This window comes from Escherichia sp. MOD1-EC4550 (assembly GCF_963876935.1).
GTDB classification, from domain to species: Bacteria; Pseudomonadota; Gammaproteobacteria; order Enterobacterales; family Enterobacteriaceae; genus Escherichia; species Escherichia coli_F.
Window position 1 is genome coordinate 115343 of sequence record NZ_CAWNSE010000053.1, and the last position, 57186, is coordinate 172528.

56 protein-coding genes and 1 pseudogene (2 of these 57 only partly in view) are annotated in these 57186 nt (G+C 50.1%); 25 read left to right on the forward strand and 32 right to left on the reverse strand.

All coding sequences use genetic code 11. The features are described from left to right. On the reverse strand, positions 1–2780 hold the 5' portion of the coding sequence (gene mdtF / locus AACU19_RS22560) for a multidrug efflux pump RND permease MdtF (protein WP_105278571.1). 334 nt of this gene lie to the left of the window's left edge; 2780 of the gene's 3114 nt are visible here — the first part of the coding sequence; the start codon lies at positions 2778–2780; its stop codon lies beyond the left edge, outside the window. A gap of 24 nt (positions 2781–2804) precedes the next feature. Then, a complete protein-coding gene (mdtE, locus tag AACU19_RS22565; protein WP_311023917.1) occupies positions 2805–3914 on the reverse strand; it encodes a multidrug transporter subunit MdtE in 1110 nt (369 codons plus the stop codon). 107 nt (positions 3915–4021) lie between these two features. Between mdtE and AACU19_RS22570 the strand changes: the two genes are divergently transcribed. Further along, positions 4022–4300 carry a hypothetical protein gene (locus AACU19_RS22570; RefSeq protein ID WP_001205315.1) on the forward strand — a complete coding sequence of 93 codons (279 nt, stop codon included), beginning with the start codon at positions 4022–4024 and terminating at the stop codon, positions 4298–4300. On the opposite strand, the gene gadE is transcribed toward AACU19_RS22570, so the two are convergent. Both gadE and hdeD read right to left on the reverse strand, forming a co-directional pair. Beyond that, entirely contained in the window at positions 4301–4828 is a 528-nt protein-coding gene (gene gadE / locus AACU19_RS22575) for an acid resistance transcriptional activator GadE (RefSeq protein ID WP_105278572.1), read from the reverse strand. Positions 4829–5626: 798 nt separating this feature from the next. Further along, the gene (hdeD, locus tag AACU19_RS22580; RefSeq protein WP_000965667.1) at positions 5627–6199 is read right to left on the reverse strand and encodes an acid-resistance protein HdeD; all 573 of its coding nucleotides are present in this window, start codon (positions 6197–6199) and stop codon (positions 5627–5629) included. Between the two features lie 254 nt (positions 6200–6453). On the opposite strand from hdeD, the gene hdeA reads away from it, so the two are divergent. The 3 genes from hdeA (at position 6454) to AACU19_RS22595 (ending at position 7939) form a co-directional block, all read left to right on the forward strand. Beyond that, on the forward strand, positions 6454–6786 hold the full coding sequence (gene hdeA / locus AACU19_RS22585) for an acid-activated periplasmic chaperone HdeA (RefSeq protein ID WP_000756553.1): 333 nt from the start codon (positions 6454–6456) through the stop codon (positions 6784–6786). A 115-nt stretch (positions 6787–6901) separates the two neighbouring features. Further along, positions 6902–7228 carry an acid-activated periplasmic chaperone HdeB gene (gene hdeB, locus AACU19_RS22590; RefSeq protein WP_001298717.1) on the forward strand — a complete coding sequence of 109 codons (327 nt, stop codon included), beginning with the start codon at positions 6902–6904 and terminating at the stop codon, positions 7226–7228. A gap of 63 nt (positions 7229–7291) precedes the next feature. Next, complete coding sequence (locus tag AACU19_RS22595) at positions 7292–7939, forward strand: MgtC/SapB family protein (RefSeq protein WP_001296814.1); 648 nt, start codon at positions 7292–7294, stop codon at positions 7937–7939. Positions 7940–7981: 42 nt separating this feature from the next. Here the strand turns inward: AACU19_RS22595 and AACU19_RS22600 are convergent, their stop codons facing one another. The 4 genes and pseudogenes from AACU19_RS22600 to AACU19_RS22615 all read right to left on the reverse strand — a co-directional run bounded on the left by AACU19_RS22600 (position 7982) and on the right by AACU19_RS22615 (position 12279). Beyond that, positions 7982–8512 (reverse strand): helix-turn-helix transcriptional regulator, encoded by a 531-nt coding sequence (locus AACU19_RS22600; protein WP_000478615.1) that lies wholly within the window; start codon positions 8510–8512, stop codon positions 7982–7984. A gap of 155 nt (positions 8513–8667) precedes the next feature. Further along, positions 8668–9234, reverse strand: a complete 567-nt coding sequence (gene slp / locus AACU19_RS22605) for an outer membrane lipoprotein Slp (protein ID WP_105278573.1) — start codon at positions 9232–9234, stop codon at positions 8668–8670. 352 nt (positions 9235–9586) lie between these two features. Continuing rightward, positions 9587–10703: pseudogene (locus AACU19_RS22610) on the reverse strand (hypothetical protein). 574 nt (positions 10704–11277) lie between these two features. Next, positions 11278–12279, reverse strand: coding sequence for a permease (locus tag AACU19_RS22615; RefSeq protein WP_123057646.1), 1002 nt, complete (start codon positions 12277–12279; stop codon positions 11278–11280). A gap of 107 nt (positions 12280–12386) precedes the next feature. On the opposite strand from AACU19_RS22615, the gene AACU19_RS22620 reads away from it, so the two are divergent. After that, positions 12387–12707, forward strand: a complete 321-nt coding sequence (locus AACU19_RS22620) for an ArsR/SmtB family transcription factor (RefSeq protein WP_105278577.1) — start codon at positions 12387–12389, stop codon at positions 12705–12707. A 20-nt stretch (positions 12708–12727) separates the two neighbouring features. On the opposite strand, the gene arsC is transcribed toward AACU19_RS22620, so the two are convergent. The 4 genes from arsC to AACU19_RS22640 all read right to left on the reverse strand — a co-directional run bounded on the left by arsC (position 12728) and on the right by AACU19_RS22640 (position 15447). Continuing rightward, positions 12728–13153: a glutaredoxin-dependent arsenate reductase gene (gene arsC / locus AACU19_RS22625; RefSeq protein ID WP_000065782.1), complete on the reverse strand. Its 426-nt coding sequence runs from the start codon at positions 13151–13153 to the stop codon at positions 12728–12730. Positions 13154–13165: 12 nt separating this feature from the next. Next, positions 13166–14455 (reverse strand): arsenite/antimonite:H(+) antiporter ArsB, encoded by a 1290-nt coding sequence (gene arsB / locus AACU19_RS22630; RefSeq protein ID WP_105278578.1) that lies wholly within the window; start codon positions 14453–14455, stop codon positions 13166–13168. Between the two features lie 54 nt (positions 14456–14509). Further along, complete coding sequence (gene arsR, locus AACU19_RS22635; protein WP_000008961.1) at positions 14510–14863, reverse strand: As(III)-sensing metalloregulatory transcriptional repressor ArsR; 354 nt, start codon at positions 14861–14863, stop codon at positions 14510–14512. 245 nt (positions 14864–15108) lie between these two features. Continuing rightward, positions 15109–15447, reverse strand: coding sequence for a hypothetical protein (locus AACU19_RS22640; RefSeq protein WP_162754263.1), 339 nt, complete (start codon positions 15445–15447; stop codon positions 15109–15111). A gap of 157 nt (positions 15448–15604) precedes the next feature. On the opposite strand from AACU19_RS22640, the gene dinQ reads away from it, so the two are divergent. Then, positions 15605–15688 (forward strand): damage-inducible type I toxin DinQ, encoded by an 84-nt coding sequence (gene dinQ, locus AACU19_RS22645; RefSeq protein WP_001295215.1) that lies wholly within the window; start codon positions 15605–15607, stop codon positions 15686–15688. A gap of 53 nt (positions 15689–15741) precedes the next feature. Here dinQ and gorA read toward each other — a convergent pair whose 3' ends face one another. Both gorA and rlmJ read right to left on the reverse strand, forming a co-directional pair. Further along, entirely contained in the window at positions 15742–17094 is a 1353-nt protein-coding gene (gene gorA / locus AACU19_RS22650) for a glutathione-disulfide reductase (RefSeq protein ID WP_000160796.1), read from the reverse strand. Between the two features lie 71 nt (positions 17095–17165). Beyond that, a complete protein-coding gene (gene rlmJ / locus AACU19_RS22655; protein WP_105278579.1) occupies positions 17166–18008 on the reverse strand; it encodes a 23S rRNA (adenine(2030)-N(6))-methyltransferase in 843 nt (280 codons plus the stop codon). A 202-nt stretch (positions 18009–18210) separates the two neighbouring features. Here rlmJ and prlC point away from each other — a divergent pair, with 202 nt between their 5' ends. Together prlC and rsmJ are read left to right on the forward strand one after the other, a co-directional pair. Further along, complete coding sequence (gene prlC / locus AACU19_RS22660; RefSeq protein ID WP_002432833.1) at positions 18211–20253, forward strand: oligopeptidase A; 2043 nt, start codon at positions 18211–18213, stop codon at positions 20251–20253. Between the two features lie 7 nt (positions 20254–20260). Next, positions 20261–21013 carry a 16S rRNA (guanine(1516)-N(2))-methyltransferase RsmJ gene (gene rsmJ, locus AACU19_RS22665; protein ID WP_105278580.1) on the forward strand — a complete coding sequence of 251 codons (753 nt, stop codon included), beginning with the start codon at positions 20261–20263 and terminating at the stop codon, positions 21011–21013. Between the two features lie 48 nt (positions 21014–21061). Here rsmJ and dtpB read toward each other — a convergent pair whose 3' ends face one another. Beyond that, positions 21062–22531 carry a dipeptide/tripeptide permease DtpB gene (gene dtpB / locus AACU19_RS22670; protein ID WP_105278581.1) on the reverse strand — a complete coding sequence of 490 codons (1470 nt, stop codon included), beginning with the start codon at positions 22529–22531 and terminating at the stop codon, positions 21062–21064. A 165-nt stretch (positions 22532–22696) separates the two neighbouring features. Here dtpB and AACU19_RS22675 point away from each other — a divergent pair, with 165 nt between their 5' ends. Beyond that, a complete protein-coding gene (locus tag AACU19_RS22675; RefSeq protein ID WP_212591402.1) occupies positions 22697–22750 on the forward strand; it encodes a hypothetical protein in 54 nt (17 codons plus the stop codon). A 98-nt stretch (positions 22751–22848) separates the two neighbouring features. Here AACU19_RS22675 and uspA read toward each other — a convergent pair whose 3' ends face one another. Continuing rightward, entirely contained in the window at positions 22849–23283 is a 435-nt protein-coding gene (gene uspA, locus AACU19_RS22680) for a universal stress protein UspA (protein ID WP_000323571.1), read from the reverse strand. A 390-nt stretch (positions 23284–23673) separates the two neighbouring features. On the opposite strand from uspA, the gene uspB reads away from it, so the two are divergent. Beyond that, positions 23674–24009: a universal stress protein UspB gene (gene uspB, locus AACU19_RS22685; protein WP_000626187.1), complete on the forward strand. Its 336-nt coding sequence runs from the start codon at positions 23674–23676 to the stop codon at positions 24007–24009. A gap of 244 nt (positions 24010–24253) precedes the next feature. Here uspB and pitA read toward each other — a convergent pair whose 3' ends face one another. Then, positions 24254–25753: an inorganic phosphate transporter PitA gene (gene pitA, locus AACU19_RS22690; RefSeq protein WP_000902780.1), complete on the reverse strand. Its 1500-nt coding sequence runs from the start codon at positions 25751–25753 to the stop codon at positions 24254–24256. Positions 25754–25984: 231 nt separating this feature from the next. On the opposite strand from pitA, the gene AACU19_RS22695 reads away from it, so the two are divergent. Continuing rightward, positions 25985–27187: an NAD(P)/FAD-dependent oxidoreductase gene (locus AACU19_RS22695; RefSeq protein WP_032185366.1), complete on the forward strand. Its 1203-nt coding sequence runs from the start codon at positions 25985–25987 to the stop codon at positions 27185–27187. Between the two features lie 311 nt (positions 27188–27498). Here AACU19_RS22695 and AACU19_RS22700 read toward each other — a convergent pair whose 3' ends face one another. After that, complete coding sequence (locus AACU19_RS22700; RefSeq protein ID WP_001028909.1) at positions 27499–28551, reverse strand: DUF2776 domain-containing protein; 1053 nt, start codon at positions 28549–28551, stop codon at positions 27499–27501. Between the two features lie 382 nt (positions 28552–28933). Here AACU19_RS22700 and AACU19_RS22705 point away from each other — a divergent pair, with 382 nt between their 5' ends. From AACU19_RS22705 to AACU19_RS22730, 6 genes are all read left to right on the forward strand, one after another. After that, positions 28934–30541, forward strand: coding sequence for a DUF4049 domain-containing protein (locus AACU19_RS22705; protein ID WP_123057644.1), 1608 nt, complete (start codon positions 28934–28936; stop codon positions 30539–30541). A gap of 261 nt (positions 30542–30802) precedes the next feature. After that, complete coding sequence (locus AACU19_RS22710) at positions 30803–32425, forward strand: DUF4049 domain-containing protein (RefSeq protein ID WP_105278584.1); 1623 nt, start codon at positions 30803–30805, stop codon at positions 32423–32425. Positions 32426–32614: 189 nt separating this feature from the next. Beyond that, positions 32615–32719 (forward strand): hypothetical protein, encoded by a 105-nt coding sequence (gene yhiY, locus AACU19_RS22715; protein ID WP_213054493.1) that lies wholly within the window; start codon positions 32615–32617, stop codon positions 32717–32719. Between the two features lie 71 nt (positions 32720–32790). Beyond that, positions 32791–33858, forward strand: a complete 1068-nt coding sequence (locus tag AACU19_RS22720) for an HlyD family secretion protein (RefSeq protein WP_105278585.1) — start codon at positions 32791–32793, stop codon at positions 33856–33858. Continuing rightward, entirely contained in the window at positions 33855–36590 is a 2736-nt protein-coding gene (rbbA, locus tag AACU19_RS22725) for a ribosome-associated ATPase/putative transporter RbbA (protein WP_105278586.1), read from the forward strand. The genes AACU19_RS22720 and rbbA overlap by 4 nt, the downstream gene beginning before the upstream one ends. Next, positions 36590–37714, forward strand: a complete 1125-nt coding sequence (locus AACU19_RS22730; RefSeq protein WP_105278587.1) for an ABC transporter permease — start codon at positions 36590–36592, stop codon at positions 37712–37714. Before rbbA ends, AACU19_RS22730 begins: the two co-directional genes overlap by 1 nt. Before the next feature lie 8 nt (positions 37715–37722). Here AACU19_RS22730 and nikR read toward each other — a convergent pair whose 3' ends face one another. The 8 genes from nikR to AACU19_RS22770 form a co-directional block, all read right to left on the reverse strand. Then, positions 37723–38124 (reverse strand): nickel-responsive transcriptional regulator NikR, encoded by a 402-nt coding sequence (gene nikR / locus AACU19_RS22735; RefSeq protein WP_001190062.1) that lies wholly within the window; start codon positions 38122–38124, stop codon positions 37723–37725. Positions 38125–38128: 4 nt separating this feature from the next. Next, positions 38129–38935, reverse strand: a complete 807-nt coding sequence (gene nikE / locus AACU19_RS22740; RefSeq protein ID WP_105278588.1) for a nickel import ATP-binding protein NikE — start codon at positions 38933–38935, stop codon at positions 38129–38131. Beyond that, positions 38932–39696, reverse strand: coding sequence for a nickel import ATP-binding protein NikD (gene nikD, locus AACU19_RS22745; RefSeq protein ID WP_103253587.1), 765 nt, complete (start codon positions 39694–39696; stop codon positions 38932–38934). The genes nikE and nikD overlap by 4 nt, the downstream gene beginning before the upstream one ends. Next, positions 39696–40529, reverse strand: coding sequence for a nickel ABC transporter permease subunit NikC (gene nikC / locus AACU19_RS22750; protein ID WP_001008971.1), 834 nt, complete (start codon positions 40527–40529; stop codon positions 39696–39698). Before nikC ends, nikD begins: the two co-directional genes overlap by 1 nt. Beyond that, positions 40526–41470: a nickel ABC transporter permease subunit NikB gene (gene nikB, locus AACU19_RS22755; protein WP_000947080.1), complete on the reverse strand. Its 945-nt coding sequence runs from the start codon at positions 41468–41470 to the stop codon at positions 40526–40528. The genes nikC and nikB overlap by 4 nt, the downstream gene beginning before the upstream one ends. Next, the gene (nikA, locus tag AACU19_RS22760; RefSeq protein ID WP_105278589.1) at positions 41470–43044 is read right to left on the reverse strand and encodes a nickel ABC transporter substrate-binding protein; all 1575 of its coding nucleotides are present in this window, start codon (positions 43042–43044) and stop codon (positions 41470–41472) included. Before nikA ends, nikB begins: the two co-directional genes overlap by 1 nt. Positions 43045–43154: 110 nt before the next feature. Further along, positions 43155–43742 carry a 4'-phosphopantetheinyl transferase AcpT gene (gene acpT / locus AACU19_RS22765; protein WP_032185350.1) on the reverse strand — a complete coding sequence of 196 codons (588 nt, stop codon included), beginning with the start codon at positions 43740–43742 and terminating at the stop codon, positions 43155–43157. Positions 43743–43796: 54 nt separating this feature from the next. Further along, on the reverse strand, positions 43797–44846 hold the full coding sequence (locus tag AACU19_RS22770) for an AI-2E family transporter (protein WP_001353619.1): 1050 nt from the start codon (positions 44844–44846) through the stop codon (positions 43797–43799). 98 nt (positions 44847–44944) lie between these two features. Between AACU19_RS22770 and AACU19_RS22775 the strand changes: the two genes are divergently transcribed. After that, positions 44945–46195 carry an MFS transporter gene (locus AACU19_RS22775; RefSeq protein WP_001322923.1) on the forward strand — a complete coding sequence of 417 codons (1251 nt, stop codon included), beginning with the start codon at positions 44945–44947 and terminating at the stop codon, positions 46193–46195. A 3-nt stretch (positions 46196–46198) separates the two neighbouring features. Here the strand turns inward: AACU19_RS22775 and dcrB are convergent, their stop codons facing one another. Both dcrB and AACU19_RS22785 read right to left on the reverse strand, forming a co-directional pair. After that, positions 46199–46756 carry a phage sensitivity protein DcrB gene (gene dcrB / locus AACU19_RS22780; protein WP_001245295.1) on the reverse strand — a complete coding sequence of 186 codons (558 nt, stop codon included), beginning with the start codon at positions 46754–46756 and terminating at the stop codon, positions 46199–46201. A 72-nt stretch (positions 46757–46828) separates the two neighbouring features. Then, entirely contained in the window at positions 46829–47494 is a 666-nt protein-coding gene (locus AACU19_RS22785; protein ID WP_001100467.1) for a 7-cyano-7-deazaguanine/7-aminomethyl-7-deazaguanine transporter, read from the reverse strand. 220 nt (positions 47495–47714) lie between these two features. On the opposite strand from AACU19_RS22785, the gene tusA reads away from it, so the two are divergent. Both tusA and AACU19_RS22795 read left to right on the forward strand, forming a co-directional pair. Continuing rightward, on the forward strand, positions 47715–47960 hold the full coding sequence (gene tusA / locus AACU19_RS22790; RefSeq protein ID WP_000130623.1) for a sulfurtransferase TusA: 246 nt from the start codon (positions 47715–47717) through the stop codon (positions 47958–47960). Between the two features lie 214 nt (positions 47961–48174). Further along, a complete protein-coding gene (locus AACU19_RS22795; RefSeq protein WP_032303952.1) occupies positions 48175–48483 on the forward strand; it encodes a hypothetical protein in 309 nt (102 codons plus the stop codon). Positions 48484–48515: 32 nt separating this feature from the next. On the opposite strand, the gene zntA is transcribed toward AACU19_RS22795, so the two are convergent. Both zntA and AACU19_RS22805 read right to left on the reverse strand, forming a co-directional pair. Further along, the gene (gene zntA / locus AACU19_RS22800; protein WP_105278590.1) at positions 48516–50714 is read right to left on the reverse strand and encodes a Zn(II)/Cd(II)/Pb(II) translocating P-type ATPase ZntA; all 2199 of its coding nucleotides are present in this window, start codon (positions 50712–50714) and stop codon (positions 48516–48518) included. A 73-nt stretch (positions 50715–50787) separates the two neighbouring features. After that, positions 50788–51414 (reverse strand): lysoplasmalogenase, encoded by a 627-nt coding sequence (locus AACU19_RS22805; RefSeq protein ID WP_000964718.1) that lies wholly within the window; start codon positions 51412–51414, stop codon positions 50788–50790. A 140-nt stretch (positions 51415–51554) separates the two neighbouring features. On the opposite strand from AACU19_RS22805, the gene AACU19_RS22810 reads away from it, so the two are divergent. Next, positions 51555–51914, forward strand: a complete 360-nt coding sequence (locus AACU19_RS22810; RefSeq protein WP_000042870.1) for a DUF2500 domain-containing protein — start codon at positions 51555–51557, stop codon at positions 51912–51914. Between the two features lie 2 nt (positions 51915–51916). On the opposite strand, the gene AACU19_RS22815 is transcribed toward AACU19_RS22810, so the two are convergent. Both AACU19_RS22815 and rsmD read right to left on the reverse strand, forming a co-directional pair. After that, positions 51917–52186, reverse strand: a complete 270-nt coding sequence (locus AACU19_RS22815; protein WP_032185343.1) for a DUF1145 family protein — start codon at positions 52184–52186, stop codon at positions 51917–51919. Further along, positions 52176–52772: a 16S rRNA (guanine(966)-N(2))-methyltransferase gene (gene rsmD, locus AACU19_RS22820; RefSeq protein WP_000743195.1), complete on the reverse strand. Its 597-nt coding sequence runs from the start codon at positions 52770–52772 to the stop codon at positions 52176–52178. The genes AACU19_RS22815 and rsmD overlap by 11 nt, the downstream gene beginning before the upstream one ends. Positions 52773–52921: 149 nt before the next feature. Here rsmD and ftsY point away from each other — a divergent pair, with 149 nt between their 5' ends. From ftsY to rpoH, 4 genes are all read left to right on the forward strand, one after another. Further along, positions 52922–54460 (forward strand): signal recognition particle-docking protein FtsY, encoded by a 1539-nt coding sequence (gene ftsY / locus AACU19_RS22825; protein ID WP_001040621.1) that lies wholly within the window; start codon positions 52922–52924, stop codon positions 54458–54460. 2 nt (positions 54461–54462) lie between these two features. Beyond that, positions 54463–55131 carry a cell division ATP-binding protein FtsE gene (gene ftsE / locus AACU19_RS22830; protein ID WP_000617723.1) on the forward strand — a complete coding sequence of 223 codons (669 nt, stop codon included), beginning with the start codon at positions 54463–54465 and terminating at the stop codon, positions 55129–55131. Next, the gene (gene ftsX / locus AACU19_RS22835; protein WP_001042007.1) at positions 55124–56182 is read left to right on the forward strand and encodes a permease-like cell division protein FtsX; all 1059 of its coding nucleotides are present in this window, start codon (positions 55124–55126) and stop codon (positions 56180–56182) included. The genes ftsE and ftsX overlap by 8 nt, the downstream gene beginning before the upstream one ends. Positions 56183–56426: 244 nt before the next feature. Then, positions 56427–57186: the 5' portion of an RNA polymerase sigma factor RpoH gene (gene rpoH, locus AACU19_RS22840; RefSeq protein ID WP_000130217.1), read on the forward strand. 95 nt of this gene lie beyond the right edge of the window; only the first 760 of its 855 coding nucleotides appear in the window; the start codon lies at positions 56427–56429; the stop codon falls past the right edge of the window.

A 57186-nucleotide genomic window follows, 5' to 3' on the forward strand; every position in this document is an offset into this window, starting at 1 on the left:
ACCTGGAAGTAGACGTCATTACTTAAGCCGCGCAGATCGGTGGCCAGTAATGCGCCAACGACGCCTAACGGTACAACCAACATCACCGAGAACGGAATTGACCAGCTCTCATAAAGTGCGGCAAGGGCGAGGAACACCACGACCAGTGAAATGGCATACAGCGCGGGAGCCTGGTTTGAGGATAACGCTTCCTGATAAGACAGTCCGGTCCATGAGTAGCCGACGCCTGCCGGAAGTTTAGCGACCAGGTCTGCCATAAATTTCATGGCGTCACCGGTACTTTTCCCGGCCGCCGCTTCTCCTAAAATCTCCATTGACGGGATACCGTTGTAGCGTTCCAGTCGCGGCGAACCATAGGTCCATTCGGTAGACGAATAGGCAGAAAGCGGTGCCATCGTGCCAGAGGCGTTGCGTACATACCACTGGTTGATGTTATCCGGCAACATACGGAACGGCGTGCCTGCCTGGACATACACTTTTTTCACCCGTCCCTGGTTGAGGAAGTCGTTCACGTAGCTGCTGCCGAAGGCGGTGGAAATTGTCTGGTTGATATCGGACAGCGCCACGCCCATTGCCTCGGCTTTCGCGGCATTGACGTTAACTTTGAACATTGGCGTATCTTCCAGGCCGTTCGGGCGTACCCCGATAACCTGGTTCGGCGATTGCGCAGCCAGTGATAACAGCTCGTTTCGCGCCTGGGTCAGTTTTTCGTGCCCCAGGTTACCGTTGTCCAGCAGTTCCATATCAAAACCTGAAGCGGTACCCAGTTCAGCCACCGCGGGTAAGTTGAACGGGAAGACGACGGCTTTATTGATACTGCTTAGCGCAATCATTGCCCGCTGAATGATCGCGGTAACTGAGTTTTCCTCGCCGACACGTTCAGACCACGGCTTGAGGCTGATAAACGCCAGACCGTTGTTTTGCCCCTGGCCACTGAAGCCAAAGCCGCCAACGGTAAACACCGACTGAACATTATCTTTCTCTTTTGTCAGATAATAATCAGTCACCTGTTGCAGCACTTTCGTGGTGTTAACCATGGTGGCACCGGAAGGTAACTGCGCGGTGGTCATAAATACCCCCTGATCCTCTTCTGGTAAGAAAGAGGTCGGCGTACGCAGGAACAGCACTGCCATCCCGGCGCAAATCAGCAGGTAGACCACCATGTAGCGACCGGTACAACGCAACAGCGAGCGGGTGCTGTCGGTATAGTGATGAGTCGATTTTTCAAACAGCGTGTTGAAGCGTGCGAACAGGGCGTTAGGTTTGTGACCGCCTTCCGGCGCGGCTTTCAGAATGGTGGCGCACAGGGCAGGGGTCAGGCTCATTGCCACAAATACTGAAAGCAGCATGGAGGAGATCAGCGTGATGGAGAACTGTCGGTAGATCTCCCCGGTTGCACCGCTCATAAAGGCCATTGGCATAAACACCGCGGAAAGCACAACGGCAATCCCGACCAGAGCGCGTTGGATTTGCCCCATCGATTTATGCGTTGCTTCCTTCGGCGGCAGTTTATCCTCCGCTATCACGCGCTCGACGTTTTCTACCACCACGATGGCGTCATCCACCAACAACCCTATCGCCAGCACCATCCCGAACATGGTGAGGGTGTTGATGGTGAAACCGACCGCCGACAAGATCGCAAACGTCCCGAGAATAACCACCGGTACGGCAATCGTCGGGATGATTGTGGCACGGAAATTCTGCAAAAACAGATACATGACCAGGAAGACGAGGATGATAGCCTCAACCAGTGTTTTGAAAACTTCCTGAATAGAAATTTCGATAAACGGCGTCGTGTCGTAAGGATAAACCGTCTTCAGACTTGCGGGGAAATAGGCTGATAAGCGGTTCAGCTCCTCTTTGACTGCCCGTGAGGTATCCAGGGCATTTGCTCCGGTAGCCAGTTTGATGGCGATCCCGGCCGCAGGTTTGCCGTTATAGCGCGCCACGGTGGAATAATCTTCCGCCCCAAGTTCGACGCGGGCGACATCACGCAGCAGCACTTGCGAGCCATCTTGCTGAACTTTCAACAGGATTTTGCCAAATTCTTCCGGCGTTTGCAGACGCGTCTGCACAATGATCGAGGCGTTCAGTTGCTGGTCTGCCGCCTGTGGCATGCCACCCAGTTGACCACCGGAAATCTGGTTGTTTTGCACCTTAATCTGGGAAATAACATCGGAAGGTACCAGGTTGTATTTATTGAGTTTTTGCGGGTCCAGCCAGATACGCATGGCATACTCGGAACCAAAGAGTTGTACGCTACCAACGCCCGCGGTACGGCTTAGCGGGTCTTTGATATTAGACGCTACATAGTCCGCGATATCGTACTGGTTGAGACTGCCGTTATCAGAAATGAACGCCGCTACCATCAGGATATTACTGCTCGACTTATCGACGCTAATCCCCTGCTGCTGCACCGCTTCAGGTAATGAAGGCATAGCGAGTTGCAGTTTATTTTGCACCTGAACCTGCGCGATATCAGGCGATGTTCCCGTCTCAAAGGTCAGAGTGATGGAGGCATTACCCGCCGCATCGCTGGTTGAAGACATGTACATCAGGCCATCAAGCCCATTCATATTTTGCTCAATCACCTGAGTGACCGAGTCTTCTACCGTTTGCGCATCGGCACCCGGATAGGTTGCGCTGACGGTAATGGTTGGTGGCGCAATCTGCGGATATTGCGCAACCGGTAAGTTCATGATCGCCAGACCACCTGCAAGCATCATAATAATGGCAAGTACCCAGGCAAAAACCGGGCGATCAATAAAATAGTTAGCCATGAAAGTCCCCTTAAGCCTGCAACGTTATTGTTTCGATTCGGTGCTGGCGTTTTCCTGGCTGGAGGAAATTGCACGTGCTTTGATACCCGGATGAATACGTTGCAAACCGGAAACGATCACCCGATCGCCAGCCTGCAAACCAGAAGTGACAACCCACTGGTCGCCGATGGCTTTGCTGGCTTCAATTTCGCGTAGCTGCACGACATCGTCTTTATCCAGAATGAGCGCCGTTGCTTTACCCTGGGCGTTGTGGGTGACGCCTTCCTGCGGCACCAGTAATACATTCTGGCGGCTACCTTCATCCACTAATGCCGTGACGTACATGCCAGGCAGCAAGTCACCATTTGGGTTGGGGAAAATCGCCCGTAACGTCACGGAGCCCGTGGTTTCATCCACCGTCGGGTCGGAGAATTTCAGCGTGCCGGTCTGGCTGTAACGTTTACCATTTTCCAGATTGAGCTGTACTGGCGTACTGCCCTGAACCTGTTTGATTTGCCCACTGGCGACCTCTTCTTTCATGCGCAAAAAATCCTGCACCGACTGCGTGAGATCGACATAAATCGGGTCCAGACGTTGTACGGTAACCAGCGAATCTGCCTGATTAGCGGTAACGAGTGCGCCGACGGTCACCGACGATTTCCCGCTGACGCCCGTAATCGGCGAGGTGACATTTGCGTATTGCAGGTTGATAGTCGCCTGTTCAACAGCCGCTTTGGCGACGGTGACATTGGCTTCTGCTTCATTCAGCTGGGTGCGCGCGGTGTCGTAATCCTGACGGCTAACGTAGTTGGTCTTCAGCAATGATGCCTGGCGGTTGAAGGTGATGCGGGCATTGCTGGCGGTTGAGAGTGCTTTCGCCAACGAGCCTTTGGCGGAGTTTAGATCGGCCTGTAAAGGCGCAGGATCAATCTGATACAGCGAATCGCCCTGGTTCACTTTATCGCCTTCGATAAAGTTGCGTTTAATGATAATACCGCCCACCTGGGGGCGTATCTCGGCAACTTCATAAGGAACGGTTCTACCGGGCAATTCGCTCAACACATTGACCGAACCGGGGGAGAGTGTGACGACACCGACCTCAGGCGTCATGGCGGCGGCGTTTTCCGTCGATTTGTCATCGCAGGCGGTGAGCATCGCGCCGCAGAATAACAACGGTATTAACAGTTTTCTTCTTCTGTTCATTTTAGTCCCTGAAAATTCTTGAGATATAACGGTTCTTTAAATTGCGCGCGAGGAGAGGTATGAGGGATTTACAGACCAGCGGCATAGTGGGGTTGTCAGCCAGTAAGATGGGATGCAAGCACAGTGATCGACATGGTGAGGTCAACGACAAAAAAAATGTTGCCGTTCTGCCAACAGTTCCTGCCAGCATTCGGGCAACGAAGGGTTCTACTGGTGGATACACATACCAGGGGAATAAAGTCGTTTTCGCCTCTCCTTTAGTCATCACCGGGGATAATGAAATCAGCATCTGCATCCCTCTTCATGCCTGCCATCATTTTCAGTTAATTATGTCCTGACTAAAAATAAGATGTGATACCCAGGGTGACGATGTCGCTCATACGTCTTAGTTTCAGCTTGTACATAATGTTGAATTTCTGAATCTTTAATGTTTGTTGCGAAATATTGAGCGTTGACGTGATATTGCTTTCGTTTTTGTTTTTCAGAATCAGCTGCATAATTTTGAACTGATTATGTGAAAAACATAATTGTGAATTCTTATGGGGCAAGTGTTTACCATAAGTAATCTCAAGAAGATTTTTGATACTTTCTTTGCGGCTGACAAAATAAATAGGCGCTTTAGCTTTTAGTTTACTGATGTGATAAGGTGCCAAAACAATAATTCTCTCGGCGTCTAATTTCTCCAGAAATTTAATCGCTTCTTCATCAAGGATATGGTTGTGATAGGTATCAATGATAACCTTGAAGGGTTTATTACCTACTTTTTTGATCTCTAACAGGGAATTGATTTTTATCATTTCGTGATTATCTTTCAACTGCCAAAAGCCCTGTAAAAGAAAAGAATCTTTCGTCATGAGAAAAATCATAACTTGCTCCTTAGCCGTTATCGTTTCGAACATGTCATCCTTTTCATTATTTACATCCCTGTCCGAATCGTTGTTCAATATAGTAAACGCCTATAAGAACCTTGCCCTTCGTGAACTAATACGTCTATTAACACTAATCAATACTTCAGATTTATCCATCACGCACTCCATATATTGATCCTAAGTAAAATTCCTGGTTGTTATCAGATTGTAAACTGCAAACAAAAAATTAACGTTTGCGGATTACTGCCCAAGAATAAGTTATCAATAACCAGTTTGTGATCTCTGAAGAATATTACTAAAGTTAAAATGTAATCCGATTTAAATATCGAGTCTCCTTGTTTCGACTTAAGCTGGCAATTGGATTGCCAGCTTTCTTTTAACGCATTGAAATTACCTGAGTAAATAACTCATTCATGTCTTCAGGTTTTTATATAGCGTCTGGAGACACGGATATTTATGCAATGTAATCAACGCCAGTTGCAAAAAAATGAACCCGGATTACTTATTTAACCGCCCATAGCATCAACGTTTACGGAACTCTTTGTTCACTTTCCCACAGCACTTTTAAAACATTAAACCTGACTACGGAAAATATCAGCCATGATAATGTTTGAAATGGCTAATTTGCCATGCAATGAAAAAAATCAGATAAAATTCAGTAGGTTGAAATACTCATCAGCAGGTAATTATTTCAATGATAGCGCGCAATTGATCTAAAATGCTGTGTAGCGGAGAGAGTATTAATTGGATCATAGTCACATCAAGTGACTATGATCCAGGTGGCAATAGGGATAATTATTGCTTTTTAACAAACAAACTGGCGAAGCTGAACAGGCTAGCGGCGCTAAATATCAGTTCAATACCCACCAGTGTGGAAACCAGCGTTACAGAAACCATCGGCGTTGCGCCAAGGAATATCCAGGCAATGACGATATCCAGCACACCAATAACGAGCTGTAGCCAACTGCCTTTCATTGAACGCTGACGATACCAACTCATCAGACGAATAACTCCTGCCACACAGAACAAACCGGCAATAAATGCCGCAATGGCAAAAATGCCCAGCTCCGGTGCGCGGATGAAGAAATAGCCGATCAATAAATAGGCGATTGCGACGAGGAAACCGGATAATACAGGCCAGAAATTATGACTGCGGTTGCTGAATAACCCGACAATAAGCGCAATACCTGAGCAGATTAATAATGCACCCACTACTGTGCTTAAAATATCGCCAGAGACGAACGGGAAACTGATACACAGCAACCCGACGATAAACAGCAGCACGGCAATAAACTGGATTGCTCTACGGTGCTTTTTAAGCATCTCCAGATCAAACTTCAAAATTGTTGCCTTATCTATATATAACATATAACCACCCTATAAAATTAAGAAGAAAATCCCCTGCTATCAATCTATGCCAAAAACGCGTCTAAGAATGCAGTCGATTTAATAAAAATTTCCTAATTACAGTATCTGATACATCTGTAACTCATTGTATTGAAATAAAAATATCTGATTTTGATATTTTCCATCAACATGACATATACAGAAAACCAGGTTATAACCTCAGTGTCGAAATTAATTCGTGACGGCTCTTTCACTTTATAGTTGAGGATATTACGATGAAAAAAGTATTAGGCGTTATTCTTGGTGGTCTGCTTCTTCTGCCAGTGGTGAGCAATGCAGCGGATGCACAAAAAGCAGCTGATAACAAAAAACCGGTCAACACCTGGACCTGTGAAGATTTTCTGGCTGTGGACGAATCCTTCCAGCCAACTGCAGTTGGTTTTGCTGAAGCACTGAACAATAAAGATAAACCAGAAGATGCGGTTTTAGATGTTCAGGGTATTGCAACCGTAACCCCAGCGATCGTTCAGGCTTGTACTCAGGATAAACAAGCCAACTTTAAAGATAAAGTTAAAAGCGAATGGGACAAAGTTAAGAAAGATATGTAATTCCGGGAATACGTTACATCGTACTTCCTTGCATATTGAACAGGTAGGAATACCTTCTTCAAAAGCAGCTATTCCTTCTGTTCATATTTAATCTCTATATTGAATGGGTTACAAAATGAATATTTCATCTCTCCGTAAAGCGTTTATTTTTATGGGCGCTGTAGCGGCTTTGTCACTGGTGAACGCACAATCTGCGCTGGCAGCCAATGAATCCGCTAAAGATATGACTTGCCAGGAATTTATTGATCTGAATCCAAAAGCAATGACACCGGTTGCGTGGTGGATGCTGCATGAAGAAACAGTTTATAAAGGTGGTGATACTGTTACTTTAAATGAAACCGATCTTACTCAAATTCCTAAAGTGATCGAATACTGCAAAAAAAATCCGCAGAAAAATTTGTATACTTTCAAAAATCAAGCATCTAATGACTTGCCGAATTAATGGGGCACAAGTAAAAAGGAGTAGCAAGTTGAGCCATCTTGCTGCTCCTTTTTGCATTTTTATATGACAGCAGAATTTATTATACGTCTTATACTCGCGGCAATTGCCTGTGGCGCTATTGGCATGGAAAGGCAAATGCGTGGCAAAGGAGCAGGGTTACGCACACATGTATTAATTGGCATGGGAAGCGCCCTGTTTATGATTGTTTCGAAATATGGTTTTGCTGACGTGCTGTCTTTAGATCACGTCGGACTGGACCCCAGCCGTATTGCTGCTCAGGTGGTGACGGGCGTCGGGTTTATCGGTGCAGGTAACATTCTCGTTCGTAACCAAAATATTGTGGGTCTGACGACGGCAGCCGATATCTGGGTGACTGCGGCTATTGGTATGGTGATTGGCAGCGGTATGTATGAGCTGGGCATTTATGGTTCAGTAATGACCTTGCTGGTGCTGGAAGTCTTTCATCAATTAACCTTCCGCCTGATGAATAAAAATTACCATTTACAGCTGACATTAGTGAACGGTAATACGGTATCAATGCTCGACTGGTTTAAGCAGCAAAAAATAAAAACGGATTTAGTTTCGTTGCAGGAAAATGAAGATCATGAAGTGGTCGCCATTGATATTCAGCTTCATGCCACGACGTCGATAGAAGATCTGTTGCGATTATTAAAAGGTATGGCAGGGGTGAAAGGCGTTTCAATTAGCTAATCTGTGTGGTAGCGAAATCACACTCGCCACCCTACTGGAAATTCACACCAGATAATCAATATGCTGATGGCGTACCAACTCATTGATCCGCTTAAGATTGAGGATCATCATGATATTGTGTTTATGGCAGTAGAACGTTTTTAGCGATATTTTCAGTTTCTCCAGAATATCTTCCGTTGTCATTTGATTCGCAATACAGCTTAGAACCTGATGCTGCTTGCGCGAAAGGGACACATCCGCTTCAGGCACAGAGCAGTAACTGCCATTGATGAGTGCGACAAAGTCGATGATGGTGATAGTTCGCGGAACAAAGGTCACCGGTACTTTCCCCAGGCAGCGTTTAATATTAAAGGGAGAGAAAATAATCACATGGACAGGTTTTAATCGTTCAATCTGAGTGAGCAAATTAGAATGAAATACATTATTCATTAATGTATCAATAATGACGAAGGCATGCTGATGCAACATTACGTCGATCTCTTCTTCGTTCTGTATATGAACGACATTACCTTTGCTCAGAATGTTTTTCATCGCAGTGAAGAACATCGTATCCCTGGTAATTATAAGAAACATAACCGACTCCTGGTGCGGACATTAACTTTATAATCAGTTTGCCAAAGGTAATTAACAGGACAGGGCTTATAATAATAATAGTTAGCTGGCTGTGTATTAATTTGATGTAATGCATGATGCAGATGCTGAGAAAGCATCTGCATCTCTCGGTGGTGTTATTTGACCAGCTCAGGTGTTACTTGACTCACCGCATTGGTGTAGTAAGGCGTGCCCCAGCCCGGTTCCGGCCAGAATGCACCATAGCCGTAATCCCACAGGTTATAGGTGGTATTAACCACTTCTCTCAAATGCCACACCTGGATGCCCTGCATATTCACTTCCAGGAAGTTATACGGGACTTTATTGATAAAGCCAGGTTGTTCACCCTGAATGGTACCGAGGATGGTAACAAAGTGATTACGATAGTTCACTGGATCAAGGAAGCCGCTTTGTCTGGCGAGCAGTCGGCCCTGATAGTTGGCTTCAATATCAGGCTTCGCATAGCTATCCAACGGTAATACAGCGATTTCTAACAACGTATCCGTTTTGCCATTGATAACGTTGATAACCTTCCCGCCAAAGCGCGCTTGTTGACCAACATATAACCCCGGCTGGTTATGAACAGCAACAAAACTTTTTTGAATATCAGGTTGGTTATTGCCTTTGATATTTTGCGGAATTGAACTACATGCGGCAAGCAAAAATGAAAGGCTGAAGATGAGTGCACCTTTTGTCATGTTCATGTTACTATCCTTATCAACAAATATTAAAACCATAATAGATATTTCTTTATAGTTTTCATCTGATTCTGAGGCGATATGCCTGATAGTAACGTAAACCTGTCTGATGTTTATATCCATTCTGTTTAGTTTAATTCTGTTAATTTTGGGGCGTGACATGAGTATCCATCGCCCCATAAAATAGCCTTTTTTTAAAGGTACATAAAATCTATTTTTATTCAATGCTTATAAAGCGCTAATGTTCAATATTATGGGATTATATTCTGGTAATGATTTGATAAGCGAATTCTTTTGCCAGTTGATATTTCTATTTCCACCCCATAATTTATAGTTTTTTCATCAGGTAGCGATCTCTTTAAATAAGGTGCGTATGACATTTTTTTAGGATGAAACGTATCGTGTTGAAATATTTCGAATTGATATTCAGACATTTGTGCCCATGTTTGAATTTTATTGTATCGGGAGAGTGTCGTAAAGGCTTTAACTTGCTTATAACATTGTTTTTGGAATTCTTGCTGATATTTTAATATGTCGTTGTATGAAAGATTGGTTATCCTGGCCTCTAAAAACTTAATTATCGTCGAAGCAACTTCAGCTTTTGCTCGTAAAAAGTTGTCATTAATGGTTAATAATGTTGAAAATAAACCTTCAATTTGTTTGTCAAGATATTGTTCATCTTTATATAATTTATGGGTAGGGTGTTCCTTATGTGAAAAAATAGTGTCACATAAATTTGCGTCAGTGAAATTTATATTAAGTAGATCTTCGAAATAAAACCTTGACAAGGTTAGAACGAACCCGGACAGGTTCTGTCCTGTCATATTGAAATCAATAAAGTTGGTTCCGGCAAAGACTTTCATTCTGTTTTTATTTTCACTGTGCTCAATATATAACTTCGTCATTTTTTGATACAGGCTTTGAATATCTTTTATATTAGTTGGTAAGTCAGCTCGTTGTTCAGCAATAAAATTAGTATCTGAAAACATGGTTTGGACACTGAATGTTATGGGTATTCCCTCTTCTACGCTAATTTTAGTTATGATTGCCTTGTCGGGTTTAGGATTAGCGACAACAATGATTCGACATTCAGCACTTTTGTTCTTTTCGTATCTAATGTTATTAATCTGATTAAGTATTGATTGTGTCTGTTGCGTAAGTGGTGTCGAACTTATCGTTTCAATGTTATTAATAAGTTTTACAAGTTGAGCCACAACTTTTGAGTAGTCTGCATTTGTATATGTGGTGTTCGTGTGGCACGCATTAATTTGTTGGAGTTGTTGTTGCGCTAAATCAAATTGTTCAGCGTTATATCCTTCTTCAGACAATGAAAAATTAATGGGTTGTTGTTCTTCCTGATTATCACAAGGCCACATCGGTGTGTTTGGTGTTTTAACATTGTCGGTATCTGTTGTGCGGTTATAAATATCGCCGTGATATGTATTTATCATACCTGGGGTAAAGTCAATTGACATAACATTCCTTATTGTTCATCTATTTCGCTAAATTTTTGTAAATCGGAGAATTAGAGCAGGAATGGATTTTCTTCTACGCGGAAATAAACACAATGCGTCATATCTTCCTGATATAATTACCTTTAACTTCCCTTTCATTTCCACCCGGTAATATTTGTGTATAAAAAAAAGGCAGTGATAGTATCGTAAAGGAAAACATTAACAACTATCAAAAAGCGCTCATCTTAAAAAGTTATGATGTTCTCCGATAGTGTGTGAAGTGATATTTTTGTGATGTTTTAGATGTGTAATAATGAACCAGGTTAAAGTGTAATGTGTTGTATTGGCAGACTGAAATCTGCCCTTTAAAAGGGGGGATAGCACTGAGACAAAGAGGCATTGCTTCTCCGATAAAATGTCAGAGAAGCATGATTGCGTGGTGATTGTCGATTGATGACTTACTGACGGATCCGTCATCATTCTCAAAGCATTAGTTAAGTTATTTGTGATTTTTAAGGATTATCCTATCTATGATTTTCTACTCAGAAGGATAAGGCACTCACAATGCTCCTTATAGTTTACTGCTGGCATCTATTTAAAATAGCATTTGAGTCAAATAGCCCATCAAGATAGCCATACCTAAGATAACCGTCAGAAATGCAACTATCATCGGTATTCTGAACATTGATTTAAGTAATATCACTTCCGTCAGGCTTGCTCCGGCACTGCCGATGATTAATGCCATTAATGCTCCCAGACCCATTCCTTTTGTCATCAGAACAGATGCCAGAGGGATAACCGCCTCTGCCCGGATATACAGCGGGATTCCGACAACGGCGCTCAATGGGATGGCGAAGGGATTATCTGCCCCTGCATGAGCGGCAATCCACTCTGAGGGAATAAAGCCATAAATAAAAGAGCCTATTAATACCCCTAACAAAAGATATGGCAGTACATCTTTAAACTGTTGCAACGCATCTTTGGTGGCTAGTTTTATGGGATTAATACTTACCACAGCTTTGGTACTGCAACAGTTTACTACCGGTTTCTCAATGGCTTTAGCCGCTGGACTACAGCAACTCACTTTTATTGGCGTATATGTCGTCCCCGGCGAAGTTTTGGCTGGAGAGCAACAATTTGCTGATGAGCTTTTACTGGCAATGATATGACGTTCAAATCTCAGAGAATCCAGGATAATACTGGCAAGTACGGAGACGCCGGCGGCGATAATAGCGTACAACAAGGTAACTTTCCAACCAAAGGTCACCCACATTAACCCGACGATAATGGGATTAAGTAACGGTGAAACAAATAAAAAAGTGAGAGTCGGACCAAACCCGGCTTTCGCTGACAACAATCCACGTAGCATGGGTATTGTCGAGCAACTACAGAACGGGGTAACGGCTCCCAACAGAGCAGCCAGGAGATAGCCTCTCCCTTTTCTGGCCCCCATCATCTGCTGGATTTTATGGTCTGGCACCTTTTGTCTTATCAGGCTGACACCGGCACTAATCACCATAAACAGCAAAGAAAGCTCGACGGCGAGAAACACAAACATCTCTGCGGCATCTTGCAGCATCGCAAGCCAACTACTCATAAGTAACCTCATTGAATAAAACTATATTTCCAGAATAATCGAAATGAAGTTCAGATCAAGATATTTCTGGTATTATCGAAATATCAACCAGACAGAGGGGGTGACACATGCAATTGGAAGAGGTCGCTAAGGCACTGAAAGAGTTAGGTCATCCGACCCGTTTGTTCATATTTAAGCATCTGGTCAAAGCGGGGGAACAAGGGTTGCCGGTCGGTGAGTTGCAAAAGCAGCTTGGGATACCCGGCTCTACACTCAGTCACCATATTTCAGCACTGGTATCGGTAGGGTTGGTCAAACAAAACCGTGAGAGTCGAACGCTGATGTGTGTTTCGCAATACGCAATGCTGGAAGCGATAATTGAATTCTTACGTGAGGAGTGCTGCGTAAACAGCAAAACAGATGGCGAAGGAGCCGCGGAGAACAAATAAGGGGGCATATCCCCCTTTAGTTATTTCAACCGTTTACCCGCTTCATCAACCACTTTCTCGCCATCTTCCTTGGTGAACGCGCCTTGTTGCGCATCTGGCAGAATTTCCAGCACCACTTCTGAAGGGCGGCACAGGCGAGTTCCCAGCGGCGTCACCACAATCGGGCGATTAATCAGAATCGGGTGCTGAAGCATAAAGTCGATTAACCGATCGTCAGTAAATTTATCTTCTGCAAGGCCCAGTTCCTCATACGGCTCGACGTTTTTACGCAACAGCGCACGAACGGAAATCCCCATATCGGCAATGAGCTTGATCAGTTCATCGCGTGTGGGTGGAGTTTCCAGATAATAGATAATGGTCGGTTCTGTACCGCTGTTGCGAATCATCTCCAGCGTATTACGCGACGTGCCGCAGGCCGGGTTGTGATAAATAGTAATGTTGCTCATATCAGTATCTCATTACGATGTGAAAGAGAGACGAAGCGCCAGCGCGGCGAGCGTCACAAACAGCACTGGCAGGGTCATGATAATCCCTGTACGGAAGTAATATCCCCAGCTGATAGTCATATTCTTCTGCGAAAGTACGTGCAGCCAGAGCAGCGTTGCCAGGCTACCAATTGGGGTAATTTTCGGTCCCAAATCACAGCCAATCACGTTGGCATAGACCATCGCTTCTTTGATGACACCAGATGCCGTGCTGCCATCAATGGACAACGCGCCAACCAGTACCGTCGGCATATTGTTCATAATAGAAGAGAGGAAGGCGGTGAGGAATCCGGTGCCGAGCGTCGCCGCCCACAGGCCGTGATCCGCCAGCACGTTGAGTACGCCAGAAAGATATTCCGTTAGTCCGGCATTGCGCAGGCCGTAAACCACCAGATACATGCCGAGCGAGAAGATGACAATCTGCCAGGGGGCACCGCGCAGCACTTTACCCGTATTAATCGCATGACCGCGTTTAGCGACGGCAAATAATATCAGCGCGCCTACTGCCGCAATGGCGCTTACCGGAATGCCGAGCGGTTCCAGGACGAAAAATCCCACCAGCAGAAGCAGTAAAACAACCCAGCCAGTTTTGAAGGTGGCAGGATCTTTAACCGCTTCTACGGGAGATTTAAGCAGCGCCATGTCGTAGTTCTGCGGAATATCTTTGCGGAAATAGAGATGCAACATCACCAGGGTAGCCAGTATTGCAGCGATATCCACCGGCACCATCACCGAGGCGTATTCGCGAAAGCCGAGGCTAAAGAAATCTGCCGAAACGATATTCACCAGATTGGAGACAATAAGCGGCAGGCTGGCGGTATCGGCAATGAATCCGGCCGCCATAACAAACGCCAGCGTAGTGCCTTTGCTGAACCCTAAAGCCAGCAGCATGGCGATGACAATCGGCGTCAAAATAAGCGCCGCGCCATCATTGGCAAACAGGGCCGCAACGGTAGCACCGAGCAGGACAATCCAGGTAAACAGCAAGCGACCGCGCCCATTGCCCCAGCGTGAGACGTGCAGCGCCGCCCATTCAAAAAAGCCGGACTCATCCAGCAGCAAGCTGATGATAATGACGGCTATAAACGCAGCCGTCGCGTTCCAGACGATATTCCACACCACCGGAATATCGCCCGGATGGACCACGCCAGTAACTAACGCCAGTACGGCGCCCAGTGTCGCACTCCAGCCGATGCCTAAACCTTTCGGCTGCCAGATAACCAATACGATGGTCAGGACAAAGATAGCGCCCGCCAGTAACATCATGCCTCCTGGATAAAACACATTCGAATATTCATATGTGTTTAGATAAATTTTTTAACTACAAATATTCTTACTGTCTGCGGAACAATTTTGTCTGGCGAGGTTACGGACAATCACCTGAACCTTTTCCTGTTCGCATCGCCAGGCCTGCTCAATAATTTTCGCCGCCCATGCTGGAATATGCGGCGATAAACGGTAATGAACCCACTTTCCTTGCTTGCGGTCCAGCAATAGCCCACTTTCACGCAGTAATGCCAGATGGCGGGAGATCTTGGGCTGCGACTGATCGAGGGCAGTGCAGAGATCGCAGACGCATAACTCACCCAGTTCGCTGAGCAGTAAAACGATGCCCAGACGGGTTTCATCGGCAAGAATTTTGAAGAGTTGGATGGGTAACAGAAATGACATATTACGCTCCTGATTGTTGCACTTAGTGTCTCTCTTCGAAGCGGATAAGTCAAAAACATATATGACTTAACGAATATGTAAGTGTAGAGAAAGGTATAGGTGTGAATTAAGCGTTGGGTGTTCATTTGAAAGGAAGTCTGAATCAGGATGTAAAAAAACCGACTTTGCGTCGGTTTTTTACTCTTCAGCCAGAGTTGGTGGCTCTGGCTGGAGTGAGAATGCCCACATCTAACGGTTCAATACTATTAGCCAGTGGCTAACATTGCAAGCGTTAGCGATTTCTTCAGCTGGCGAAGGGACAGTTTGCTATACATGGTGGTGAAAGAGGATTGATATACTTTCATCGGGTCGCTGCCGTACCAAGCCTTGTCCGAATCCGGACGTAAAAAAACCGACTTCGCGTCGGTTTTTTTACTCTTCAGCCCAGAGTTGGTGGCTCTGGCTGGAGTGAGATAGCCATCATCTAACACATCAATGCTAATACCATACTGAAACCATTGCAAGGACATGCTGGTTTTATAACCCGCAAGTACTGTATGATTATCCAGTTGGCTCTGAGGCATTTTCACTCTGGCAATGCGCATAAACGCTTTCAAAGTCCTGATCAGTGGTACGGGTGGTGCCGTTAACTGATGCTCTGGCCGGAGTGAGATTGCCCACATCTAACAATGAGGCATGCGCCGTGACAGGCAGTGGATGAGTAAGCGGATGCATTCTCACTCCATCGCATGGAGAAAACGGGTGATTGATAAAGCAATCATCGTTCTTGGGGCGTTAATTGCGCTGCTGGAACTGATCCGCTTCCTGCTTCAGCTTCTGAACTGATAGCGGAAACGTAACTAAGGGCAAAGAGCACACCACTCTTTGCCCTTTAACATTTAACGCATGGTAACGAACTCTTCTGCCGCCGTTGGGTGAATGGCGACGGTATTGTCGAAGTCTTTTTTGGTTGCGCCCATCTTCAGCGCCACTGCGAAGCCCTGCAACATTTCATCCATACCAAAGCCAATGCCGTGAATACCGACAATCTTCTCTTCCGGTCCAACGCACACCAGTTTCATGCGGCACGGCTGGCGGTGCGTGGTGACTGCGGTATACATCGCGGTGAAAGAGGATTTATACACTTTCACCTGATCGTCGCCGTATTGCTCGCGCGCCTGCGGTTCCGTTAAACCAACAGTCCCAATCGGCGGATGGCTGAAGACCACGGTCGGAATATTGCTGTAATCCAGATGCTCATCCGGCTTGTTATTAAACAGGCGTTCAGAGAGGCGGCGGCCTGCTGCAACTGCCACCGGTGTCAGTTCCACTGCGCCCGTGTTATCGCCCACCGCGTAAATACCTTCAACGCTGGTATTTTGATATTTATCGACGACGATATAGCCTTTTTCGTTGGTTTTTACGCCAGCGGCTTCGAGGTTAATGTTGTCATTGGCAGGCTCACGACCAATCGCCCAAATCAGGCAATCCACCGTTTCACTGCGACCATCTTCCAGCTCCAGCGTCAGGCTGCCATCAGCATTTTTCACGACCGCTTTCGGGATGGCGTTGGTGTGCAACTGCGGACCTTCGGCGTTCATCACTTCGACCAGCGTTTCAGAGATCATCGGGTCGAAGCTGCGCAGCGGCGCATGTTTACGAACAAACAGATGCGTCTTTGCGCCGAGGCCGTTAATCACACCCGCCAGTTCAACGGCGATGTAACCCGCGCCAACAACCGCTACACGCTCTGGCAAAGCAGGAAGGGCGAAGAAGCCATCGGAATCAATACCGTATTCCACGCCCGGAATATCCGGGTGGCTCGGGCGACCGCCGGTGGCGATCAGGATATGATCGGCCGTGATGGTTTCGCCGTTTACTTCAATGGTTTTGGCATCAACGAAGCGGGCAAAGCCTTTGATTACATCAACGTTATTTTTACCGAGCACGTTTTCATAGGAGGTATGAATACGGTCGATATAGGCGGTACGGCTGGCGATCAACGTTTCCCAGTTGAACTTATTGATGGTGGTATCGAAACCATAATCCGGGCCGTACATGTGGATCGCTTCACGGATTTGCGCCGCGTGCCACATCACTTTTTTCGGCACGCAGCCAACATTCACGCAGGTGCCGCCCAGTTCTTTGGCTTCAATCAGCGCGCATTTCTGACCGTACATAGCCGCGCGGTTGATGGAGGCGATACCGCCGCTGCCGCCGCCGATGGCGATGTAATCATAGTGTTTAGTCATGACATATTGTCCTTATCGTTGATTACCGCGATTGTAGCGCGAGACGTAATAGGTGCCAGCGATGGCTGCAATTACTCTGGCACGATCCAGCTTACGGTGGCATGCCCGGTGCCAGCCGGAACCAGTTTGCTGTGCAACCACGGCAACACGTTATTCATCTGCTGTTCCAGCTTCCACGGCGGGTTAATTACAATCATGCCGGAAGCGGTCATGCCACGGCGATCGCTGTCTGGCAGTACCGCCAGTTCAATTTGCATAATCTTGCGAATACCGGTCGCTTCCAGCTCGTGGATCATGCGCTTGATTTGCTGACGCAGCACCACTGGATACCACAGCGCGTAGACGCCTGTGGCAAAACGTTTATACCCCTCGTTAATGCCGCTGACCACCGCCTGATAGTCGGTTTTCATTTCATACGGCGGGTCGATAAGGATTAAACCACGGCGAGAAACCGGCGGCAGCTTGGCTTTAATCTGCTGGAAACCGTCGGCTTTTTCCACGCGCGCACGGCTGTCTTTCTGAAATTCAGCACGCAGCAACGGGAAATCGCTCGGGTGCAGCTCGGTCAGTTGCAGACTGTCCTGCTCGCGCAGTAGCTGGCGAGCAATCAACGGCGAACCTGGGTAGTAACGTAACTGCCCGCTACGGTTAAAATGTTCCACCACGCTGATGTACGGTTCCAGCTCCGCAGGCAGATCGTCCTGCTGCCAGATACGGGCGATACCTTCGAGATATTCGCCGGTACGCTCGGCATGTTCACTGCCTAACTGATAACGTCCCGCACCCGCGTGGGTATCCAGATAGAGAAACGGTTTATCTTTCTCTTTCAGTGACTCGATGATCAGGCTCTGAACGGTATGTTTAAGAACGTCGGCGTGGTTGCCAGCGTGAAAGCTGTGGCGATAACTGAGCATGGGTAAAGGTGTTCCGGTAAGTAAAAATCGGCCCGTATTCGGGGCGCACAAAAGCCTATCAGGACAGTATACCGAAAAGAGGCCGTCGCCGCGAAAGCGTAACGTTTCTCATTGAAATTCACTACACTTAACCCCATGCTACACACATTATGTAAAGCGCCTGTTGAGCGCTTCCTTAACCTCTTTAACCAGGACTGCGCTAATGACGAATCCGTTACTGACTCCCTTTGAATTGCCTCCGTTTTCTAAAATTCTCCCGGAACATGTGGTTCCAGCCGTGACGAAGGCATTGAATGACTGCCGCGAAAATGTGGAGCGCGTAGTAGCGCAAGGGGCACCGTACACCTGGGAAAATCTCTGCCAGCCGCTGGCGGAAGTGGACGATGTGTTGGGGCGTATCTTCTCCCCGGTCAGCCACCTGAACTCGGTGAAAAATAGCCCGGAACTGCGCGAAGCCTACGAACAAACCCTGCCACTGCTGTCGGAATACAGCACCTGGGTAGGGCAACATGAAGGGCTGTATAAAGCGTACCGCGATCTGCGCGATGGCGATCATTACGCCACGCTGAATACGGCGCAGAAGAAAGCGGTTGATAACGCCCTGCGTGATTTTGAACTCTCTGGCATCGGTCTGCCGAAAGAGAAACAGCAACGCTACGGCGAAATTGCTACCCGTCTTTCCGAGCTGGGCAACCAGTACAGCAACAACGTCCTTGATGCGACGATGGGCTGGACCAAACTCGTTACCGACGAAGCGGAACTGGCGGGTATGCCAGAAAGCGCGCTGGCGGCGGCAAAAGCCCAGGCCGAAGCGAAAGAACTGGAGGGCTACTTGCTGACGCTGGATATCCCAAGCTATTTGCCGGTAATGACCTACTGCGACAACCAGGCCTTGCGTGAAGAGATGTATCGCGCTTACAGCACTCGCGCTTCCGATCAAGGCCCGAACGCCGGTAAGTGGGATAACAGCAAGGTGATGGAAGAGATCCTCGCGCTGCGTCACGAACTGGCGCAACTGCTGGGCTTTGAAAACTACGCCTTTAAATCTCTGGCTACCAAAATGGCGGAGAACCCGCAGCAGGTGCTTGATTTCTTAACCGATCTGGCAAAACGCGCACGTCCGCAGGGCGAAAAAGAGCTGGCGCAACTGCGCGCCTTCGCCAAAGCCGAATTTGACGTCGATGAGTTGCAGCCGTGGGATATTGCGTACTACAGCGAAAAACAGAAACAGCACCTCTACAGCATCAGCGACGAACAACTGCGTCCGTACTTCCCGGAAAACAAAGCGGTTAACGGCTTGTTTGAAGTGGTGAAACGTATTTACGGCATCACAGCCAAAGAGCGCAAAGATGTTGATGTCTGGCACCCGGATGTCCGTTTCTTCGAACTGTATGACGAGAACAACGAACTGCGCGGCAGCTTCTACCTCGACCTGTATGCCCGTGAAAACAAACGCGGCGGGGCGTGGATGGATGACTGCGTAGGCCAGATGCGTAAAGCCGACGGTTCGCTGCAAAAACCGGTCGCGTATCTGACCTGTAACTTCAACCGCCCGGTGAATGGTAAACCGGCGCTGTTTACGCATGACGAAGTAATCACGCTGTTCCACGAGTTCGGTCATGGTCTGCACCATATGCTGACCCGCATTGAAACCGCCGGTGTATCCGGGATCAGCGGGGTGCCGTGGGATGCGGTCGAACTGCCGAGCCAGTTTATGGAAAACTGGTGCTGGGAGCCGGAGGCGCTGGCGTTTATCTCCGGTCACTATGAGACTGGCGAACCGCTGCCGAAAGAACTGCTGGATAAAATGCTGGCGGCGAAGAACTACCAGGCGGCGCTGTTTATTCTGCGTCAGCTGGAGTTCGGCCTGTTCGATTTCCGTCTACATGCAGAATTCCGTCCGGATCAGGGGGCGAAAATCCTCGAAACTCTGGCAGAAATCAAGAAACTGGTTGCCGTGGTACCGTCTCCGTCATGGGGCCGTTTCCCGCACGCTTTCAGCCATATTTTCGCCGGTGGTTATGCTGCAGGTTACTACAGCTACCTGTGGGCCGATGTGCTGGCAGCGGATGCCTTCTCACGCTTTGAGGAAGAGGGTATTTTCAACCGTGAAACCGGGCAGTCGTTCCTCGACAACATTCTGAGCCGTGGCGGTTCAGAAGAGCCGATGGATCTGTTCAAACGCTTCCGTGGGCGTGAACCGCAACTGGATGCGATGCTGGAGCACTACGGCATTAAGGGCTGATCATTCAGTGAAAATCTGTTTAATTGATGAAACAGGCGCCGGAGACGGCGCCTTATCTGTTCTGGCGTCCCGCTGGGGGCTGGAGCACGATGAAGACAACGTGATGGCGCTGGTGTTAACGCCGGAGCATCTTGAATTGCGTAAGCGCGATGAGCCAAAACTTGGCGGCATCTTTGTTGATTTTGTTGGCGGAACGATGGCGCACCGTCGCAAATTTGGCGGTGGGCGCGGTGAGGCGGTGGCGAAAGCGGTGGGCATTAAAGGCGATTATCTCCCGGACGTGGTGGACGCTACCGCAGGACTGGGGCGCGATGCCTTTGTGCTGGCTTCTGTAGGTTGTCGTGTACGGATGCTGGAGCGTAATCCAGTCGTTGCCGCATTGCTCGACGACGGCCTGGCGCGTGGTTATGCGGATGCGGAAATCGGCGGCTGGTTGCAGGAGCGTTTACAGTTAATTCACGCCTCCAGCCTGACGGCGCTAACTGATATTACCCCGCGCCCGCAGGTGGTCTATCTCGACCCGATGTTCCCGCATAAGCAGAAAAGCGCGCTGGTGAAAAAAGAGATGCGCGTGTTCCAGTCGCTGGTGGGGCCGGATCTCGACGCTGATGGATTGCTGGAGCCTGCACGCTTGCTGGCGACCAAACGCGTGGTGGTAAAGCGCCCGGACTACGCGCCACCGCTGGCGAATGTCGCCACGCCAAACGCGGTTGTCACCAAAGGGCATCGCTTTGATATTTATGCAGGTACGCCGGTGTGAAAGTAAAGCAGGGTAGTGTTATTGCTACCCTGTGTTCTGCAAGAATAATTAATGGCTTTCCGGCGTCTCAATCATGCGTTTCAGCCACGGCACCATCAACAGCATCACTACTGCAACGCCCAGCGTAACCAGGCCAATTTTACCAAACACGCTGGTATAGACGGGCAACGTCTCAAGCGGATCGGTAATGTTGTCTGGTACTGCGGTAAATGTTGCCACATAGCCGCCAAGCAAGAACGCGGCAGCTTGCGTCAGGAACCACATCCCGAGAATAAAGCCCATCAAATGCTGCGGCACCAGGGCAGCAATCATCGCCAGGCCAAGGGCACTAATAAACAGTTCACCTAAACTCTGGAATAAGTAAACCAGCACGATAAACCATGGTGATGTCAGCCCTTGTGCATCAGCAAACCACATTCCCGCAGCTGCAGCCGTCAAAAAGCCCAGCGAGCACATAAACATACCGAGAGTAAATTTCATCGGCATCGAGAGGTCTTTGCCTTTGTTACCCAAATGCGTGTAGATACCTGCCAGTATTGGGCTGGCGAGTACCACCCAGAACGGGTTAAGCGCCTGGAAGCTGACCGGGTTGATGGAAAAGCCGAGAATTTCATGATGCACGTTGTTGATGGCAAAGAAGTTCAGCGACGTTGGCATCTGGGCGTAGAGAATGTAAAACACCACCGCTTCGAGCATCAGAACAAAGGCGACAAACATTTTATTACGCCCGGTTTTATCCAGCTTGAATGCCTGACGAAAGAAGATGATGGTGACGACGATGGAGAGAACAATCAGCACCAGATTGGCGACTTCTACGTTGTGCATCAGCCATGCACAGACGAAGATCATCACCACGCTGCCAAGTAACACGTACAACAGTTTGCTGAAGCTCATCGGCTTGAAGTCGGGTTCAGAACCAATGTCTTTCACCATTCCACGACAGGCGATGTAAACCAGTAGCGCGATAATTAATCCCGCACCGCACAGGTTGTAGGTGACTGAATAGCCGAATCTATCAGCGATCACAGGGGCCAACGATAACGCTATCAACGAGCCGATATTGATCGACATATAGAACAGGGTGAATGCGCCATCAAGCCGCGGATCTTTCGGTGGATAGCACTTCGAAAGCAAGCTGGCAGGGTTAGCTTTAAACAGGCCGTTACCGACAGCGATAGTCCCCAGGGCGATGAAAATCAGGTCAGGCTTAAGTAGCGACATGCCGGTCATGAAGTAGCCAATCGCCAGCACAAGTGCTCCGAGAACAATGGTGCGTTTGGTCCCCAGCAGGTGGTCGCCGACATAGCCGCCAATGGAAATGAGGCCATAGACCAGCGCAGCAAACGCACCAAAAGTGACAAAAGCCTGCTCTTGCGAGAATCCAAGCTGTTTAACGAAAAAAACCGCCAGTACGCCCTGCACGCCGTAGTAGCCGAATCGCTCCCATAACTCGACAAAAAAGATCATGAAAAATGGGCGAGGTTGCTGCAGCATCCCCATGGGTGTTGTTGTATTCATATTTATTAACCTTCCAATACCATCCTGAAAAGTATGAACGCGTAAGGGATAACGCGCGAAAAAGTTTACATCTGTCAGAGATTCTTAATATTGATGCGGTGAATAGATTAATACACTATTACAACAGAAAATAACCAGCTTATCACACTAATGATGGAAAATATGATGGTGTTAAATGTTGTATTGGCTGGGGATTTTGATTGCGTACGCAGATCGTAGGCCAGATAAGGCGTATACGCTGCATCAGGTAACAAGGCGCGCCAAAAAGCAAAACGCCCGCATATGCGGGCGTTCAGGCACACGTCGTGGAGGGAAGATTATTCTTCTTCGTCGCGCAGCGGAACAATCAGCATATCAACGTGAACGGTGTTGATCAGCTGACGTGCGGAAGACATCAGTTTGCTCCAGAAGTCCTGGTGGTGACCACAAACCACCAGATCCATATCGTATTTCTTGATTGCATCGACCAGAACCTGGCCCAGATCGCCGCTGCCGCTCAGGGTTTCAGTGATTGGGTAGCCTGCATTAGTGGAAAGCTCGGTCAGCGCATGATGTGTCTCTTCAGAGATGCGTTTCTGCATATCACCCAGATTCACATCAATAAGCCCGGTGTATAGGTCAGAGTAGTTTACATCTACGTGGATCAGAGAAACTTTCGCATTGTAGGGGCGAGCCATAGAGACTGCTTTCTCTACCAGAACTTTGCTTTCCGGGGAGAGATCGACCGCGATGAGAATGTGTTTATAAGCCATAGTGTTACTCCTTCCATAAAGTTGTCGATGACTGGCCAGCTAGCGTTTCTTGTGCCGTTACGTCACCCGCGTCCTGCGAACTACGTGCGCGGGGCTAACCCAGCCGTAAAGATTCAGTGTTAAAACCATCCTTACCTTATAGCGACCCGGATGATCCGTCAATCCGCCTTGCTTACCCGTTAGATAAACAAATTTTCGGCATGAATATATTGATAGTGGTTAACCTTCTGGAAAAAAAACAACCTGATCTCCTACACTATCTATAGAGCCGCTCGGATGTTGGTCACCACAAAAGCGGTTTCTCCAGGACCTGGTGTTAACTGATTGGCAGCGTATCGGGAGCGGTAGCCCCGGGGTGGAACTCCGCGGGCAGGTCGCCGGGGAGGAGGTATGATAAGCACCGTCGCATTATTTTGGGCTTTATGTGTCGTTTGCATTGTTAACATGGCGCGCTATTTCTCATCACTACGCGCGTTGTTAGTGGTACTGCGTAACTGCGATCCATTGCTCTATCAATATGTTGATGGAGGGGGCTTTTTTACCTCACATGGCCAACCCAACAAACAGGTGCGTCTCGTTTGGTATATCTATGCCCAACGTTATCGCGATCATCACGATGATGAGTTTATTCGCCGCTGTGAGCGGGTGCGTCGGCAGTTTATTCTGACCAGCGCATTGTGTGGTCTGGTGGTGGTCAGTCTGATTGCATTGATGATTTGGCATTAAGCACTTCAGCAAAAATAATGCATAAAAAAAGCGGGCCAGCAAACTGACCCGCTCGAGACTGATTACAAACGCAAAATTGCCTGATGCGCTACGCTTATCAGGCCTACATAATCTCTGCAATCTATTGAATTTGCATGTTTTTGTAGGCTGGATAAGGCGTTCACGCCGCATCCGGCATGAACAAAGCGCACTATGTCAACAATCTGAAGCGGGCCAGCTGACCCGCTCGTTTTGGTGCGTGCGATTACAGGAACTGCAAGGAGAGCCAGTAAAGCCCGCCGGAAAGCAGTACCGCAGCCGGAAGGGTAAACACCCAGGCCATCAGAATACTGGTCACGGTTTTACGCTGTAAGCCGCCGCCATCTACCACCATCGTCCCCGCGACAGAAGAGGAGAGTACGTGGGTAGTGGAAACCGGCATCCCGGTATAACTCGCCAGGCCGATAGACACTGCCGCAGTCATCTGGGCAGACATCCCCTGAGCGTAGGTCATGCCTTTCTTACCGATTTTCTCACCGATAGTCGTTGCCACACGACGCCAGCCAATCATCGTACCGATACCTAACGCCAGCGCGACCGCCATGATGATCCACACCGGCGCATACTCGATGGTGCTAAGCATGTCGGACTTCAGTTTCTTCAACAGGCGCTGATCGTCTGCACTCACGCCAGGCATCTTCACCACTTTGTCGATAGTGTCAGAAACGCACAGCATAATGCGGCGCATCTGGCTACGTTGATCAAGCGACAGCTTGTCGTAGCTTTCCACATCAGTAGTCAACATGCCTTTCAGGCGGTTGAGCGCGTTAATGGTATTCGACGGATGGCAATGGAACTCCGCAGGTTGCGTTGCGCCAGCTTCCGGAGCCGGTACTAACTGATCAGCACCGGTAGCCTGTTTCAGCAGCGCAGGGTGCTGCTCAAAGTAAGCTTCCACGTTGTTGATGGCATCACGGGTACGGGTGATTTCGTAGCCAGTGGCATTCATATTCACCACGAAGCCTGCTGGCGCGACGCCAATCAGTACCAACATAACCAGACCAATGCCTTTCTGACCATCATTTGCGCCGTGAGAAAACGCCACACCGATAGCGGAAAGGATCAGCGCGATACGCGTCCAGAACGGCGGCTTTTTCTTGCCGTCTTTCTTTTCACGCTCCGCTGGGGTCAGGTGGATACGGGCGCGTTTCTTGGTGCCGCTCCAGTAGCGACGCAGCAAGAAAATCAGACCGCCAGCAAACACCAGGCCGACAATAGGGGAAACGATCAGAGAACCGAAAATACTTAATACTTTCGGGATATTGAGTGCATCCACCACTGACGTCCCGGTCATCAACGCATTGGTTAAACCAATCCCGATGATCGCGCCAATCAGCGTATGAGAGCTGGATGCAGGTAAACCAAAGTACCAGGTACCCAGGTTCCAGATAATCGCCGCCAGCAACATAGAGAACACCATGGCAAGGCCATGAGACGATCCCATATTAAGCAGCAGATCCGTCGGCAGCATATGCACAATGGCATAGGCAACACTCAGACCACCCAGCAAAACACCCAGAAAGTTGAACACCGCCGCCATAACCACGGCGAGCTGAGAACGCATCGCGCGGGTATAGATAACGGTTGCCACGGCGTTGGCTGTGTCATGGAAACCATTGATGGCTTCGTAGAACAGCACAAAAGCCAGTGCAAGCAATAATAACAGCCCGGTATGCAAATCCAGGCCAGCAAACAAATGTAGCATAGGACGTTACGCCATTTTGAGGACATGAACGCGGCGCATTATCAGTGACTTTCGCGGCGCGGGCAAAGTGAAATATAGACTTTTTTTGATTTGCCTCCTGTATAGATTGCACTCAAAAAATAATTATCTTATATAATTCAGGCAAATACTTCCTTTTAGTAATATTGATGCTGGTGCGACCACTGAGGAATCTTTACAATTCACGCCCGTTTTTTCTTAGAGGAGCGCAACGTGGAAAGGTTTGATGCCATTATTATAGGCGCTGGTGCGGCGGGTATGTTCTGTTCTGCGCTGGCAGGTCAGGCAGGACGCCGGGTTCTGCTGATCGATAATGGTAAAAAACCAGGGCGCAAAATCCTCATGTCTGGCGGTGGGCGCTGCAACTTTACCAACCTTTATGTCGAACCGGGCGCTTATCTGAGCCAGAATCCGCATTTTTGTAAGTCTGCACTCGCGCGTTTTACCCAGTGGGATTTCATTGATCTGGTCAATAAACACGGCATTGCCTGGCACGAGAAAACGTTAGGGCAACTCTTCTGTGATGACTCCGCGCAGCAGATTGTCGACATGCTGGTGGCTGAGTGCGAGAAGGGCAATGTGACCTTCAGATTGCGAAGCGAAGTGCTGAGTGTGGCGAAGGATGAAACAGGCTTCACGCTTGAACTGAATGGCATGACCGTCGGTAGCGAAAAACTGGTCATCGCGACCGGTGGACTGTCAATGCCAGGGCTGGGCGCGTCGCCGTTTGGTTATAAGATTGCCGAACAATTTGGCCTCAACGTGCTGCCGACCCGCGCGGGTCTGGTGCCATTCACTCTGCATAAACCGTTGCTCGAAGAGTTACAGGTGCTGGCAGGCGTGGCGGTGCCTTCCGTGATTACCGCTGAAAACGGCACCGTTTTCCGTGAGAACTTACTCTTCACCCACCGCGGCTTATCTGGACCGGCGGTGTTGCAGATTTCCAGCTACTGGCAACCGGGGGAATTTGTCAGCATCAATCTGCTACCGGATGTAGACCTCGAAACCTTCCTGAATGAGCAGCGTAACGCACATCCGAATCAGAGCCTGAAAAACACACTGGCGGTTCATCTACCGAAGCGGTTGGTTGAACGCTTACAGCAACTTGGGCAAATCCCGGATGTTTCGCTAAAACAGCTCAACGTGCGTGACCAACAGGCACTGATTAGCACATTGACCGACTGGCGCGTACAACCCAACGGCACTGAAGGCTATCGCACTGCCGAAGTGACGCTCGGCGGCGTGGACACCAACGAACTCTCTTCACGGACGATGGAAGCGCGCAAAGTGCCTGGGCTGTACTTTATCGGCGAAGTGATGGACGTTACCGGCTGGCTGGGGGGCTATAACTTCCAGTGGGCGTGGTCGAGTGCGTGGGCTTGTGCGCAGGATTTGATTGCAGCGAAGTCGTCCTGACCTATTACCTAAAGATGAAAATTATTAGAGCCGCATTAAAAATGAGCTAATTTTGATAGTGGCTATCTTGTGATTATTTTCTAATGAGCCCGTGAACTGAACCCCCATGCTTAATATAAGGTGGAGGGAAAGGTGATTGAAAACTCACCCAGTGGGCTGATCTTTATAAAATATGAACAGGTTGAAAAAACAGTAACTTTGCTGTTTTTTATACTTAACCACTATGCATTAATGCTGCGTTATTTCATTCTACCTAAGAAAAACCAGCGTTACGCAATTGGTCGACGCTGGTTTTATCCGGTACGTTGCAATTATTTTTTAGCAGAACCCGCTTCTAATATTGAAACGATTGAGAACAACGTAAAGCATACCGCTCCCAAACCGACCAGAACCCGCGAAGGAATAAAATATCCCATGTCGGTCTGCGCCATTTCCGCAAGAAACGATGCCAGGAAAAGGCAAAACAGGCAGGTGAAGACGGGAATCATCGGAATTCTGTTGGCTAATGAACAGGTACGTCTCCAGACCAGTGCCAGTAGCCAGACTTTTGAGAATATGCTGTAACAGATCATTCCGAGGCAAATGAGAATAATGCCGGGAGCCAGTCGAGCGCTTGCATCGGAACTGACTAAGACGTATATGCCCTGCAGCACCGTGATTGAGCCGAGAAAAATAACCCAATAACACCACAGCCAGTGCTCTTTGGATGAGAACGTATTACGTGTTTGATGGACGATTGTGGCTACAAGGCCAATGAGACAGGCACAGATTGCGGTTAACCCAAGCAATACGTGACCGGCGACATAATGTGGGGTTATGTCGGCACTGCGTAACAGCGTTATCGACCAAATGAAACCGAGCAGGGTGAGTAATACGGGAACGGCAATGAGGCAATTACCGATTAATGAAGAATAAGCCTGTACCGGCGTTCCGTCGCTTTTGCTCCCCGATGCATTTTTGGGAATGAGCAGAAAGTGACCGGATGACGCTGCCACTGTCGATACACAGGCGGCAATCATACCAACGCCGAAAATCACATGACCGGCGACAAACTCGTCTGCCATCACATCATTGCCTGCTAACAGTGCCCAACCCCATATCATGGTGATAATTGACCCCGCATAGCCAATAATGGGGAACAGTGTATTGTAAAACGTATTAACGCCGCGCGTGAGCTGCGAAATGATAATAAATGCGGTAGTGAATAATGCCAGGCATATGGCTGCCAGAGAAATCAGCACATGACCCGCGACGAAATACTCGCTTTGCCCTGAACTTTCCAGCACAAAGCCACCTAACGCGATACAAATTAACCCCATAATCAAGGGGATTAATTTGAAAAGCCACCCGATATATATGTTCACTTTAAACTCCTCAGGTATCCCTGCTAATATCGAAATGTGCATTAATGATAATTTCAGTCTGTTAATAAAATGACGAGATATCATTAAAGACAAATGCATAGCATAACTATAGCTGGGTTTACTTTGCCGAGTGCCACTTTTCAGCGTTCAAAAGGCCATGGTAAATAAATATTTATCCTAAGATTAATTCTTATTCTCTTGTTTTTTTCAATTATCTTCCAGGGAGGGATTCTTTTTCATTATTTGGTAAAAGACCGGATGGTATCGGTGCTTAAAATCATCGAACATATAAGTATTATTGCTTTGTATCATCGTAAATATGTCTTTCAGACATGTGTCATTTATTTTGTTACTAACAAGTCAAAAATATCACGGGTTATTTATGAAAGTATTTCACAATATATTTAAGCACATCTCTTCAAACCATCAAGATAAGTATTCAGATAAAGTTAACAGTCATCAACACCATGGCAAGGTTGATAAAAAACATCGTTCAAAGATAGTTGAAATTGATAATCTGGATAAACATTCGCAAATAGATAACGATTTTGGCCTGCATATCATCTATTTCCTGCAACATGGCTGCTGGAAGGTAACTGAACATAGTCCTCAGATAGAAAAAATATGGTTTTACAACAGTGAGCCATCCATAGATATTCAAGAATATAATAGTTTCGCCGACAATACTACTGACACGTTTATCTTTACAATTATACCAGACAATAACCATGTGATAAAATTATCGTCTCCCATTACCGTTACGATTGAGCGTAAGGACGGTTATTATTTTATTAATTTCTCCGGAGATAAATCAGACATAATTTATAAAGTTAATGGGCTTTCTATCATACCTGAAAATTTCTTTACTCTTCTTAGCGGTAATTTTAAAGCTGACTGGCGTTGGGATGTCTCTAAAGAGACGTTTTCTAAGGATAAGTTTGCTAGCTATGTTAATTCTGTGTTTTCAAAAATAGATTTTTATAAACAGTGTGGTGTAATTAACCCACAAAATCCCAACACGGCTTATTTTGGCGATACAGATGGAAGAGTGGGCGCTGTACTTTATGCATTGCTCGTTTCAGGGCATATAGGCATCAGGGAAAAGGGATGGAGTTTATTATGTGAATTATTAAAACACGAAGACATGGCTTCATTCGCATATGAAAATAAAAAATTGAAAAAACTCTTTACTTTATTAGATACGAGAGACATGATCTTGAATGAGTTGCATCAACATGTTTTTTTAAAAGGCGATGCGATTACCCCTTGTATCTTTCTTGGGGATCATACAGGCGATAGATTTAGTACTATTTTTGGTGATAAATATATCCTTACTTTGCTAAATTCTATGCGAAATATGGAGGGTAATAAAGATAGTCGTATAAATAAAAATGTCGTCGTTCTGGCTGGAAATCATGAAATCAATTTTAATGGTAACTATAGTGCACGACTAGCAAATCATAAACTCTCTTCCGGTGATACATATAATTTAATTAAAACGCTCGATGTTTGTAATTATGACTCAGAAACGAAAGTTTTAACCAGTCATCACGGAATAATAAGAAATGAAGAAAATGAATGTTATTGTCTAGGTGCTTTGCAGGTTCCATTTAATCAGATGAAAGACCCAATTGATCCTGAGGAATTAGCAAATATATTTAATAAAAAACATAAACAACACATGGATGATCGTCTTATCCATCTAATTAGAAGCAATGCTATAGCATCCACACCTGTATATGACAATTATTTTAATAACACTACTGATTTCAGACCAAAACCTGAAGATATCTTTAAATGTGGAGAGAAACTCAAATGTGAAGACCCCAGCAAATACATTAGACAAAAATATGGCCATCATGGGCTCGGGGTAGATCAGAATCAACAATTTGATAATGGTATTATGGGTCTAAATTCCCGGAAGAAAGTACGTGATAAAAATAATGAAATAATCTATTTATCAGGGCTTAGTTGTTTTCAATCTCATTAAAACTCCATGAATACTGTGGTATGTCTTATTAATTCTGAAAGTATTTCATAGGTTTTCTTAATCGATTGTAGAGGTATGTTCTGATAACGCCTCTACAATCTCTAGGGATTTTGTCTACTTTGAGATAAGAAATTTCATATTATGCCTTAAGGCTGAATGATTTGTGCAAAATATAATTGTTTTTCCATCGAACATGAGGTGTATGTCATAAGATTAAATATTAACTACGTATTCCTCGCGGTGAATAGCATGAGGTAAAAAATGAAAATTGGAGCTGTGACCGGTACTCACGACAGTACTATGACAATCCCCGCAAATGACATTATGCAAGATCATGTTACCAACTTCACTAAAGAACTGTTTGGGTATATAGCAAATGGCTTAGGTGATGACATATCAAGTATTGCCAGGACAATGCTCGGTGAAGTTGTGGAAAAAATAGATGACTGGCAAATAGAACGTTTCCAACAATCTTTTCAAGATGACAAGATTTCATTTTCCATACAGACGTATCAATCAGAAAAATATAGTATGCTATCGGGCATGCGTGTTCATATCCTACGCAGGAATAATAGTTATCAGTTTATTGTGACAATTAATGGAAAAAATTACGGTTGCCCTCTTGATAACATAGAAATAAATTGGCGCAGCATTGTTTGTTTTCTTAATGCCATGACAGAAGATGGTAATATGAATGATATTGTAGTTACTGAGTCGTACAAACCCCTCTGGGACTGGAAAACTTCGCAATACAATATATTTGATATTAAATTCGAAACAGTAATAAAGGCCCATTTTGCTAATAGAGTCTATTTCTCAAATTGCTCACCCGTTGATCCTACAAGTACCAGACCGACCTATTTCGGTGATACCGATGGCTCAGTCGGTGCCGTTTTGTATGCGCTTACTGCAACAGGTCATTTGGGTATTATGGCTGAAGGAGAAAATTTCCTTAGTCAGTTGCTTAATATAGAAGATGAAGTTCTCAACGTATTGCTAAGGGAGAACTTTAATGAGCAACTTGACACTAATGTTAATACAATAATCAGTATTCTGAACAGAAGAGATATAGTTTTAGAAAGTCTTCAGTCTTATTTGGTTATTAATAAAGGCGCAGTGACGCCATGTACGTTTCTGGGTGACCAAACCGGCGATCGGTTTAGTAATATCTGTGGCGATCAATTTATCATCGATTTGTTAAAACGCATAATGAGTATCAATGAAAATGTTCATGTATTAGCTGGAAATCATGAAACAAATTGCAATGGTAACTATATGCAGAACTTCACGCGCATGAAACCACTTAATGAAGATACCTACGCTGGGATAAAAGATTATCCTGTATGTTTCTATGACCCCAAATATAAAATAATGGCAAATCATCATGGGATAACTTTCGACATACAACGCGAACGTTACATTTTAGGTCCGATAACAGTCTCTAAAGATGAAATGACCAATGTTCTCGATCCGGTCGAATTAGCGGCAATCATTAATAAAAAGCATCATACCATAATTAATGGTAAAAAATTTAAAATTAGCCGGGCCATCTCTTGTCAATCTTTTAATCGTTATTTTTCCATCTCGACAGATTACAGGCCCAAACTTGAAGCACTATTAGCATGCTCACAAATGTTAGGTATAAATCAAGTTGTTGCACATAACGGTAATGGTGGAAGAGAACTCATAGGTGAAATGGGGGCTGTTTTAGGTCTGAACGCCCGTGACAGTAAACATGCCGGAAGGATGTACAGTATGCATAATTGCCAAATTAATCCTGGTGCAGGGCCTGAGGTAACCGCTCCCTGGACGTCTTACCAGCATGAAAAAAACAGAAATGAACTTATGCCTTTGAGTAGAAGGCGCACGCTGTTACAGCTTTGAACCATAGACAACATGAATATTAATGTTACTATCTGGTTGAGACTGTTGATAAAACGTAAAAAGGAATGCTCTGTTCCTGCAACTGAACAGGCGTGAAACGCTATCCAACAGGATGGATACCGTTTTATCAGCCAGTTTTATAGATCACACTTATGAGTATGCGTGTTTCATTTACGGCCAGGAATGCTGATGATGACAACATTACTACCCGTTTTCACTAAGCCTTCCCCATTGGCGCTCAATGCTCTGTGCGCTGGTCGTATTTGCCGTTTCCTTCTTATCCCGGATGGATGAATCCGCTGAACGTCGTTCGGCGGCAGTTGTAACACGTGTCGTTTGCTTACAGGGATTATGGCGGGTCGATTATGGATAAGAGTAAGCGCCATCTGGCGTGGTGGGTTGTCGGGTTACTGGCAGTGGTTGCTGTCGTGGCGTGGTGGCTGTTGCGCCCGGCAGGTGTGCCGGAAGGCTTTGCCGTCAGCAATGGGCGTATTGAAGCGACGGAAGTGGATATCGCCAGCAAAATTGCCGGGCGTATCGACACCATTCTGGTGAAAGAAGGCCAGTTTGTTCGTGAAGGTGAAGTGCTGGCGAAGATGGATACTCGCGTGTTGCAGGAACAGCGACTGGAAGCTATCGCGCAAATCAAAGAGGCACAAAGCGCCGTTGCCGCCGCGCAGGCTTTGCTGGAGCAACGGCAAAGCGAAACTCGCGCCGCACAGTCGCTGGTTAATCAACGCCAGGCAGAACTGGACTCCGTGGCTAAACGTCATACGCGTTCCCGCTCGCTTGCCCAACGGGGGGCTATTTCTGCGCAACAGCTGGATGACGATCGCGCCGCCGCCGAGAGCGCCCGAGCCGCGCTGGAGTCGGCGAAAGCTCAGGTATCGGCTTCTAAAGCGGCTATAGAAGCGGCACATACCAATATCATTCAGGCGCAAACGCGCGTCGAAGCGGCACAAGCCACTGAGCGGCGCATTGCCGCAGATATCGATGACAGCGAACTGAAAGCCCCGCGTGACGGACGCGTGCAGTATCGGGTTGCCGAGCCAGGCGAAGTGCTGGCGGCAGGCGGTCGGGTGCTGAATATGGTCGATCTCAGCGACGTCTATATGACCTTCTTCCTGCCAACCGAACAGGCGGGCACGCTGAAACTGGGCGGCGAAGCCCGACTGATCCTCGATGCCGCGCCAGATCTGCGTATTCCTGCGTCCATCAGCTTTGTCGCCAGCGTCGCCCAGTTCACGCCAAAAACCGTCGAAACCAGCGATGAGCGGCTGAAACTGATGTTCCGCGTCAAAGCGCGTATCCCACCGGAATTACTCCAGCAACATCTGGAATATGTCAAAACCGGATTGCCGGGCGTAGCGTGGGTGCGGGTGAATGAAGAACTTCCGTGGCCTGACGACCTGGTGGTGAGGTTGCCGCAATGACGCATCTGGAACTGGTTCCCGTCCCGCCTGTCGCGCAACTGGCGGGCGTGAGTCAGCATTATGGAAAAACTGTTGCGCTGAACAATATCACTCTCGACATTCCGGCCCGCTGTATGGTCGGGCTGATTGGCCCGGACGGCGTCGGGAAGTCTAGTTTGTTGTCACTGATTTCCGGTGCCCGCGTCATTGAGCAGGGCAACGTGATCGTGCTGGGCGGCGATATGCGCGACTCGAGGCATCGCCGTGACGTCTGCCCGCGCATTGCCTGGATGCCGCAGGGACTGGGCAAAAACCTCTACCACACCTTGTCGGTGTATGAAAACGTCGATTTTTTCGCCCGCCTGTTCGGTCACGACAAAGCGGAGCGGGAAGTCCGAATTAATGAGCTGCTGACCAGCACCGGGTTAGCACCGTTTCGCGATCGTCCGGCAGGTAAACTCTCCGGCGGGATGAAGCAAAAGCTGGGGCTGTGCTGTGCTTTAATCCACGACCCGGAATTATTGATTCTTGATGAGCCAACAACGGGGGTTGACCCGCTCTCTCGCGCCCAGTTCTGGGATCTGATCGACAGTATTCGCCAGCGGCAGAGCAATATGAGCGTGCTGGTTGCCACCGCCTATATGGAAGAGGCGGAACGCTTCGACTGGCTGGTAGCGATGAATGCCGGAGAAGTACTGGCGACTGGCAGCGCCGAAGAACTGCGGCAGCAAACGCAAAGCGCCACGCTGGAAGAAGCATTTATAAATCTGTTACCGCAAGCGCAACGCCAGGCGCATCAGGCGGTAGTGATCCCACCGTATCAACCTGAAAACGCAGAGATTGCCATCGAAGCGCGCGATCTGACCATGCGTTTTGGTTCCTTCGTTGCCGTTGATCACGTCAATTTCCGCATTCCACGCGGGGAGATTTTTGGCTTCCTCGGTTCGAACGGCTGCGGTAAATCCACCACCATGAAAATGCTTACCGGACTGCTGCCTGCCAGCGAAGGTGAGGCGTGGCTGTTCGGGCAACCGGTTGATCCAAAAGATATCGATACTCGCCGTCGGGTGGGCTATATGTCGCAGGCGTTTTCGCTCTATAACGAACTCACCGTGCGGCAAAACCTGGAGTTACATGCCCGTTTGTTTCACATTCCGGAAGCGGAAATTCCCGCGCGAGTGGCTGAAATGAGCGAGCGTTTTAAGCTCAACGACGTTGAAGATGTTCTGCCGGAGTCATTGCCGCTCGGCATTCGCCAGCGGCTTTCGCTGGCGGTGGCGGTGATTCATCGCCCGGAAATGTTAATCCTCGATGAGCCTACTTCTGGCGTCGATCCAGTGGCGAGGGATATGTTCTGGCAGTTAATGGTCGATCTTTCGCGCCAGGACAAAGTGACCATTTTCATCTCCACCCACTTTATGAACGAAGCGGAACGCTGCGACCGCATCTCACTGATGCACGCCGGAAAAGTGCTTGCCAGCGGTACACCGCAGGAACTGGTTGAGAAACGCGGAGCCGCCAGTCTGGAAGAGGCATTTATCGCCTATTTGCAGGAAGCGGCAGGGCAGAGCAACGAAGCCGAAGCGCCGCCCGTGGTACATGACACCACCCACGTCCCGCGTCAGGGATTTAGCCTGCGACGTCTGTTTAGCTACAGCCGTCGCGAAGCACTGGAACTGCGCCGCGATCCGGTACGTTCGACGCTGGCGCTGATGGGAACGGTGATCCTGATGCTGATAATGGGTTACGGCATCAGTATGGATGTGGAAAATCTGCGCTTTGCGGTGCTCGACCGCGACCAGACCGTCAGTAGCCAGGCGTGGACGCTCAATCTCTCCGGTTCCCGTTACTTTATCGAGCAGCCGCCGCTCACCAGTTATGACGAGCTTGATCGTCGGATGCGTGCGGGCGATATCACGGTGGCGATTGAGATTCCACCCAATTTCGGGCGCGATATCGCGCGTGGTACGCCTGTGGAACTCGGTGTCTGGATCGACGGTGCGATGCCCAGTCGTGCCGAAACGGTAAAAGGTTACGTGCAGGCCATGCACCAGAGCTGGCTACAGGATGTGGCGAGTCGGCAATCCACGCCCGCGAGCCAAAGCGGGCTGATGAATATTGAGACACGCTATCGCTATAACCCGGACGTAAAAAGCCTGCCAGCGATTGTTCCGGCGGTGATCCCGCTGTTGCTGATGATGATTCCGTCGATGTTAAGCGCCCTTAGCGTAGTGCGGGAAAAAGAGTTGGGGTCGATTATCAACCTTTACGTGACCCCCACCACCCGCAGCGAATTTTTACTTGGCAAACAGCTGCCGTACATTGCGCTGGGGATGCTGAACTTTTTCCTGCTCTGCGGCCTGTCGGTGTTTGTGTTTGGCGTACCGCATAAAGGCAGTTTCCTGACGCTCACCCTGGCGGCGCTACTGTATATCATCATCGCCACCGGAATGGGGCTGCTGATCTCCACCTTTATGAAAAGCCAGATTGCCGCCATTTTCGGTACGGCGATTATCACGTTGATTCCGGCGACGCAGTTTTCCGGGATGATCGATCCGGTAGCTTCGCTGGAAGGTCCAGGACGTTGGATCGGCGAGGTTTACCCTACCAGTCATTTTCTGACTATCGCCCGCGGGACGTTCTCGAAGGCGCTGGATCTGACGGATTTGTGGCAACTTTTTATCCCGTTGCTGATAGCCATACCGCTGGTGATGGGCTTAAGCATCCTGCTGCTGAAAAAACAGGAGGGATGATGCGCCATTTACGCAATATTTTTAATCTGGGTATCAAAGAGTTGCGCAGTCTGCTTGGTGATAAAGCGATGCTGACGCTGATTATTTTCTCGTTTACGGTGTCGGTTTATTCATCAGCGACCGTCACGCCAGGATCGTTGAACCTGGCACCGATCGCTATTGCCGATATGGATCAATCGCAGTTATCGAACCGGATCGTTAACAGCTTCTACCGCCCGTGGTTTTTGCCCCCCGAGATGATCACCGCCGATGAGATGGATGCCGGGCTGGACGCCGGGCGCTATACCTTCGCGATAAATATTCCGCCTAATTTTCAGCGTGATGTCCTCGCAGGACGCCAGCCGGATATTCAGGTGAACGTCGATGCCACGCGCATGAGCCAGGCATTCACTGGCAACGGTTATATCCAGAATATTATCAACGGTGAAGTGAACAGCTTTGTCGCGCGTTACCGTGATAACAGCGAACCGTTGGTATCGCTGGAAACCCGCATGCGCTTTAATCCGAACCTCGATCCCGCATGGTTTGGCGGGGTGATGGCGATCATCAACAACATTACCATGCTGGCGATTGTGTTGACCGGATCGGCGCTGATCCGCGAGCGTGAACACGGCACGGTGGAACACTTACTGGTGATGCCGATAACGCCGTTTGAGATCATGATGGCGAAGGTCTGGTCGATGGGGCTGGTGGTGCTGGTGGTATCGGGATTATCGCTGGTGCTGATGGTAAAAGGCGTGCTGGGCGTACCGATAGAAGGCTCGATCCCGTTGTTTATGCTTGGCGTGGCGCTCAGTCTGTTTGCCACCACGTCAATCGGTATTTTTATGGGGACGATAGCGCGTTCAATGCCACAACTGGGGCTGCTGGCGATTCTGGTGCTGCTGCCGCTGCAAATGCTTTCTGGTGGATCCACGCCGCGCGAAAGTATGCCGCAGATGGTGCAGGACATTATGCTGACCATGCCAACGACACACTTTGTCAGCCTCGCGCAGGCCATCCTCTACCGGGGGGCCGGATTCGAAATCGTCTGGCCGCAGTTCCTGACGTTGATGGCAATTGGCGGCGCGTTTTTCACCATCGCGTTGCTGCGATTCAGGAAGACGATTGGGACAATGGCGTAGTTACGGGCTTAATCTTCCTTCGGCAAGCACTGCAAATGCCCGTGCCGCACGCCGCGCTGGGCGATAACGTCATCGGCAAAATGCTGCACGTCGCCCATGTCACCTTTCAGCACGGCGATTTCCAGACAGTCGTCGTGATTAATGTGCACATGCAGAGTAGCAACCGAGAGATCGTGGTGATGGTGCTGCGTGGAGACAATACGGCTGGCTAAGTCGCGTTTTTCGTGTTCATACACATACGACAGCACCGCGAAACCTTGTGTGCCGTGCTGCTGGGTGGCCTCCTGCGCCAGAGCGCTACGCAAAATATCGCGGATAGCTTCGGAACGGTTGTTATAACCACGACGCTGGCTCAGGCTGTCCAGCGTCTCCAGTAAATCGTCATCAAGGGTGATGGTGACTCGTTGCATTGACTTAAACCTTTTCTGTGGCGCGACGGCGCACTGGGAATGCGGGTAATACCGCGTTTTGTAGCACACGTCCGGCGTCAGAGGAAAAGGTTAATTTATCTCCCACCACCTGGGTTTCGACAATTTGCCCGTTATCCATCACCATCACCCGCTGACAGAAGCGCTCCACCAAGCGTAAGTCATGAGTGATGAACAGACAGGCAGTGCCAAACTGCTGTTGCAGTTTTTTCAGCAGTCGAATGACACCCGCCTGTAACACAAGATCAAGGTTGGAAACGGCTTCATCCAGAATCAGCAGTTTTGGTTCAACCGCCAGCGCACGCGCCAGGCAGACGCGCTGGAGCTGGCCGCCGCTTAACTGTGGTGGGCGCTTGTCGAGCACGCTGTCGTCGAGATCGACCGCCTTCAGCATTTCGCTGGCGCGCGCCAGTTGTTCCGCTTTTTTCAGCGATAGCAGGTGGCGCATCGGTTCACGCAGGATCTCGCGCACGGTTTTGCGCGGATTCACGGCGCTGATGGAGTCCTGAAACACCATTTGAATATCACGGCGGAACGCTTTACGTTGCGCGCGATTGAGTTTCGCCAACGGTTCGCCGCGCCAGCTAATATTTCCCTGTGAGGGCGACTCTAACCCTACCAGCAGCCGCGCGAGGGTACTTTTTCCGCAGCCGCTGCGTCCCAGCAGGGCGACGGTTTCACCGCTTTTTATGGTCAGCGAAACGTTATTGAGCACTGCCTGATGCTGGTGCTTACCGCTGAATCCACCGTGTGCGTATTGGTGTGAAAGGTCGGAGACGTTAAGTAAAGTCATGATGCCAGCTCCATACCATAAAGCGCGAGGTGAGCAGAAACCAGGCTGCGCGTTACCGCATGTTTGGGGGCGTTAAACAGCGTTTCGACATCGCCCTGCTCAACAATCTTACCGTGAGACATCACCGCCACATCGTCTGCCAGACGCGCTACCACGCCCATATCATGGGTAACCAGCAGCATTCCCGGCGCTTGTTTTTGCATAATGCTTTCCAGCAGATCCAGAATGCGGGCTTGCGCTACTACATCAAGATCGGTGGTCGGTTCATCGGCGATAATAAACGGTGATTCACATAGCACTGCCATCGCAATCATCATGCGCTGCAACATGCCGCCGCTCATCTCGAACGGGTACAGCTTCAGCACGCGTGCGGCGTTTTCCAGCCCTACCGCTTCTATAGCGGCGATAAGCGTGGCGTCATCGGCGGGTTTCCCCAGTGCCTGGCAAGTTTCCCGCGCGTGCGTGTGCATGGTGTGCAGCGGATTAAAGGCACTGCGTGGGTTCTGCATGATAGTGGCAATTTTGATACCGCGCAGGGCGCAGGGAGAAACCGGTTTGCCATCGGCCAAAATTTCCCCCGCCGTCTGGCGAACGCCAGCGGGCAGAATGCCCAGCGTCGCAGCGCAGGTCAGCGACTTCCCGCTACCACTACCGCCGACTAACGCCAGCACGCGCCCGCGTTGCAGGGTTAACGATACGCCGTGCACCAGCGGTTGCGCGGCCTGTAGCGCGATATTACGTAGTTCAATCTGTTGCGGCATTAGTGTGCGTGCTCCGTCACCAGATGAGGGTCCAGATGATCGCGCAGTGCGTCACCCACCAGGTTAAAGGCCATCACGCTGATAAACAGCGCCAGTCCCGGCCAGAACATTTGCAGCGGCTGGGTCCAGATATACTGACGTGCATCGTTAATCATCACGCCCCATTCGGCGGTCGGGGCGGTCACGCCGAGACCGAGGAAGGACATCCCCGCGACGTGTAGCATCATATGGCCGATATCCAGCGTCGCCAGCACCAGCAGTGAAGGGATCACCGCGCCCGCCAGATGATCGATAAACACCCGCACATGGCCCGCGCCAGAAAGCCGTGATGCCAGCACAAACTCGCGCTGGCGCAGTGAAATCACCAGACTGCGCACCATGCGCGCGTACCACGCCCAGTGCGACAGGGCGATGGCGATAATCACATTGGTCAACCCGGTGCCGAGCACGCCGACCATAAAGAACGACAGAATCGACGTCGGGAAGGTCATAAACATATCCGCCACGCGCATGGTGGCCTGATCAACGCGCCCGCCAATCAGCCCGGCGCTGCCGCCAATAATCAGCCCTAACGCCAGCACCAACAGCAGGCAGGCCATTACCGAGCCAAGCGACACACGGGTCGCCGCCATCAGCCGTGAGAAAATATCGCGTCCTAAGTGATCGGTGCCCAGCCAGTGCTGTGCATCCGGAGAAAGCAGACGCGACGGCAAATCAATGACCTGGGGATCGTATGGCAGCCACCACTGGCTGGTGAGCGCAATCAGTGCCAGCAGGGCGATAATGATGAGCGCCAGGCGTACCGACCAGCGAGAAGAGAGGAAAAAGTTCACGCGTGCGCTCCTTCATGACGACGAATGCGCGGGTCCAGCGCGGCGTTGAGCAAATCGACAATCAAATTACAGACCACAAAAACCACCACCATCATCAGCGTAAAGCATTGGATCACCGGATAGTCACGGTTGAAAATCGCCGACACCGCATAGCGCCCGACGCCCGGCCAGGCAAAGATGTTTTCGATAATCATCGTCCCGCCAATCAGTTCGCCAATGTGCATCCCCACGGCGGTGATCATCGGCAGCGAGGCATTGCGCAGGATATGGCGGCGTTCGGTCTGTTTGTCGTTCAGGCCGCGCAGTCGCGCCCAGGTCACATGACGCTGACCCGCGACGTCCAGCATACTGGCGCGCAGCAGACGCGCGTTAATCGCCAGCGACATAAAGGCGATGGAAACAGCAGGCAAAATGATATGCTGCCAGCCGCCGTAACCCATCGCGGGCAGCCATTGCAGATACACTGAAAATGCCATCACCAGTAAAAACGCTAACCAGAAGTTAGGCATCGACACGCCAAGAAACGCGATAAAACGCACGGCGAAATCCGGCAGGCGGTCGCGATGGCGCGCCGCCCAGATGCCGAGCGGCACGGAAGTGAGCAGAATTAATACCAGCGCCGCGCCCGCCAGTTCCAGCGTGGCGGGCAGGAAGGTCAGCATATCGTCCAGCACCGGGCGTTGGCTGGCGAATGAGATACCAAAGTCAAGATGCAGCGCTTTCCACAACCAGGTTCCGTACTGCACGTACAACGGCTGATCCAGCCCCAGCATGGTGCGGGTAGAAGCCAGCATTTCCGGCGTCGGCGGTAGGTTAGACAGACGCAGATAATCGAGCGCCGGGTCGCCGGTGCCGAGGCGCAGCATCAGAAAAATGATCACCGAGGCGGCGAGCACCATCGGGATCAGCAGCAGAAAGCGGCGTAATACATAACGCAACATTAAGGTTTCACCGGTTTAATCTGTTCGAACGGGATTTCGGTGGCGATCGGCGCGTAGGGGATGTTACCCAGTTCCGGTTTTGAAACCACCATCATTGAGATATAGCTGATGGGCAGATAAACCGCCTCGTCATGCAGACGGGTCAGAATGTCGCGATACAGTGCCTGACGTTGTGTTTCGTCGTGTGTCGCCAGCACTTCGCCAATCTCTTTATCAATCAGTGGCTTGTCGGCTAAACCTTGCTGTGCCTGGAAGTCAGCGTGCGACGGTACGCGCATTGAACTCAGGAAGGCGTGTGGATCGTATGGCGCGCCCCAGGTACGGTGGAAAATCATGCCAAAACGACCGTCGCGTTGACGAGCATAGATACTGCTCTCTTCTTCGCCGATCAGAGTGACATCCGCGCCAATCTGGCGCATATCAGCCTGAATGATTTCTGCCATTGATTTGCTTAACGCATCGGTGCCGATGAACGACAGTTCAATGCGCAGCGGCTGACCATTTTTCTCGCGGATGTCTTTGCCTGCGGGCAGCGTCCAGCCTGCTTGTTCCAGCAACGCTTTCGCTTTCTGCGGATCGTACTGGCGCGGTTTCAGGCCGAGATTGGCATAGGGCACGGAAGGGGCAAACAGGGTGTCGGCGACCTGCTGGGTGCCATACAACGCGTTATCAATCAGCGATTTTTTGTTTACCGCGTAATTGAGAGCTTCACGTACGGCCAGCTCGTTGGTGGGGGCTTTGGCAGTATTGAGCGCCAGCATCACGGTTTCGATCGGCTGTGACAGTTGGGTGTGGTAAGCCGGGTTCTGGCTAAAGCGGGCGAAGGTATCGAGCGGTAATAGCCCTTCATTACCGTATAGTAGATCGATATCGCCGGTTTCAAACGCTACTGCGCGGGTAGTCGGGTCTGGGATGACGTTAAAAGTGATCTTCTTAATCGCCGGCTTTTCGCCCCAGTAGTTTTCGTTACGGACGAAGACATCGTATTGATTCAGTTTCGATTCCTGCAAAACCCACGGCCCGGTGCCAATCGGCGCGTTAATCCCGTTCATGGTTTCATTATTTTTAAACTGCGAGGGGGCGATAAAGCGGAAAGGACGGGGCAGGGCCAGTTCTTGCAGGAAAGGGTAGTAGGCGCTTTTCAGGGTGATTTGCAGCTCGGTTTTACTGAGAGCTTTGACATCAACAATCTGGTTTGCCAGCTCCAGCCAGGCGTGACGTTGACGGTTGTCGAGCACAGCGCGGAAGTTTTCTGCCGCGGCCTCTGCATCAAACGGTTCACCGTTAGAGAATTTCACATCATCACGCAGGGTGAAGGTCCAGGTTTTGCCATCTTCTGAATGGGTCCAGCTTTTTGCCAGCCACGGGCTCACCGAGCCATCTGCCTGATATTTCACCAGTGGTTCATAAACCATGCTCTGGGCGAACATCTGGTTGGGTGTGTAAAGGTGCGGGTTTAGTGGCCCGACATTCACCGGCCAGGCGGTGGTGATTTCATCTGGTGCAGCGGCATGGACGATAAAAGACGCACAAGCCAGCAGCGCAAATAGAGTGCGGCGGAGTGTGGAGAGCATGGTAACCCCAATGGATTAAAATAGATGGCGGAAATAAGTATGACGATTTTAAGTATTCGTCATACTGATAACCTGTTCTGGATCAATAGATGGGCAGTCGGATGGGCTGATCAGTTAACTGAATCGATCCATTGCACACTGTCGGCGGTGAGCGTAAAGGGAGTAGGGGTGCAGATCGCCAGACTTAAATTTTCAAGCTGACAATGGCTGACTGACAGCGAGGACTGATAGGTGCTGTCTACGCTGACGATTTGCCAGGCGCTGCCGCCACGTTGTTTAACGATGGCTTCTTTGCGTGTCCAGATGCGCCAGAACATTTCCAGTTGCTGATCTGGATGCACGGCGTCCATCTCGGCATGTTCTCCGAGGCTGAACACCGCGTTCGCCAGCCAGCGCCAGTTGGCACGCGGGCGAATCACTTCGATATCGCAGCCGACTTCGCCTTCATCGCTCAACAGCAGGGCGATATCGTCACCGCTATGGCTTAAGTTGAACCATAGCGGCGTTTCCGATGCGAATGCGGGTTTGCCTTGTTCGCCGTAGATGATCTCAGGTAGCGGGGAAAGCGTGTGTGAAAGCAATGCACGCCCCGCCAGCCAGCGTTCGCGCCGTGGACCTTGCGGTGCTTTATCGCGTAAAGCCGGTGGCAGTGGAGCTGCGCTTAAGGTCGAAACTTTCCCCAGAACTATCCGATACATATCAGGGCCAACGTTTAATGGAAAATGAAAGTGCGTATCGTATCACTTGTCGCCTCATCCCGGTAATCGACTTTTCGGTCTGCCCGGTCCCAGTAAAATCGCCAGTTTGCTACCGCCTTTGGTGGTTTCCATCCAGATTTTACAGACGCTGGTTAATGGTACCGAAAGTAGCATCCCTACCGGGCCGAGCAGCCATCCCCAAATTAACAATGAAAGAAATACCACCATGGTGGACATCCCCAGGCGATGGCCCATCATCCGCGGTTCTAAAATATTGCCGATGACCATATGGACCACTAAAAACAATGCGCCGACCAGAATACATTCGTAAACGCCATTAAACAGCAGCACCTGAATCATTGGCGGTACGGCGGAAATTACCGCGCCGATATTGGGGACGTAGTTAAGCAAAAACGCCAGTACCGCCCACATCAGCGCAAACTGTACGCCCATAAGTTCCAGCCCCAGCCAGACGATAATGCCTGTCCATAAACTTAGCAGTGTCTTCAATGCAAGATAGTGCGAAACACCTTTTAAGGCGCGGTGTAGCCCGGCGATGTGAATCTGTGGATTATTCAACGCAAAACGCATTTTGTAGGGGACGTGGCGTACTTCAAACAGCATGAAAACTACGGTCATCACCAGCAAAAGTACGCTCGCCATTGCCCCGGAAAGCCCGGTCATTAGCGCCGTGGTGAAGGTAACCACTTTTTCCGAGTCCATCCGCTGCAGCATTCGCTCCGGCGACATATGCAAATTAAGAAAAGGCAACATCTCCTGCAATTTAAAAAGCTTGCGCGTCAGCTCCTTATTAAACTTCGGCAGCATAGAGATAAATTCGTTAAACGAAGCTGCCAGTACACCGACCAGTGCGGTAAGTGCGATCAGCATCACCACCACCACAATCGTAATTGCAACGGGGCGTTGTACTCCGCGACGAATAAACCAGGTGACGAGCGGGTTGAGGACGATGGCAAAAAACAGCGCCAGTAACAGTTGCACAATGATATCTGCCGCTGCGTGAATGCCCGCGAGGATTACTACCAGCGAGGCCAGTTTAAGCAGAATGTGCATGCCCGTTTTATCGGGTTGAGGGGTTTCCATTGGGGCTTCCTTGTGACTTTTTGTATTAAGTGTAGCGGGAGTCACGCCAGCAATATTCTGATTCTTACTGCTGATTTTCACGTCAGCACGTGGTAAAAATGAAACACTGTTGTAAAAATGTGGTGATCCTCATGCCCGAACCCGTAGCCGAACCCGCGCTAAACGGATTGCGCCTGAATTTGCGCATTGTCTCCATTGTCATGTTTAACTTCGCCAGCTACCTCACCATCGGGTTGCCGCTCGCTGTATTACCGGGCTATGTCCATGATGTGATGGGCTTTAGCGCTTTCTGGGCAGGATTGGTTATCAGCCTGCAATATTTTGCCACCTTGCTGAGCCGCCCTCATGCCGGACGTTACGCCGATTTGCTGGGACCTAAAAAGATTGTCGTCTTCGGTTTATGCGGCTGCTTTTTGAGCGGTTTGGGGTATCTGACGGCAGGATTAACCGCCAGTCTGCCCGTCATCAGCCTGTTATTACTGTGCCTGGGGCGCGTGATCCTTGGGATTGGGCAAAGTTTTGCCGGAACGGGATCGACCCTATGGGGCGTTGGCGTGGTTGGTTCGCTGCATATCGGGCGGGTGATTTCGTGGAACGGCATTGTCACTTACGGGGCGATGGCGATGGGTGCGCCGTTAGGTGTCGTGTTTTATCACTGGGGCGGCTTGCAGGCGTTAGCGTTAATCATTATGGGTGTGGCGCTGGTGGCCATTTTGTTAGCGATCCCGCGTCCGACGGTAAAAGCCAGTAAAGGCAAACCACTGCCGTTTCGCGCGGTGCTTGGGCGCGTCTGGTTATACGGCATGGCGCTGGCGTTGGCTTCTGCCGGATTTGGCGTTATCGCCACCTTTATCACATTGTTTTATGACGCTAAAGGCTGGGACGGTGCGGCTTTTGCGCTGACGCTGTTTAGCTGTGCATTTGTTGGAACGCGATTGTTATTCCCTAACGGCATAAATCGTATCGGCGGCTTAAATGTGGCGATGATTTGCTTTAGCGTTGAGATAATCGGCCTGCTACTGGTTGGCGTGGCGACTATGCCGTGGATGGCGAAAATCGGCGTCTTACTCGCGGGGGCGGGGTTTTCGCTGGTGTTCCCGGCATTGGGCGTAGTGGCGGTAAAAGCAGTGCCGCAGCAGAATCAGGGGGCGGCGCTGGCAACTTACACCGTATTTATGGATTTATCGCTTGGCGTGACCGGACCACTGGCTGGGCTGGTGATGAGTTGGGCGGGCGTCCCGGTGATTTATCTGGCGGCGGCGGGACTGGTCGCAATCGCGTTATTACTGACGTGGCGATTAAAAAAACGGCCTCCGGTGGAAGTACCTGAGGCCATCTCATCATCTTAAAACTTACTGAATAACCAGCGTATTAATGATGTTTTCTGCGGTGGTCTGTGCTTTTTGCTGATCGTCAGCTGGCAGCGTAATTTGCATGGTCAGCAGTTGATTACCCACGTTACCCAGAATAACGGAAGAGTACGCCGTCTGGCCTTTCGCGGAGATAATGCTGTCTAACTGCTGCATTTTGTGACCTTTCAGCTCAATGGCTTTATTGGTTACCACTTGCAGCTGCGGATCGCGGCTACGTTGCTGATCTTCCAGGCGCTTCGCCAGCACCGCCAGATCTTCTTTCGGATCATCGCCCATGATGACGATGACTGCTTTTTGCCCGGTGGCGTCGGACCAGACATGCATGTTATTAGCCTGCGTTCCCAGCTTACCGCTCTGGTCGGTCATATCCGCTGGCAGCGAGAAACTTAACTTGCCATCAAGCAGGTTGACGGGATTCCCGGTAGCGTTACTTTCCGCGACCGAACCCTGCGCCGTAGCGTTAGTGTCTTTATCATCACAGGCCGCAAGCCCCATAACCAGCAGGCCAATTCCGACATATTTAACCAGATTGCGCATTGACTTCTTCCTTTCGATAAACGGCCATAACGGCTCATTCATCCATCTTATCACAACTCTGATAACGAACCTTTAACTCGCCTGCAAAGCGTTGATTTCGGATTTATCTGCCAGTCTTTTCAACAGCATATTGAGTAATACGCCATACATTGGCAGGAAGAAAACGATACTGATTAACACTTTGAAACAGTAATCGACCAGCGCGATTTCCATCCAGTGTTCAGCCATAAAGGCATCTGGGCTGCGCCAGAAGGCAATGAAGAAGAAGGCCAGCGTGTCGCTGACGTTACCAAACAGGGTGGAAGCCGTCGGTGCCAGCCACCAGCGACGACTCTGACGCAGGCGGTTAAAAACGTGCACGTCGAGGATTTGCCCCAGCGCGTAGGCCATGAAACTGGCGGTGGCGATACGGGCGACAAACAGATTGAAGTGGGCGAGCGCGCCGAATCCCTGCCAGGAACCCATATAGAACAGCGACGAGATGACGTAGGAGATCAGTAACGCCGGGATCATCACCGCAAAGATGATACGACGGGCCAGCGGTGCGCCAAAAATACGCACAGTCAGGTCGGTAGCAAGGAAAATAAACGGAAAGCTAAACGCGCCCCAGGTGGTATGGAAACCAAAAATGGATACGGGAAGCTGAACCAGATAGTTACTGGAGGTGATCACCAACAGATGAAATAACGATAACCAGAACAACGCCTTATAGCGTTGAGTTTGCGAGAAAACGTTCATATTGTACCTTTTTGATTAACCATTGGGGTGAGGGAACCCAATACGTACGACACGTCTGTTACCTTAACATAATAACGTGCTGACCCTTTTTTCGAGCCGCCGCATGATACTGCTTTACGTTGACAATGCAATGGTTAATTTTCACGCAATCGTTAACCTGGTTTGCTTACGGACTCACAGGGCGTAAACTAGCGCCGTTTTTTTATGTGATGAGAAGAAAATGACCGATCTCTTTTCCAGCCCTGACCACACACTCGACGCACTTGGCCTGCGCTGCCCGGAACCAGTAATGATGGTGCGCAAAACTGTGCGCAATATGCAGCCAGGTGAAACGTTGCTGATTATTGCTGACGATCCGGCGACGACACGCGATATTCCTGGGTTTTGTACCTTTATGGAACACGAACTGGTTGCGAAAGAGACCGATGGACTGCCTTATCGTTATTTGATTCGCAAATCGGGGTAAGGTGGATCAGGCTAGCGGACCGATCGCGCTCAATTTTGCGGCTTGCAACCGGTTTGTAGGACGGATAAAACGTTCAAGCTGCATCTGGCGATACGGTGCACAATGCCTGATGCGACGCTGTCGCGTCTTATCATGCCTACGAGTTCAATGCCCTGTGTAGGCCAGATAAGGCGTTTACGCCGCATCCGGCACGCAAACGTAATGGAATGCACAAATGGATTATTTAATTCCAGTTTGTCTGGCATTGCTGGGATTGCTCGCGATCTTCACCCCCAATTGGCTGATCCCTGTTTTTATCGTCGTGGGGGGATGGCTGGGGGTACTTGCCTGGGGTTGGCTCTGGCTAATGATTTTTTTACCTTTACTTAACGGTGTCGGGCTTGCTTATGCCCTGTGGTTGATGTTCAAAAGGCCATCCATAGCATCCCGCCTGGTTGCTGCATGCTGTGTTATCTCCGTCATTCTGATGTTAGCGCTTTATTATGCTTTCCTGACTATGCCGCCGTTCCCGGCCCAGCACTAAGCCTGATAGCCAGAGGCTATCAGGCAACACTTTTACTTCCTGCGCAACAATCTTAACGCATTCGCCGTCACCAGCACCGTCGCACCCGTATCTGCCAGCACCGCCAGCCAAAGGCCAGTCATTCCTAACAGCGTTGTGACGAGGAAGATCCCTTTCAGCCCCAGCGCAATGGTGATGTTCTGGCGGATATTGGCGTGAGTGGCGCGTGCCAGTTCAATCATCTGCGCCAGGCCGCGCAGGTGGTTATGGGTTAATGCTGCGTCGGCGGTTTCCAGCGCCACGTCTGTGCCACTGCCCATTGCAATCCCTATGGCGGCAGCTTTCATGGCGGGCGCGTCGTTAATACCGTCGCCGACCATCGCCAGCGGCGCATGTTGATTCAGCTCGGTCACCGCTTTGACTTTATCTTCCGGCAACAGGCCCGCTTTAAACTCCAGCCCCAACTCCCCGGCAATTGCCGCCGCTGCGCGTGGATTATCGCCAGTGAGGATCACCCCTTTGACACCCAGGGCGCTCAGTTCGCTGATGGCAGTTGCGGCGTCGGCGCGCAGGGTATCCTGCAATGCAATTACGCCAAGCACGTCATCGTTACGCACCACCAGTACTACCGTTTGCCCGGCGCTTTCCAGTTCGTTAATTAAACCAGCAAATGCAACAGCCGGATGTTTTCCGGCAGCGCATATCAACACGCGCTCGCCGTTAATCAGTGCTTCAATACCAGACCCGACCAGCGCCCGCTGTGATTCGGCGGCGGGAATGGCGAGTTCAGCAACCTGTGCTTCGCGTACGATGGCTTGCGCCAATGGATGCGTCGCGCCTTGCTCGACCGCCGCTGCCAGTGTCAGCAGTTCAGATTCACTAATACCCGTTGCCGGATGAATCGCGGTAACGCGCGGTTTACCGACGGTCAGCGTACCGGTTTTATCAAACGCCACCTGGGTAACACGACCTAGTTGTTCCAGCGCCGCACCGCCTTTAATCAACGCCCCACGACGCGCTGCTGCTGCCAGCCCGGAGGTGATCGCCGCAGGTGTTGAGATCACCAGCGCACACGGGCAGCCAATCAGCAGCAGCGTCAGCCCTTTATAAATCCACTCCTGCCAGCTTGCGGCAAACAGCAGCGGCGGCACCAGCGTCACCAGCAGGGCGACGGCCATAATCGCTGGCGTGTAAATACGGCTGAAACGGTCGATAAACCGCTCAATCGGTGCGCGGCGCTCTTCAGCTTCTTCGATCAGTTTCAGAATCCGGTCAATGGCGCTGGCACCCGGTTCTGACAGCACTTCCAGCGTTACCAGACGGTCTACGCTGGTGGCGCCTGCAGGAACTTTATCACCCGTCGCGCGTTCCACCGGAATGGATTCGCCGGTCAGGGCGCTTTCATCAAAACTGGCAAACGGTGAGAGCAGTTTACCGTCGGCAGGTAAACGCCCACCTGCCGCAACTTCGATAACATCGCCCGGACGCAGGCTGTTAATTGCTACCTCTTCACGCTTGCCATTACGCAGGCGCGTGGCGGTTTCCGGTTTCAGCGCCATTAACGCGCTGACCCCTTGACGCGCGCGGCTGGCGGCCCAGCCTTCCAGTCGTTCACCAATCAAAAATAGCAGCAACACCATCGCAGCTTCGGCGGTTGCGCCAATAAACAGCGCACCAATAGCGGCTACGCTCATTAAGGTTTCAATAGCGAAGTAGCTGCCGGATTTGATCAGTCGTAATGCCTGGCGCGCAATCGGGTACAGCCCAACCAGCGTGGTCGCGATAAACGCCAGTTGCCCGAACGGATGATTAAACTGCTCCAGACCCCAGCTGATTGCCATCATCACGATAAGCGTAATCAGCGGCAGGTTCTCTTTCAGGCGTGATGCTTGCGGTTCTTCGGCGGCCTGTTCATCGCGCAGGGAGTAGCCTGCTTTTTGCACCGCTGATTCAACTTGTGCACGGATGTCATTGTCGGCATCAACCACCAGTTTTTCGGTGGCGAACAGCACCTGCACCTGATTCACGCCTGCAAGCTGGCGCACGGCATTTTCTACCTTGCGCGCACAGGCGGCGCAGTCCATGCCGCTGACTTTCCAGCTATAGCGGGTGCCGGAGACGTTTTCAGAGAGCGTTGGCGTGCTGGAACATGCGCCGTCGCAGCAACAGTCGTTGGCGTTCTGAACCGTGGGCAGCGGTTTGAACGCGGCAAATTGAGGGGCTTTCTTGCCGTGATTGTCAGGAGTCGACATGGCATCCTCCGGTTAAGTTTTTTCTCATTAACCGAAGGATACACTCTGGAGTCGACTCCAGAGTCAAGTTTTATCAGAGATACAGCGAGCGGACGATGAGGAAATGTCCGGCAAAGTAGCAGGCCGCAGCAATCGCGTTGTCCGCACGGAAGCGTCGGCGATAGTGACTACCCAGCCAGACAAAGTTACTGATAAACAGCAACGAAGCGCCGACAAACGCAGAGAGCGCTGGAGCGGTTGGACGGAAGAACCACAGTTCACCTGCCAGCCATACCATCACCAGCGTCATGCCGATAAACGTGCAGATAGGCCAACGATACTCTTCCAGACGCGTCCAGATAATCGCCAGTAACAGCGCACCCAGCACCAGCAACACCAGCGGCAAAGGCCAGAAGAAAGAGAGCGTCATCTGGCTGGCGAAATAGATGGTGTACAACAGGTGCGAGAGGAAAAACGCGCCGATGGCGTACATCAGACGTTGACGTGGCAACAGGGTTAGCGCATCGCCCAGCAGTGAAGCGCACAGCCCTGCCAGCACCAGATAGCTAATGGCGTCGAACATCGGCGCTTGCCATGCCAGTAACAGCAGGAGAAGAAGGGTTAACGGTTTAAACACCCAGCGTTGCCAGGTTGGCCCACGATACGAAGCATCCACAGATAGCCATGCGGAAAGACAGACTGCGATAAACGACCAAAGCATCTTAGTTCCTTGAATTCGTTATTTTTTCGTAAGCGGAATGCCTACGGTCTTGCTTCCAGTTTAGTGGCGAGGGTGGACGGATGACAACACCATAACTGGCAGGGTATGCTTATTTCCGCATTTTCCGATGAGGGATAAAGATGAGCAAACCACCTCTTTTCTTTATTGTTATCATTGGCTTAATTATCGTCGCCGCATCGTTTCGTTTTATGCAACAACGACGGGAAAAAGCTGATAATGATATAGCGCCACTCCAGCAAAAGCTGGTGGTAGTGAGCAATAAGCGGGAAAAACCGATTAACGATCGCCGTTCGCGCCAGCAGGAAGTGACACCGGCTGGTACCAGCATGCGCTATGAGGCGAGCTTCAAACCGCAAAGCGGAGGAATGGAACAGACGTTTCGCCTCGACGCCCAGCAGTACCATGCCCTGACAGTGGGCGATAAAGGTACGCTGAGCTATAAAGGAACGCGCTTTGTCAGCTTTGTCAGCAAACAATAAGGTTATTTTTTAACGTTAAATTTCTTCTGCCAGACCAGCAGTTCAAACACGCCGAAAAGGAAAATCCGCACCTTTTCGGCGGTGGTCATCTGCGGGCCATCTTTCGGCAAAGTGGATTTCAATAGCGCCAGCTGCATACCATGCATCAGCACGGTAAAAATCAGCGCCACGTTAACGAAAATATTCAGCGGACGCGGGAAGGGATGCACCAGGTTGAGGATTAAAAATCCCCAAACGCAGAGCATTAACACACGACCAATATTAATCAACATCACTTTCTCCTTGTGCTTCGCGTTGATACAGGCGGTAAGCCACCTGACCTGCCACTTTTTCCCGATGTAATGACCAGTTCGCCGGAACAGTGGGCAGACCGTTTTCGACTTCGCTTTCGACATAAATCAGGGCTTCGTCAGCCAGCCAGCCGTTATCTTCCAGTAAATTTATCGTCTCTTCTAACAAGCCACGGCGGAACGGTGGATCGACAAACACGATATTATGCGGTGTGCCTTTTTGCGCCAGGAATGACATCGCGTTGCTGTTCACCACGCGTGCATTGCCTGCTTTTAGTGTCGCCAGATTCTTAATTAACTGCTGAGAAACCGCGCGATCCATCTCAATCAACGTGGCCCCCGCAGCGTAGCGCGATAACGCTTCCAGCCCCAGCGCGCCGCTCCCGGCGAAGCAATCCAGACATTGGGCATCAACAATGACCGGAGCCAGCCAGTTAAACAACGTTTCGCGTACGCGGTCGGTGGTGGGGCGTAGGCCTGGGCTATCAGGAACCGGGAGTTTACGGCCTCGCCACTGCCCGCCAATAATGCGGATTTGGCCGCTGCCGGAATGATTCGGTTTTTTCATGATAAATTGCTCAATCCGCCAGATAACACATACTTGCAGGCGGTGATGTGAATTAAGTTAAGTGATAGACTATTTCATCATTTTTTTAGCTGCTATGTACATAGCGTTAACGCTGTGCCATGAAGCAACAGCGAGGAGTGTAGTCGCAAATGGCGAAAGAAAAAAAACGTGGCTTTTTTTCCTGGCTGGGCTTTGGTCAAAAAGAGCAGACCCCGGAAAAAGAGACAGAAGTCCAGAACGAACAACCGGTTGTAGAAGAAATCGTTCCGGCGCAAGAGCCTGCGAAGGCTTCTGAACAAGCCGTTGAAGAGCAGCCGCAGGCGCATACTGAAGCCGAGGCGGAAACTTTTGCTGCCGACGTTGTGGAAGTTACTGAACAGGTTGCTGAAAGTGAAAAAGCGCAGCCTGAAGCTGTTGCTGAACCGGAAGTTATTACTGAGCCGGAAACGATAGTTGAAGAAACGCCAGCGTCAGTCATTGAACCTGAAGTTACGCCAGAGCCTGTGGCTATCGAGCGTGAAGAGCTGCCGTTGCCGGAAGACGTCAAAGCCGAAGAGGTTTCGCCAGAAGAGTGGCAGGCCGAAGCGGAAACCGTAGAGATTGTCGAAGCGGCGGAAGAAGAAGCGGCTAAAGACGAAATCACCGACGAAGAGCTGGAAGCACAGGCGCTGGCTGCCGAAGCGGCAGAAGAGGCGGTGATGGTGGTTCCTCCGGCAGAAGAAGAGCAGCCGGTGGAAGAAATCGCTCAGGAGCAGGAAAAACCGACCAAAGAAGGTTTCTTCGCGCGCCTGAAACGCAGTCTGTTAAAAACCAAAGAAAACCTCGGTTCCGGATTTATCAGCCTGTTCCGCGGTAAAAAAATCGACGATGATCTGTTTGAAGAATTGGAAGAGCAATTGCTCATCGCCGATGTGGGCGTGGAAACCACGCGTAAAATTATCACCAATCTGACAGAAGGTGCGACCCGCAAGCAGCTTCGTGATGCCGAGGCGCTCTATGGCCTACTGAAAGAAGAGATGGGTGAGATTCTGGCGAAAGTCGATGAACCGCTGAACGTTGAAGGTAAAACGCCGTTCGTGATCCTGATGGTGGGCGTCAACGGTGTGGGTAAAACCACGACGATCGGTAAGCTGGCGCGTCAGTTTGAGCAGCAGGGTAAATCAGTGATGCTGGCGGCGGGCGATACTTTCCGTGCAGCAGCGGTTGAACAGCTTCAGGTCTGGGGGCAGCGTAATAATATTCCGGTGATTGCCCAGCATACCGGTGCGGATTCTGCTTCTGTTATCTTCGACGCCATTCAGGCCGCTAAAGCGCGTAACATCGACGTTCTGATTGCCGATACCGCCGGACGCCTGCAGAACAAATCGCACTTGATGGAAGAGTTGAAGAAAATCGTCCGCGTGATGAAGAAACTCGACGTTGAAGCTCCGCATGAAGTTATGCTGACTATCGACGCCAGTACCGGGCAGAATGCAGTAAGCCAGGCCAAACTGTTCCACGAAGCCGTTGGCTTAACCGGCATCACGCTAACGAAACTGGACGGCACGGCGAAAGGCGGGGTAATTTTCTCGGTGGCTGACCAGTTTGGTATCCCTATCCGCTACATTGGTGTCGGCGAACGTATTGAGGATTTGCGTCCGTTTAAAGCGGACGACTTTATAGAGGCACTTTTTGCCCGAGAGGATTAACAATGATTCGCTTTGAACATGTCAGCAAGGCTTATCTCGGTGGGAGACAGGCGCTGCAGGGCGTTACGTTCCATATGCAGCCGGGTGAGATGGCGTTTCTGACCGGTCATTCCGGCGCAGGGAAAAGTACCCTCCTGAAGCTGATCTGTGGGATTGAGCGGCCCAGCGCCGGGAAAATCTGGTTTAGCGGCCATGACATCACGCGTCTGAAAAACCGTGAAGTTCCGTTTCTGCGCCGCCAGATTGGCATGATTTTCCAGGATCACCATCTACTGATGGACCGTACTGTCTACGATAACGTGGCGATACCCCTGATTATCGCCGGTGCCAGCGGTGACGATATTCGTCGTCGTGTATCGGCGGCGCTGGATAAAGTCGGGCTACTGGACAAAGCGAAGAACTTCCCTATTCAGCTTTCCGGCGGTGAACAACAGCGTGTTGGCATTGCCCGCGCGGTGGTGAACAAGCCCGCGGTACTGCTGGCGGATGAACCGACCGGTAACCTTGACGACGCGTTGTCAGAAGGAATTCTACGTCTGTTTGAAGAATTTAACCGCGTTGGGGTAACCGTATTGATGGCAACGCACGACATCAACCTGATTTCGCGGCGTTCCTATCGCATGCTCACCCTGAGCGATGGTCACTTGCATGGAGGCGTGGGCCATGAATAAGCGCGATGCAATCAATCATATCCGGCAGTTTGGCGGGCGTCTGGATCGCTTCCGTAAATCGGTCGGCGGCTCTGGCGACGGCGGTCGTAACGCGCCAAAACGGGCGAAATCCTCGCCAAAACCGGTAAATCGCAAAACCAACGTTTTCAACGAACAGGTGCGCTATGCCTTCCACGGCGCATTGCAGGATCTGAAAAGTAAACCGTTCGCCACGTTTTTAACGGTGATGGTTATCGCCATCTCCCTGACGCTGCCCAGCGTCTGTTATATGGTGTACAAAAACGTTAACCAGGCGGCGACGCAGTATTATCCGTCACCGCAAATCACTGTTTATTTGCAAAAAACGCTGGATGATGACGCCGCTGCGGGTGTGGTGGCACAGTTGCAGGCCGAGCAAGGCGTAGAGAAAGTAAACTATCTTTCTCGTGAAGACGCACTGGGCGAGTTCCGTAACTGGTCTGGTTTTGGTGGTGCGCTGGATATGCTGGAAGAAAACCCGCTTCCGGCAGTGGCGGTGGTAATCCCGAAACTCGATTTTCAGGGGACCGAGTCACTGAATACCTTGCGCGATCGTATCACCCAGATCAACGGCATTGACGAAGTGCGAATGGATGACAGCTGGTTTGCCCGTCTGGCGGCGTTGACCGGGCTGGTCGGGCGCGTTTCGGCAATGATCGGCGTATTGATGGTGGCGGCAGTGTTCCTCGTCATCGGTAACAGTGTGCGTCTGAGCATCTTTGCTCGCCGTGACTCCATTAACGTACAGAAACTGATTGGTGCGACAGATGGTTTCATCCTGCGCCCATTCCTGTACGGTGGCGCATTGCTGGGATTTTCTGGCGCATTGCTGTCATTAATTTTGTCGGAAATTCTGGTCCTGCGTTTGTCTTCGGCGGTTGCGGAAGTGGCACAGGTTTTCGGAACGAGGTTTGATATCAATGGCTTATCTTTCGATGAATGTCTGCTTTTGCTGCTGGTGTGTTCGATGATTGGCTGGGTGGCAGCCTGGCTTGCCACGGTACAACATTTACGCCACTTTACGCCTGAATAATAAAAGCGTGTTATACTCTTTCCCTGCAATGGGTTCCGTAGCAGGGAAAGAGACCCCGTTGTCTCTTCCCGGTATTTCATCTCTATGTCACATTTTGTGCGTAATTTATTCACAGCGTTGCATTGAACTTGTGGATAAAATCACGGTCTGATAAAACAGTGAATGATAACCTCGTTGCTCTTAAGCTCTGGCACAGTTGTTGCTACCACTGAAGCGCCAGAAGATATCGATTGAGAGGATTTGAATGACTGACAAAATGCAAAGTTTAGCTTTAGCCCCTGTTGGCAACCTGGATTCCTACATCCGGGCAGCTAACGCGTGGCCGATGTTGTCGGCTGACGAGGAGCGGGCGCTGGCTGAAAAGCTGCATTACCATGGCGATCTGGAAGCAGCAAAAACGCTGATCCTGTCTCACCTGCGGTTTGTTGTTCATATTGCTCGTAATTATGCGGGCTATGGCCTGCCACAGGCGGATTTGATTCAGGAAGGTAACATCGGCCTGATGAAAGCAGTGCGCCGTTTTAACCCGGAAGTGGGTGTGCGCCTGGTCTCCTTCGCCGTTCACTGGATCAAAGCAGAGATCCACGAATACGTTCTGCGCAACTGGCGTATCGTCAAAGTTGCGACCACCAAAGCGCAGCGCAAACTGTTCTTCAACCTGCGTAAAACCAAGCAGCGTCTGGGCTGGTTTAATCAGGATGAAGTCGAAATGGTGGCCCGTGAACTGGGCGTAACCAGCAAAGACGTACGTGAGATGGAATCGCGTATGGCGGCACAGGACATGACCTTTGACCTGTCTTCCGATGACGATTCCGACAGCCAGCCGATGGCTCCGGTGCTCTATCTGCAGGATAAATCGTCCAACTTTGCCGACGGCATTGAAGATGATAACTGGGAAGAGCAGGCGGCAAACCGTCTGACTGACGCGATGCAGGGCCTGGATGAGCGTAGCCAGGACATTATCCGCGCACGCTGGTTGGACGAAGACAACAAGTCCACACTGC

Bases quoted from the DNA above. Each gene is read 5' to 3' on its own strand.
- mdtE (WP_311023917.1), bottom strand. From the start codon at position 3,914: ATGCTCACCGCCTGCGATGACAAATCGACGGAAAACGCCGCCGCCATG.
- AACU19_RS22570 (WP_001205315.1), top strand. From the start codon at position 4,022: ATGAGGGATTTACAGACCAGCGGCATAGTGGGGTTGTCAGCCAGTAAG.
- gadE (WP_105278572.1), bottom strand. From the start codon at position 4,828: ATGATTTTTCTCATGACGAAAGATTCTTTTCTTTTACAGGGCTTTTGG.
- hdeD (WP_000965667.1), bottom strand. From the start codon at position 6,199: ATGTTATATATAGATAAGGCAACAATTTTGAAGTTTGATCTGGAGATG.
- hdeA (WP_000756553.1), top strand. From the start codon at position 6,454: ATGAAAAAAGTATTAGGCGTTATTCTTGGTGGTCTGCTTCTTCTGCCA.
- hdeB (WP_001298717.1), top strand. From the start codon at position 6,902: ATGAATATTTCATCTCTCCGTAAAGCGTTTATTTTTATGGGCGCTGTA.
- AACU19_RS22595 (WP_001296814.1), top strand. From the start codon at position 7,292: ATGACAGCAGAATTTATTATACGTCTTATACTCGCGGCAATTGCCTGT.
- AACU19_RS22600 (WP_000478615.1), bottom strand. From the start codon at position 8,512: ATGTTTCTTATAATTACCAGGGATACGATGTTCTTCACTGCGATGAAA.
- slp (WP_105278573.1), bottom strand. From the start codon at position 9,234: ATGAACATGACAAAAGGTGCACTCATCTTCAGCCTTTCATTTTTGCTT.
- AACU19_RS22615 (WP_123057646.1), bottom strand. From the start codon at position 12,279: ATGAGTAGTTGGCTTGCGATGCTGCAAGATGCCGCAGAGATGTTTGTG.
- AACU19_RS22620 (WP_105278577.1), top strand. From the start codon at position 12,387: ATGCAATTGGAAGAGGTCGCTAAGGCACTGAAAGAGTTAGGTCATCCG.
- arsC (WP_000065782.1), bottom strand. From the start codon at position 13,153: ATGAGCAACATTACTATTTATCACAACCCGGCCTGCGGCACGTCGCGT.
- arsB (WP_105278578.1), bottom strand. From the start codon at position 14,455: ATGTTACTGGCGGGCGCTATCTTTGTCCTGACCATCGTATTGGTTATC.
- arsR (WP_000008961.1), bottom strand. From the start codon at position 14,863: ATGTCATTTCTGTTACCCATCCAACTCTTCAAAATTCTTGCCGATGAA.
- AACU19_RS22640 (WP_162754263.1), bottom strand. From the start codon at position 15,447: ATGCGCATTGCCAGAGTGAAAATGCCTCAGAGCCAACTGGATAATCAT.
- gorA (WP_000160796.1), bottom strand. From the start codon at position 17,094: ATGACTAAACACTATGATTACATCGCCATCGGCGGCGGCAGCGGCGGT.
- rlmJ (WP_105278579.1), bottom strand. From the start codon at position 18,008: ATGCTCAGTTATCGCCACAGCTTTCACGCTGGCAACCACGCCGACGTT.
- prlC (WP_002432833.1), top strand. From the start codon at position 18,211: ATGACGAATCCGTTACTGACTCCCTTTGAATTGCCTCCGTTTTCTAAA.
- dtpB (WP_105278581.1), bottom strand. From the start codon at position 22,531: ATGAATACAACAACACCCATGGGGATGCTGCAGCAACCTCGCCCATTT.
- uspA (WP_000323571.1), bottom strand. From the start codon at position 23,283: ATGGCTTATAAACACATTCTCATCGCGGTCGATCTCTCCCCGGAAAGC.
- uspB (WP_000626187.1), top strand. From the start codon at position 23,674: ATGATAAGCACCGTCGCATTATTTTGGGCTTTATGTGTCGTTTGCATT.
- pitA (WP_000902780.1), bottom strand. From the start codon at position 25,753: ATGCTACATTTGTTTGCTGGCCTGGATTTGCATACCGGGCTGTTATTA.
- AACU19_RS22705 (WP_123057644.1), top strand. From the start codon at position 28,934: ATGAAAGTATTTCACAATATATTTAAGCACATCTCTTCAAACCATCAA.
- AACU19_RS22710 (WP_105278584.1), top strand. From the start codon at position 30,803: ATGAAAATTGGAGCTGTGACCGGTACTCACGACAGTACTATGACAATC.
- yhiY (WP_213054493.1), top strand. From the start codon at position 32,615: ATGATGACAACATTACTACCCGTTTTCACTAAGCCTTCCCCATTGGCG.
- AACU19_RS22720 (WP_105278585.1), top strand. From the start codon at position 32,791: ATGGATAAGAGTAAGCGCCATCTGGCGTGGTGGGTTGTCGGGTTACTG.
- rbbA (WP_105278586.1), top strand. From the start codon at position 33,855: ATGACGCATCTGGAACTGGTTCCCGTCCCGCCTGTCGCGCAACTGGCG.
- AACU19_RS22730 (WP_105278587.1), top strand. From the start codon at position 36,590: ATGCGCCATTTACGCAATATTTTTAATCTGGGTATCAAAGAGTTGCGC.
- nikR (WP_001190062.1), bottom strand. From the start codon at position 38,124: ATGCAACGAGTCACCATCACCCTTGATGACGATTTACTGGAGACGCTG.
- nikE (WP_105278588.1), bottom strand. From the start codon at position 38,935: ATGACTTTACTTAACGTCTCCGACCTTTCACACCAATACGCACACGGT.
- nikD (WP_103253587.1), bottom strand. From the start codon at position 39,696: ATGCCGCAACAGATTGAACTACGTAATATCGCGCTACAGGCCGCGCAA.
- nikB (WP_000947080.1), bottom strand. From the start codon at position 41,470: ATGTTGCGTTATGTATTACGCCGCTTTCTGCTGCTGATCCCGATGGTG.
- nikA (WP_105278589.1), bottom strand. From the start codon at position 43,044: ATGCTCTCCACACTCCGCCGCACTCTATTTGCGCTGCTGGCTTGTGCG.
- acpT (WP_032185350.1), bottom strand. From the start codon at position 43,742: ATGTATCGGATAGTTCTGGGGAAAGTTTCGACCTTAAGCGCAGCTCCA.
- AACU19_RS22770 (WP_001353619.1), bottom strand. From the start codon at position 44,846: ATGGAAACCCCTCAACCCGATAAAACGGGCATGCACATTCTGCTTAAA.
- AACU19_RS22775 (WP_001322923.1), top strand. From the start codon at position 44,945: ATGAAACACTGTTGTAAAAATGTGGTGATCCTCATGCCCGAACCCGTA.
- dcrB (WP_001245295.1), bottom strand. From the start codon at position 46,756: ATGCGCAATCTGGTTAAATATGTCGGAATTGGCCTGCTGGTTATGGGG.
- AACU19_RS22785 (WP_001100467.1), bottom strand. From the start codon at position 47,494: ATGAACGTTTTCTCGCAAACTCAACGCTATAAGGCGTTGTTCTGGTTA.
- tusA (WP_000130623.1), top strand. From the start codon at position 47,715: ATGACCGATCTCTTTTCCAGCCCTGACCACACACTCGACGCACTTGGC.
- AACU19_RS22795 (WP_032303952.1), top strand. From the start codon at position 48,175: ATGGATTATTTAATTCCAGTTTGTCTGGCATTGCTGGGATTGCTCGCG.
- zntA (WP_105278590.1), bottom strand. From the start codon at position 50,714: ATGTCGACTCCTGACAATCACGGCAAGAAAGCCCCTCAATTTGCCGCG.
- AACU19_RS22805 (WP_000964718.1), bottom strand. From the start codon at position 51,414: ATGCTTTGGTCGTTTATCGCAGTCTGTCTTTCCGCATGGCTATCTGTG.
- AACU19_RS22810 (WP_000042870.1), top strand. From the start codon at position 51,555: ATGAGCAAACCACCTCTTTTCTTTATTGTTATCATTGGCTTAATTATC.
- AACU19_RS22815 (WP_032185343.1), bottom strand. From the start codon at position 52,186: ATGTTGATTAATATTGGTCGTGTGTTAATGCTCTGCGTTTGGGGATTT.
- rsmD (WP_000743195.1), bottom strand. From the start codon at position 52,772: ATGAAAAAACCGAATCATTCCGGCAGCGGCCAAATCCGCATTATTGGC.
- ftsY (WP_001040621.1), top strand. From the start codon at position 52,922: ATGGCGAAAGAAAAAAAACGTGGCTTTTTTTCCTGGCTGGGCTTTGGT.
- ftsE (WP_000617723.1), top strand. From the start codon at position 54,463: ATGATTCGCTTTGAACATGTCAGCAAGGCTTATCTCGGTGGGAGACAG.
- ftsX (WP_001042007.1), top strand. From the start codon at position 55,124: ATGAATAAGCGCGATGCAATCAATCATATCCGGCAGTTTGGCGGGCGT.